Below are 57,671 nucleotides of genomic sequence, written 5' to 3'. Positions count from 1 at the left end.
GACCGCTGAACTGCCTCGCCGGGCGAAATGATTGGCGCGGGTTGTGGGCCGGCGCGGCCGTTACCACCTTGCGGCGCACGCGGGACCTCGGGGGCCCCGCGCCGTCAGGAGCCGGACACAACACATGGAAGCCAGACAGCTCACCCCCGCCCCGGGTGTCATCGAGGTGGGGGACCGGACCACCTTCATGGCGCTCGCGCCGGAGTGGAACGCGCTCGTGGAGTCCACGGCGGACGAGCCCTTCTATCGTCACGAATTCCTCCGGGTGTGGGTGGACAACTTCGCCCCGGAGTCGCGGTTGCGCGTGTTGACGCTGCGGGATGGGGAGGGACGCCTCAGTGCGGCCCTGCCGCTGATGGCCGAGCGCGCCTCGATGTATGGGGTGCCGGTGCGGCAGCTCTCTGCCACGGCCAACCCGCACTCGTGCCGCTTCGATCTGGTTGCACGTGAGCCTGGGGAGGCCTCGGCGGCATTCCTCGAGCACCTGCGCGCGGATAAGAGCTGGGACGTGCTGCTGCTCAAGGACGTGCCCGAGGGCGGCGCGGGCTGGACGCTGTACGAGGCGGCAAAGGCGGCGGGGCTGTCCGTGGGGACATGGCTGTCCTTGCAGTCGCCCTACATTCCACTGCCGAGCTCGTGGGAGGCGTACCAGAAGACGCTGCAATCCAAGTTCAAGGCCAACTGCCGCCGCCGGCGCCGCAAGCTGGAGGAGAAGGGCCGCGTCACGGTGGAGCGCGTGGAAGGCGGGCTCGACCTGGAGGCGAAGCTGGAGGAGGGCTTCGCGCTGGAGGCGAGCGGCTGGAAGGGCCGGAGGGGCACGGCGATGGCGCAGGACGCGCGCACGCGAGGCTTCTATTCGGAGCTGGCGCGCACGGCGGCGTACGAGGGCCGGCTGGCGCTGTACTACATGCGGCTGGACGGGCGCGCGGTGGCCTTCCAGTACGCGCTGGAGTACGGCGGGCGCTACTTCCTGCTCAAGCCTGGCTACGACGAGTTGCTGGGTGACTGCAGCCCGGGCCAGCTCCTCATGGAGGACGTGCTGCGCGACTGCGTGACGCGGGGCCTGCGCGAGTTCGATTTCCTGGGGCCGGACATGGTGTGGAAGCGGGACTGGACGGACCAGGTGCGCCGCCACACGTGGCTCTACGTCTTCAACGATACGGCATTGGGTCGCGCGATGTGCGCGGCCAAGTTCCGCTGGGCCCCGGTGGCCAGGGAGGTGGTGGCGCGATGGAAGAAATGACGAATGGCCGGCTGTTCGTTCCCGCCCTGCCCACGCTGTGGCCGAACATGCTGTTTGGCCGGCGCGAGCCGAGCAACTTCATGCCCTTCAGCGCGCCCAACGTGCGCTGGTTCTACTTCGCTCGCAACGCCGTGTGGCTGACGGTGAAGATGCTGGGGCTGGACAAGGGCGAGGTGCTCATGCCGGCCTACCACCACGGTGTGGAGGTGGAGGCGGTGGCAGACGCCGGAGCCACGCCGCGCTTCTACCGGGTGGGCAGCCGCTGGGACGTGGACGTCGAGGACGTGGAGCGGCGCATCGGTCCGAAGACGAAGGCGCTCTACCTCATCCACTACGCGGGCTTCCCCAGCCCCGCTGAGGAGATGCGCAAGCTGGCGGACAAGCACGGCCTGCCGCTCATCGAGGACTGCGCGCTGTCGCTGCTGAGCGCGGACGGCTCGGTGCCGCTGGGGACGACGGGAGACATTGGCATCTTCTGCCTCTACAAGACGCTGCCGTTGCCGCACGGCGGGGCGCTCACCGTGAACGGCCCGCGCTCGTACAGCTTGCCCGAGCCGCCTCTGCCTCCCTTCACCTCCACGCTGAGCCATACGCTGTCCGCGCTGTTGCAGAACCTGGAGCTGCGCGGGGGCGCGTTCGGGCGTGGGGTGCGCAGCCTCATCCGGAGCCTCGGCAAGGGGGCGGTGAAGGCGGCGGACATCCAGCGGGTGGCCACGGGGACGCAGCACTTTGATCGGCGACACGTGGACCTGGGGATGAGCCCGTTCGCGAAGCGGATTGCGCAGGCACAGGACCTGGAGGCGATCGTCGAGCGACGGCGGCGCAACTACTTCTTCCTGCTGGGGCGGCTGAGGGACGTGTCGGCGCCGCTGTTCAACCAACTGCCCGCGGGCGTGTGCCCACTCTTCTACCCGCTGGTGGTGGAGGACAAGGCGGAGGTGCTGGCGAGGCTGCACTCCAAGGGCATCGAGGCCATCGACTTCTGGAAGTACTTCCACCCGGCGTGCGATGCCTCGGCTTTCCCGGAGGTGGCGCAGCTGCGGCGGAGCATCGTGGAGATTCCCTGCCACCAGGATCTCTCGCCGGAGGTGATGGCGGAGGTGGCCACGGTGGTGCGAGGCGCACTCACGCAGGATCGCCGCACGCGCAAGCACGCAGGCTGAGAGAGCGAACAACCAATCCCTCCCTCTCCCTCCGGGAGAGGGTCGGGGTGAGGGTATTTCGAGACACGAGGTCGACACCGTGATTCACGAAGCGGAACTGTCACCCACGCCGAGCCCCGCGAGGTGGCTGGAAGTGGGCACCGTGCGAGAGCTGTCGCAGCTGGCGGGCCTGAGAAGCACCTGGAGCGCACTGCTGGACGAGAGCCAGGCGGGCCCGTTCAACGCCTGGGAGTGGCTGTACCCGTGGTGCAGACGAATCGGAGCGGACCGCAAGCCCTTCGTGCTGCAGGCGAAGGATCGAAGCGGGGCGCTGGTGGGGCTGATGCCGCTGGGCTTCGACTACCAGTGGGTGCTGGGCCGTCCCATCCGGCGGCTGGCGTTCCTGGGCGAGACGCACGTGGGCAGCGACTACCTGGACGTGGTGGCCAGGAGGGGCCGCGAGGAAGAGGTCGCGCGCACCTTCGCCGGAGCCTTGTGGGAGCTGAGGGATCAGTGGGACGTGTTGGATCTCACGGATCTGCGCGAGGACTCGGTGACGGTGCGGGTGCTGCGGGAGACCTTCGAGAAGCACCGGGCGGAGCTCCAGCTGTCCACGCGGTACGTGTGCCCCTACGAGGTGCTCGGGAAGGGCGAGTCCTTCGATGACTTCCTCAAGCGCACGAGCCGGCGGGACAACTACCTGCGCCGCAAGAAGTGGCTGGAGAAGCAGGAGGGCTACCGCATCGAGAAGACGGAGGCGCCGGGCGCGTTGGCGGGGCCGCTGACGGACTTCTTCCGGCTGCACGCGATGCGGTGGGAGTCGGACGGGGGCTCGCAGGGTATCCGGGGCCGAGGCGTGGAGGCCTTCCACCGAGATGCCACGCAACTGCTGGCCGAGCGGGGCCGGCTGCGCCTCTACACGATGAAGGTAGGAGGGCAGGCGGTGGCCTCGGTGTACGGCATCCTCCACCGCGACTCCTTCATCTACTTCCAATCCGGCTATGACCCGGCGTGGCGCAACCGCAGCGTGGGGCTGGTGCTGGTGGGCGAGACGTTCCGCGACGCCCTCGAGTTGGGACTCACCGAGTACGACTTCCTGCGCGGCACGGAGTCCTACAAGTCCGACTGGACCACGCGGCAGCGGCGCACGGTGTCGCTGCGAGTGCTCTCTCCGGGAGGGAGTGGAGAGTGGCTCGTGCGGCGCGATGAGGCGATGCGGCAGGTGCGCGAGGTGGCCAAGCGCGTGCTGCCCCAGGACGCGGTCGAGCGGGTGCGCAGGTTCCGGCGCAAGCTCTCGGCGGTTCGCGGGTAGAGTGCGCTCGAGGCTCAGAAGGGCGCGGGTCGCTCGAAGGAGACGGGTTGCCCTGTCTCCGGATGCTGGAACGAGAGCGACTCCGCGTGCAGCATCAGGCGGTCGTCCGGGTGCCCATAGAGTCGGTCTCCGACGATGGGCGCACCGAGGCCGAGCGGATGGGCCGCATGGACGCGCAGCTGGTGGGTCCTCCCGGTGAGGGGGAAGAAGGCCACCCGAGTGCGCTCGCCCTTTCGCTCCAGGACCTGCCATCGAGTGATCGCGGGCTTTCCGTGCACGGGGTCGTGGATCTGCCGAGGCCGGTCCTCAAGGTCGACACGCATCGGGAAGTCGATGGTGCCCTGTTCACCCCGGACGTGTCCGGCGATCCAGGCCACGTAGCGCTTCTGAACCTCGCGGTGGACGAACTGCCGCTGCAGGGCCGCGTGCGTCCTCAGGTCGAGCGCCGCGACGAGCAGCCCCGAGGTATCCAGATCGAGCCGATGCACGAGGAGTGGGCCCGTGGCATGCGGATACCGGGCGCGAAGCCGGGCGAGCACCGAGTCCGTCACCGAGACGTCCTTCCCAGGCACGGAGAGCAGACCGTGGGGCTTGTCGACCACGACGATCCACGCGTCCTCGAAGACGATGGCCAGGTCCTTGGCCACAGCCGCCGGTGGCGAGAAGATCCTCGGAGAGGAGATCCGAAGACCCTCGAGCATGAAGGGGAGGAGGGGCCCGCACTTGTCCCGGCAGGCGCCATAAAATGCACCGGCGGCGCGTCCGCCCGCGGACGGCGGAGCACCCCACCAGAATTCGGCGAGCGCTAGCGGACGCAAGCCGTGCGTCAAGGCATGGGCGAGGAGCTTCGGGGCGGCGCAGTCAGCGGCACCCGAGGGCGGCTCTCCAGGGGCGAACAGGGCCCGTAGGGGACGTCGCTCGCCCCGCGCGTTCGGGACCACATAGGCGTCGTGGATCCGCTTCATGAGCGCGCGACAGACGATCCGCCGCAGCCGTTCGAGGGCCCGGAGACGCCGCTCCAGCCTTGCTCTCTTCGGCACGAGCGCCCGTTGCTCCTCCTCCTGGGTCGCCTCCAACCGGCGCAGCTCCGCCTTGTCGCCCCGACTCTCCTGATCCAGCGCGTGAAGGGCCTCGCGCTTTCCGGCCTCCGAGAGCGCGTCCGACGCCATGATCTCGGCCCGCCGAGCGTGGCGCCGCTTCCGGCGCTCTTCGTGCCGGGCGCGCAGCGCCGCGCGTTCCTCGGCATGGCGTGCTTCCTGGGCTTCGTGGGCGCTTCGGAGCGAGACCAGCTCTGGCGAGGTCCGGAGCTCCTCCGCGCGGGCGAACAACTGCTTCACCACGGCCTCGCCCGCGGGCTCCACCCGAGCCCGGGCTTCACGATGGAAGAGCGGCGGGACGAAGCCCTCGAGCTCCCATTGCCCCGCGAGCATGCTGGAGAAGGCGCGGAGGAACCCGATGCGTCCGTCGGGAGCCTGCACGACCAGCACACCGAACATCTTGCCCCCCTCGGGGCCGTCGAGCGTCGAAGTGGGGACCCCCGGAGCGACGAACCCCCTCCGGAGCTCCGCCTGCATCATCTCGGCGGCCCGGCGCGCCAGCGCGTGGGGACCGAGCTCGTCGAAGGGGCTCGGGAAGGCCTCGGGGACGTCGCCAGGGGCCGGTGGGGGCTCGAAGGGGGTGATCCAGGTCTCCACGGCTCTCCGGTAACACGAAACCACCGATGTATGCGCTACGGTCCGCTGCGTGGTGAATGGCTCCCCGGGAGGCGTCATGTCGGGTCAGGACGAGGTCATGAGCAGGATCTCCGAGGCGATGGAGAGGGGTCAGCAGGGAGACCGCGAGGTCGCTCGCCAGCTGTTCGCCGATATCTGGAAGGACCTCACCCCCGAGGGGGATCCGTTCCACCGTTGCACGCTCGCGCACTACATGGCGGACGTGCAGGACGATCCGCAGGAGGAGTTGGTTTGGGACCTGCGCGCGCTCGAGGCCGCGGAGCAGGTCACGGATGCGCGGGCGCGGGAGTATCACGCCTCACTCTCCGTGAGGGGGTTTCAGCCGTCACTGCACCTCAACCTCGCCGAGGACTATCGCAAGCTGGGTGACCTGGCGAGGGCGAGGGAGCACGTGGCAAGGGCGAGGGCCGCAGTGGATGCATTGGATGAAGACGGCTACGGACGGATGATCCGGGCCGGAATCGAGCGGCTGGCGCGGCAACTGGACTGAGCGTCACGCGGAGGCGAGCAGGCGATCGGTGGTCTCCCGCACTGCGCGCCGGGTAACGTCACTCTCGGCGACGGCGGGCCATGGCTGCTCGTCCTCCTCGACGAGCCAGCGGGCTTCACCGGCAGGAGACCAACGCTCGCGCGCGAGGATGCGTGCGAGGCGTGCGGCGCAGACCTCGGGCGCTTCCCAGCCGCGCTTCACGAGAGACAGGAGCCAACCCACCGGGCCCGTGCGTGCCCCAAGGTCGGTGCGCACCACGCCGGGGTGGAGGACGACGACATCGAGTGCGGGATTCGCGGCGGAGATGTCTCGCATGGCGAGGGCGAAGCAGAGCTTGGTGGTGCAGTAGGTGCGGATGCCGGAGAAGTCCTCGCCGGTGGGCGTGCGGGCGGCGTCGAAATGCCCCTTCAAGATCAGACCCGCGCTTACCACCATGATGCGACGCAGACGCTCGGCATCGAGGAGTGCCCGCTGCATCACCAGGGGGGCCAGGTGGTTGACGACGAAGGCGCTCTCCAGCCCCTCGGGAGTGAGCACCCGCTTCGCAGGCCACAGCCCTGCGTTGTGAATGAGCGTCGCGCCCGGGGTGACGACCTCGACGAGGCGCTGCCCGAGAGCGCGGGCCTCAGCCAGCGAGGAGAGATCACCCGGCACCGCGATGGCATGACCGCCCTTTTGCTTGATGGCGGTGACGAGCGCGTCGAGACGGGCCCGATCGCGAGCGACGAGGACGAGACGATCGCCGTGCCGTTCGGCGAGGGCGAGGGCCAGGGCGTGGCCAATACCGCGGGAAGCGCCGGTGAGGATCACATCAGCCATGACGGAAGCCTGACAGGCCTATGGGCAAAGTGCGAGGGTTCCGAAAAAGACACCCTCTCCCTTTGGGAGAGGGCGGGGGGTGAGGGTAGTCGCCCCAGTTCTATCCAATTGCGGCTCCCCATCTCGTGCAGAGGGTTGCTAGCGTCGGCCCTTCTTCAATTTCCCAGGAACCGGACTCATGAACTTCATCGAGAGCATCATCTCCGAAGTCATCGAACCCAAGGCGCTCGAGGTTGACCGGTATGGCAAATATCCCCGAGCCGCGATGGACGCGCTAGGCAAGGCGGGCCTGCTGGGGCTGCTCAGCGCGAAGGAGGTCGGGGGAATGGGCGAGGGGCTACGGGCGGCGTCGTCGATCGTCGAGCAGGTGGGCGCTGCCTGTGGCTCCACGAGCATGGTGCTGTGTATGCACTACTGCGGCACGGCAGTCATTGAGCAGCACGGGCCGCGAGACATCCGGGAGGCCATTGCGGCCGGGCGGCACGTGACGACGCTGGCGCTATCGGAGACGGGCTCGCGCAGCCACTTCTGGGCGCCGGTGAGCACCGCGCTCGCCGTTCCCGATCAGGACACCGTCCGGCTGGACGCGGAGAAGAGTTGGGCGACTTCGGCGGGCCAGGCCGACAGCTACGTCTGGTCGAGCAGGCCGCTGGCTACCAAGGGCCTGAGCACGCTCTGGCTGGTCCCGGGCAACGCGGAGGGGCTGTCATTCCCCGTGGTGTTCGATGGACTGGGCCTGCGCGGCAACGCCTCCAGCCCCATCGTGGCTCGGGACGTGCGTGTCTCCCGCTCGGCGATGATTGGCAAGGATGGGGGCGGGTTCGACATCATGATGAACAACGTGCTGCCCCACTTCCAGGTGCTGGGCGCGAGCTGCTACCTGGGCATCATGGAGGCCGTCACGCGCAAGGCGGCCTCGCATGTGGCGAAGACGCGGCTGACCCACTTGGGGCAGTCCCTGAGCGACCTGGCGACCACCCGGGCCTACCTCGCGCGCATGCGCATCAAGACGGACATGGCTCGCGGGCTGCTCCTCGACACACTGGATGCCATTGAGTCCGGACGCCAGGACGCGCAGCTCCGAGTGCTCGAGGTCAAGGCTGCCGTCGGCGAGCTGGCCCCCGAGGTGACTGAGCTGGCCATGCGTGTGTGCGGCGGGGCCGCGTTCCGCAAGGAGGTCGGCATTGAGCGGCACTTCCGCGATGCCCGTGCCGTCACGGTCATGTCACCCACCACGGATCTGCTCTACGACTTCATCGGCAAGGCGATGATCGGAATGCCGCTGTTCGACTGAGTTGCTTCCGCTCTCATTAAAACTCCAGTGGCATTATCACTGTATGAGATTCCAGTGGGCGTGTGGCTTTGCCGCCATGAAGCGCTCTCGCAGTGCGTCAAGTGTTGACTTGACGCAACTCAATCGTTTGAGTGCGGATTTCTTCTACTGCTGGAGGCGCTCATCCCATGACGCGAAGAGGACGGTTGTCGCGAGAGCCCAGGTGGCGGGGAGGGTGGCGGCGCTCGGTAGCCCTAGGGCTTGCAGCAGGAATGCTCGCTGGCTGCGAGGGGCGGATCCTCGATCCATTCCAGGACGAGGACTCGCCCGCGGGCAAGGAGCAACCGGCCCGGACCGTACGGGTGGCCCGCCTCACCCATACGCAATGGACCCACAGTGTCCAGGAGCTCCTCCGGCTCGATGCGCCGCCGACCACCTTGGCGCAGGGATTCCGGGCGGACCCGGCCCAGAGCGGCTTCCTCTTCGACAACGAGGCGCGGAGCCTCTCCGTGGACGAGGCGCTCTGGGGTGCGTACCAGCGTGCGGCCTCGGAGCTGGCCGGGCAGGTGGCCACGAACTCGGCGAAGCTCTCGCGCTTGCTGCCTCCCGTGGCCTCCACGGCCGAGGAGCGCGCACGGACCTTCGTGGAGGAGTTCGGCCTTCGCGCACACCGGCGTCCGCTGACGGCAGAGGAGGTGGAGGCCTACCTGGCGCTGTACCGCAAGGGGCCCCAGTCCTACTCGGGCATGCCGGCGTTCGAGGCTGGCATTCGGCTGCTGCTGGAGGCCTTCCTCCAGTCGCCGCACTTCCTCTACCGGGTGGAGCGGAGCACTCGGCCCACGGGCAACAAGGTGCCGCTCGATGACCATGAGGTCGCCTCTCGGCTGAGCTACGCCCTGTGGAACTCCATGCCGGACGACGCCCTGTTCGCCGCGGCCCGAGAGGGCCGCCTGCGCGATCGTGAGGGCGTGATCGAACAAGCGAAGCGCATGCTCCAGGACCCACGTGCGCGCGGCCTGGTGGACGCCTTCCACCGCACGGTCTTTGACGTGCCCCGTTTCGCCGCCATCAAACCTTCCACGACGCGCTATCCGGGCGTGTCGGCGCGGCTGGCCGAGTACGCCGCGCGGGAGAACTCGCTGTTCGTCGAGGACGTCGTCTTCGAGAAGCAAGGCAGGTATTCCGACCTGCTCACCTCCACCTCGACCTTCGTCAACGACGAGCTGGCACGTATCTACGGTGTGAGCGGGACGTTCGGGACGGACTTCGTCCGCGTGTCGCTGGACTCGAGCCAGCGCCGCGGCGTGCTCACCCAGGTGGGCTTCCTGGCGTCACACGCGACGTCGGTGGACCCTGACCCCATTCATCGCGGTGTGTTCCTGTCCGAGCGCATCATCTGCCAGAAGATTGGCGCGCCGCCCGCCGACATCCCGCCGCTGCCGCCGGCAGGAGGACGGACGAACCGGGAGGTCGTCGAGTCGCACACCGAGGTCGCCGGGAGCGCATGCGCCTCGTGCCATGCGACCCTCATCAACCCGCTCGGCTTCCCCTTCGAGAACTTCGACGCGATCGGCGGCTACCGCACCACGGACAACGGGTTCCCGGTGAACGCCAAATCGGCCCCGCGCATCGGCGTGGAGACGCGCTCGGTGAGCAACGCCATCGATCTGGCGGAGACGCTCGCCTCCAGCCAGGCGGTGCACGAGTGCTACGCACGCCACTGGGTGGAGTTCCTCAATGGTCGTCCCGTGGCCAATGAGGACCAGGCCCTGGTGTCGCGGCTCGGCCACCTGTCGAGAGAGGGCCAGCTGTCCGTCCTGGATCTCGTCGTGGAAGTCGTCACGGGCGTGGGCTTCGTCAACCGCCACCCGGAGGAGCTGCCATGAAGTTGAGCCGTCGAATGGTGTTGCAGGGTCTGGGCGGAACCGTGTTGGGGCTGCCGTTCCTCGAGGGACTGCTGCCGAGGGGAGCCGAGGCGGCGGAGGCGCAGGCGCTGCCGTACGCCATCTTCCTCCGGCAGGCCAACGGCGTGGCCGCGGCGCAGACGACGAGCGAGATCGGCAGCGAGCCGGAGCGCTTCTGGCCGAAGTCGATGGGCGCGCTCACCCCGGAGAGCATGTCCGGGCGGGCCGTGGGCGAGCTGGTGAACCACCGTTCACGTCTGCTGGTGGTGCGCAACGTGAACATGAAGGACTACAACTACGGGGACGGCCATGCGCGTGGCGCGTTTCAGGGGCTGACCGCGCGAGGCCCCGTGGTGGAGGGGGCGGGCGGAAGCTCGGAGGCATCCGGGGAGTCCTTGGACCACCGCATCGGCCGCGAGCTCAATCCGCAGAAGCGCGACTCGCTCTTCCTCTATGCGGGCAGGAGTGGGGGGTGGCTGGGTGGCCCCTGTATCTCCTACCGGAGCAGCGGGGTGCGCCGGGCCGCGTTGCATGATCCCTGGGTCTCGTACCAGACGATGATCGGCGGCACGGGAGGGCTGACGCCCGAGGCCCGCGAGCAGCTCCTCGTGCGGCAGCGCAGCGTGAATGACCTGGTGCAGGCCCAGCTCAATCAGCTGAAGCAGAACCCGCAGCTCAGCTCCACCGATCGCGAGCGGCTCGATCTGCACCTGTCGAACGTGCGGGACCTGGAGGTCGCCCTGAGCTGCCGCATGCGGTCGGATCAGGAGCTGCTGCTCCAGTCCGAAGCGCCCGGCTACAACAGCACCGACGGGGACGTGGTGATGGAGTCGCTGAGGATGCAGATGGACATCGCGGTGCTCGCGGTGGCCTGTGGCACCACCCGCTCCGTCGCGATCCAGGTGGGCAACGGCAATGACGGCAGCACGCGCTACCGCAATCCGAGCGGGACTGCGATGGAGAGCTACCACTTCATCTCGCACCGCCGCATGTCGGATGGCAGCGACGGCGACGTCATCACGGGTGCGGACCTGATGCACCATTACGTGGACATGCATTTCGCGAAGGCCTTCAAGTACCTGCTGGACAAGCTGGCCGCCTACGAGATGCCGGATGGCAAGCGGCTGATCGATCACGGCGTGTCCGTCTGGTACAACGACCTGGGGAACGGACCGGCCCACTCGGCGAGGCACATCCCCTACGTCCTGGCGGGCAGCTGCAACGGCTTCTTCAAGCAGGGCCTCGCCATCGAGCTTCCAAACCCTGGCACCCTCAATCACAAACGGATGCTGAACACGATTGGGAGCGCTGTGGGGCTGCGCAACGCGTCCGGCGAGTACCTGGACGACTTCGGAGATCCCTCTCTGCCCAAGGGCCTGCTCCCGGAGCTCATGGCCTAGCGTGTGTGCATCCAGGTCCCTGGGTGATTTCGCGAGGAATTCGGCGCGAAAAGACATAGAGGACCTGGATGTTTTTTCGGGTTAATATCTCGAATTTCGGTTTAAACATGATTTTCGCTTTCTGCGGAGACGCAGGAGCGTTATATGCGCGCGCGGCATGGGGAGGACCCATGCCGAACCCACGTTTCGTTTCAAACGAAAGCGAAAGGCGCGCGCATGTTTCCTGGACGCATCACGAAGTGGTTTGTCGGGACGTGTACCGTCCTGGCGCTGGGCTGTTCCGGTGCCGACGAGCTGCCCTTCTACGAGGGCGAGCTGCAGATGTTCTCCGTCGACAACGCGGATGGCTCGCACCGGATGGGGTACGGCCTGAGGGCTCCGGACGGCCAGAGCTTTGAGTTGTCCTTCGAAGGGGCGTCTGACTTCCAGCCCGGTGATCACGTGAAGGTTCGTGGTCGGCTCGCCTCCAGCTCACGCCCCGACAGTGAGCACCCCGGTCAGGTCGGCGAGCTCCTCCAAGCCGAGTCCATCGAAGTCATACAACCCGCTGAGGAGCTCTCGACCACGCGAGATGCTCTGCTCAACGGTGCGCCCAGGACGATCCGGGTGGCCATTCTTCCGCTGGTCTTTCCAGGCACGACCGCGAGGATTGACGCCAACACGGCCCGGCAGCGGCTGGACACGGTCCGCGCCTACTACCGGGAAATCTCCTACGGCATCTGGAACGTCGAAGGCGACGCCCTGGCGCCGCTCAGCCTTCCGAGGCCGGCGAACTGCGATCTCGGCACCATCAGCAACGCGGCGCGCGCGGCGGCGCAGAGCCAGGGAATCAACCTGAGTGTCTACGCCCACGTGGGCTTCGTGATTCCGAACAATCCGGGGCTCAGCAATTGCGCCTGTGGCCTTGCCTGGGTGGGACGGCCTCCAGCAGCGGGCGGCCCGGTGTTGGGTGATGGCAGCTTGTATACGTGCACGGATCCGAATGCCTTTACGCACGAGATGGGCCATGGCTTTGGCCTGGGGCACGCGTCCACGGCCCGTTGCGGCAGCGGGGTTGCGTACCGGCGGGACCCGTACACGAGCTGCAGCCCTGATGAGTATGGCAATCGCTTCAACACCATGGGCGGCGGCCTGGGACACATGAACGCGTTCCAGAAGTCCACCATGCTGTGGCTGGACAAGTGCAACAACGTGCGAGTCTCGCGCGACGGCGTGTTCGAGCTGATCCCCATCCAGAGCGCGTCCAATGGGATTCAATCCCTGCAGATTCCCACCGGGGACACGGTGGGAGGCCGGCCGCTCTCCTTCTGGGTGGAGTACAGGAACCCCGCGCTCGCCACGTTCAATGCGGGCCCGAGTGGGGCCCCGGAGACCAACCCGGGCGTGCACATCAACGTCGCTCAGGACTACCGCACGACCCGCGGGGATACCCGCCCGCTCCTGTTGGACCTCGCGGCGGGTTATCCCAACAACCACCGGGACCCCCGTCTCACCGCGGGCCGCACCTTTCAGGATCCCGACGGCCGCGTCAGCATCTCCGTGCTCGAGCAGACCAGCACGAAGGCCGTTGTTCGCGTCACGTTCCCCGGCGGTGGAACGGGCACGAACACCTGCAATGATGGCTCGCTCCCCGGCTCTGGGAATGGCGGGGGACAACTCCCCCAGCCCGGGACCATCGCGCAGCTCGTCGCGCAACACAGCGGCAAGTGCCTTGATGTGAGCAACTCCGGTACGGCGAACGGCACCAACATCCAGCAGTGGGGCTGCAACGGGACGAACGCCCAGGCCTTCCGCCTGGAGGCGGCGAGTGGCGGCAACTACACCCTCGTCAACGTCAACAGCGGCAAGTGTGTCGACGTGAGCAGCTCCGGCACCGCGGACGGCACCAATATCCAGCTCTGGGAATGCAATGGGACGAACGCCCAGGTCTTCCGCCTGTCTCCTCTGAGCAATGGGAGCTACAACCTCGTCAACGTCAACAGCGGTAAGTGTGTCGACGTGGCGAATGTCTCCACGGCCGATGGTGCGAACGTCCATCAGTGGAGCTGCAACACCGCTGGGAACCAGCAGTGGGCAATCCAGCCCCGCTGAGTGCTCGGACGTAGGTGGATGGAATGGCGGGGGAGCGCCGCGCTCGTGAGGGCGCGGTTCTCCGGCTGCCTCCTGGTGAACGGCGCCCTCACATGCGACTGGTCCTCGCGAGGCCGTCGTTCTAGATCCTCGCCCGCACCGTCCCGAGGTGGGCTCGAGGACCGTCGACAAAGAGGGTGACGATGCACTACCGCCGTTTTGGCCGTACGGGCTGGCAGGTCTCGCAGATCGCGCTGGGCGCCTGGCAGCTCGGCGCGGATTGGGGCACGGTGACCGAGGATGAGGCACTGACGACGGTCCGCGCGGCGCTCGATCGGGGCATCAACTTCATCGACACGGCGGACGTCTACGGCGATGGCCGCAGCGAGCGCTTGGTGGCGCAGGCGGTGAAGGCCCATGGCCGCGAGCGTGTCTACATCGCCACCAAGGCGGGACGTCGCCTCAACCCGCATGTCGCCGAGGGCTATGATGCCGCCCACCTGACGGGCTTCGTCGAGCGCTCCTTGAGGAACCTCGGCACGGACCGGCTCGATCTGCTGCAACTCCACTGTCCACCGAGCGCGGTGTACACGCAGGACGCGACGTTCGCCGCACTGGATGACCTGGTGCGCCAGGGAAAGCTGCGCCACTGGGGCGTCAGCGTCGAGACGGTGGCGGAGGCTCGGCAGGCGCTGAAGCATGCCAACCTGACCAGCATTCAGATCATCTTCAACATCTTCCGGCAGAAGCCGGCCGAGACGCTGTTCGCCGAGACGGCAGCGCGTGACGTGGCGGTGATCGCCCGAGTGCCGCTCGCGAGTGGCCTGCTGACGGGAAAGCTGCGCCGGGACACGCACTTCGCCGCGGATGATCACCGCAATTACAACCGTCAGGGAGAGGCCTTCGACGTTGGAGAGACCTTCTCCGGCGTGCCCTATGAGACGGGCCTGGAGGCGGTTGAGGAGCTGCGTCCCCTGGTGCCTACCGGTGCGAGCATGGCGCAGTTCGCTTTGCGGTGGATCCTGATGCAGGAGGCAGTGAGCTGCGTCATCCCGGGTGCCAAGAACCCGGCCCAGGCCGAGGCCAACGCCGCCGCGGCGGAGCTGCGGCCCCTGTCCGAACAGACCCTGGCTGCGGTGCGCTCGGTGTACGACCGGCGCATCCGGCCGCTGGTGCACGAGCGCTGGTGAGCCCTTCCGCCTCACCTCGAGGGGGGTTGTTGGTACTTGCGCTCGAAGGGGTAGCGCAGGATGGACCAGACGGCGCGGAGCCGTGGGAGGGCAGGGTAGGACTCACGGTGCTGCTCTTCGTAATATCCGCGCGTACGCTCCTCGAGGAACACCTCCAGGCTGCTGACGGTGCGTACCTCGTCTCCGCTCCAGAACTCGAAATGCCACGAGGCGAAGTCATCGATGATGACCGTGGCTGGTCCCTGTGGCGGTAGTCCCTGGAGGAGGCTCCGCATCCGATTCATGGCCGAGGCATTGAAGTCATGCTTCGCCCGGTGCTCTGTCCGCCCTCCCTCTGGCTCGGACCACGAGCGCTCGTAGTACGCCCGTCCCGAGGCGGTGAGCCGAAGCGAGTAGCTGCGCGGAGCGAGCTCGAACCCCGATACGAGGTACGCGACCAACAGGTCGCCTTTCTTGAGCCGCTCGGTTGGCATTCTAGCTCCGCCCCAAGTTCGATGACGAGGAGTCGCTCCGCCGCGCCTGCGCTTCCGGGGAGGGGGTGGCCATGTCCCTCCACTCAGTGGAGTGCGCCATGGCCGCCCACGCCTTCATGCGAAGACCCGACTAGAAGCGCATGCCCAAGGTGGCGACGACGTCGAAGTAGCCGCCGCTGGGCCTGTCGAGCTGCTCCGAGAGATTCTCATCCAGCAGCAGCCGGTAGGTCGCCCGGACTCCCGCGGTGAGCTTGCCCGCGTTGAAATCGACGCCCGCGGTCAGCGGCACCTCGCCCACCAGATCCGACTTGTCGTCGTCCACCAACGTGCCCTCCGCGAAGGTGTACGTGCCGCCAATACCTCCGCCCACGAAGGGGCGCACGGCCTCGAACACGGGCAGAGACAGCTTCAGCAGGGCGGAGGCCCCATGGCGCGTCAGGGCCAGATCGAGCAAGGCCGCGTCGCTGATGACGTTGCGCGCACCTTCGTAGCTCAGCTCGAGGCCGAGGAAGCTCATGGCTCCCAGGTTCAACGTCAGGCCCCAGCTCGGACCCGCCTTGGCGACCTCACCCAGGTTGCCCGTGTAGTTGCCTACGCCGCCGCGCAGGAAGACCTTCTTGTTGCCGATCCACTCTCCCGGCTCCTCGGCGGCCGCCGTGCCCGCCGTGCCCAGCGCCGCTACGATTGCCAGTACCGCCATCCCATGACGCGACATCTCTCATCCTCCAGGGTGTGAGTGTGCGCAGGCTAACCATCCCGTTCCGTCCGCGCATCCTTTGTGACGGAAATGTTGGGGCTGCACATCGCGGAGCGGGGATACTTCAGAATCGATATCTCAGAAAACGGCCGAGTCGTCGGAGCGGAGGAATAACCCGCATCATCTGGATGCTGAGGCGGGCCGGGAGCGAGAACCGGCCGCTCCAAGTCGGAGCGTAGGCCGCGACTTCTCCGACGAACCTCAACCGCGGGACCATCACCTCCAGCTCTCGCGGGTCGTCGATCCCCCAGTGCAGGGTGGCGCCGGTCGCCTTGACCGAATGCTGCCGCTGGACGAACCAGACGCCCAGCCGGCTGAAGGCGTCGAACGCCGCCTCGCCACGAGGAACGCGGGCGGTGATCGCCGTGAAGAGCCGCTGAACCTCTTCCTGGCGGAGGTACATGAGGAGACCCTCGGCCACGATCATCGCCGGCCGATCGGCAGGAACCCGCTCCAGCCACGCCAGCTCGACCACGGAGGAGCCAATGAGCTCGTAGCCGTCACGCTCCGGATAGAGGCGGCGCCTCAACGCGATGACCTCGGGGTAATCGACGTCGAACCAGCGGATGCTCCGGGGTGGATCAATCCGGAAGACGCGGGTGTCCAGACCACATCCCAGGTGCAGTACGGACGCATCGGGGTTCTCGGCGATGAATGTCCGGACCCAGTCATCGAGCATCCTGGCCCGCATCGCCAGGCCCACCATCATGTCGCGGGTGACCTTCAGCCTGGCGAAGTCATAGTCGATTCGCCGGACTGCCTCGGCCGCGAACGTGTCGGACAGGAGCGAGTCCGACAGGCGGCTTTCTCCTGCCTTCGCGAAGAGGGTGATGAGGAGTGTCTCCTTCTCCTCCGTCAGGGTGACCTTGCTCGAATCCATCAACGCCCCGCTGCGAAGGAAAGCTTGAACTCTTTCTTCAGCTCATCCCCAAGCTGAATGCTATCGCTGATATCTCGCGAGGATATGGATACACTCACAAGGAGCCACTTGTCCAAGGACTGCCGCCGTCCCAGCCAGGCGTGGGCACTTGCCAAATCGAGAGGGAGTTCCCATTAGACCCCCATCTCGGGCGCGAGGTGGGGACATGGGGTGGGGAAGGACGCTCGTCCTGGCGGCGGTGCTGGGGTGGTGGGGAGTTGCGTGTGGTCCGACACTCGAGGGAGGAGCCCCGGTGGAGGCGCTCCCCGAGGACCCCCCACCTTCCGAGCCGCCCCCGACCTGCTTGCCGATCCCCGTGAGCTGCGAAGGCAAGCGCTGCGGCCTCGTGTCGGATGGCTGCACCTCGCTCGACTGCGGCTCTTGCGGCGAGGGGGAGCAGTGCATCGGGAATGTGTGCACCACTGGAACGAAGCCCGAGTGCGTGCCCGAGACGTGCCACACGCTCATGGCCAATTGCGGCGAGTACCCGGATGGGTGTGGCGGAACCATCCAGTGTGGCACTTGTGCCGAAGGCGAGGTGTGTGGTGCGCATCTGCCCCGCTGGTGCGGGAGCTGTGACGTGAGTGGGGACCTGGGGAGCTCTCTTCCCGTGCGGCTCGAGGGAACGCCTGGCTATAGAGGTTCGACGCCTCAGTACGGCGAACACCTCCGCGATATCTATCGTTGGACCGCCCCGCGCACGGGGACGTATGTCATCAGCAATGCCGGTTCGGGTCCTGAATCCTGGGTGAAGGTGGGGCTCGACGCTTGCGCCAGCACCCTGGCTCCCGGCCCCACGCCGGAGCACCCGAATCGCTATCACCTGGAGGCCGGCCAGAGCGTCTACGTCTCGGTCTTCGGAGATGGGCGATGGTTGGGCCATGTGCGGAGCTTCTTCCATCTGAACATCGTGGAGGCGGCTGCCAGCGAGCAGGGGCAATGCGCGGATCGGATCGACAATGACGGAGACGGGACGCTGGACTGTTGGGACGCGGAGTGCAGCGCGACCGCCGAGTGCCAGGTGGAGGCCTGCGCGGACGTGAAGACGGGCCCTGCGCTGCCGGTCCACGTGCAGCTCCCGAAGGGGCTGGGATACGATCTGTTCAAGCCGGACTGCGGCCCTCAGGGACGTGATGAGCGGGTTGTGCTCTGGACTGCTCCCAAGTCGGGAACGTACGTCTTCCACGGCTCCGAGCACGTGTACGGCATCTCCCTGCGGAACGGGTGCAGGGGCGAGCAACTGGCCTGCGATATTGGCTACGAGGTGCAAGGGGCGCAGTCCTACACCCCGGTGCTGGTCCGCCAGGTCGCGGCGGGAGAATCCGTCCTCATCGTTCTCCAGGGCTCGGAGGGCATCGATCATCGCCCGTTCGGCATCCCCGAGGCGCTGCTCGTCCACGAGTGGGTCCCCTCCGAGGGGGAGGGGTTGTGCGAGGACAAGCAGGACAACGACGGAGACGGCCGGGTCGATGACCGGGACCCGAGCTGCCCGAACTACGTCGAGTGGTAGTGGGCCTGAGGTCCCCACGCCTCAGGGAGCGGGCCGGTATCCCTGGGTCACCGTCGCGTTCACGGGCGTGAAGGCATCCGCGGGCTGTCCCGTCCAATTCGTGCTCGGCGCCCGGAGAGGAACCGGCGTCCCTGCCGTGCCCTCACAGACCACGCTGTCGACCAGCTCCAGTGTGGTGCCACCCTCCTTGGAGGCCACGGCGCCACACGGCCCCGCGTCCGAGAGGACGGAGTGGACAACCTTCACGCGCGCCGCGGGCGTGGTGTTGTTCTCGAGGACGATCTCACTGTCGCCCGCGGCGAGCGTCTGGTTCAACGCGGTTGGGAGTTGGGTCGCAGAGAAGGCCTGGCTCCAGCTAGTGGAGTGTCCGCGAAGTTTTTGGACATAGTCGCGGGGGGCTGAATAACTCCGGTGGATGAGGAGACGCCCCCCACGACTCATCCACCTCTCGCCCGAAGAGGTGACGTACCTCGAGCAACTGGTGCGAGACGGACGTACCGAGCAACGCATCGCCCGGCGGGCGCGCATCCTGCTGGAGATGGCTGACCCAGCCACCATCGTCTCGGAGTTGGCCGACCGACTCGGCCAGGACCGCAGGACCATCTGGGCACTGTGTCGTCGCTTCGAAGCTCTCGGCGTGGATGTAGTGAAGGACTCCTACCGCCCCGGGCGACCGCGGGAGCTTTCCCCCCCTCCAGCGAGTCGAGGTAGAGCGCCTGGCGTGCAGTGAGCCGGCTGGAGTAGGGCTGCACATGACCCACTGGTCCACGCGTAGTCTGGCGCGTGCTGCTCGCCTGAAGGGTATCGCCCCCGCCATTTCACACTCCACGGTAGCTGTCATCCTTCGGGATGCCGCCCTGCAACCGCATCGCTCCCGGTACTGGAAGACACCGACTCCTGATGACGCCTTCCGCCACCAGGCCGCGCAGATTCTCTGGTGTTACGAGCAGGCCCAGAGGCTGGCCGCACGAGGTGAGGTGGTTTTGTGCCTGGACGAGAAGCCCAACATCCAGGTGCTGGAGCGTAACCATCCCTCGCGCTCGACGAGGCCTGGGCTCATCGAGAAACAAGAGTTCGAGTACACACGGCACGGCACGGTGAACTTCCTGGTGAAGTTGGTGGTGCATACCGGCCAGATGCGGGGCTGGTGCCTGGAGCGCAACGACGGCGCTTGCCTGCGAGCAGTGCTCCCCCAACTGCTTGGGGACCACAGCGACGCGCACCGCATCCACCTCATCTGGGATGGAGGTTCCAGCCACGTCGCCCGGGAGACTCTCGACTTCCTGTACAGCAACTACCCTCATGTCCGGGTGCTCTTCACGCCCGCTCACGCCTCCTGGCTCAACCAAGCCGAATTGCTGCTGCGCGCCTTCGCAGCGCACTACCTGCAGCGGGGAAGCTGGGCCAACCGTGACGAGCTCATCGAGCACCTCGACGCCAGCTGGCCCGAATACAACCGCCTCTACGCCCACCCGTTCACCTGGTCGTGGACTCGCTCCAAGATGCACGAGTGGGTGGATCGCCGCCTCTTGTGACTATGTCCAAAAACTTCGCGGACACTCCACTAGACCCGTCCTTCACTCCCGCACCGGTACGGCTCAAGTAGAAGGCGCGTCCCGGACGCCGGGCCGAGGACAGTTGCCGCAGGTAGACGTCCCCACCGGCGAACGTGAACCGGAGGACGTGACGGCCCGGGGTGACCTCGAGGGACGTGGGGACCTTGTAGCTCTGGAAGGTGCCGTGCCCGCCCGTGGCCGGGAGCGTCACGGGGAGGGACGTCGCGCCATCGAGGCCGATCGTGGCCTGCGCGGTCCCGCTCGGCTGGGAGTAGGTGATGGAGACCTCGTAGCGTCCGCCCGTGGGCACATCCACCGTGTATTCGAGCCACTCTCCCGGCTGGCCCCGGACCTCGTAGCTCCCCGAACCTCGGACGCCGATGTCCACGGCCTCGCCAGGCCGGTAGTACTGGGAGGTATTGACCGCGTCCGAGTCGTGGTAGGCGACTCCCTCGCCTCCCTGGTCGAAGTCATAGGCCTTGATGATGCCGGGAAAGGCGTTGGCTCCGTAGGGCAGCTGCTCCGCGGCACTCGCGGCCCCTGGAACGCTGATACACAAGGCCAGAACGAAGGCCTCATACCCACCACGCTGCTGACTCAACATGGAGAACTACTCTTGGGTGGATTTCTTGAATTACTTGGATTGGTATACCCAATTCGAGGTTGGGACGAAAGGAGGACCGTTGCTCTCAGTCCCATCAGGGCGGGGCTCGGCTACACGCTTGGGGGTGAACCGCTGACCGATGGTTCTCCGCCGGACACGTTCCTAGCTTGCTGGAGAGCGCGGGAGGAGGCGGACGATGGTCTGTGAGAACTGCCGGGCGAGACCCGCGGTGGTGTTCCTCAAGCAGCGGATGGGGGATGGGCGCGAGAACACCCTGAGCCTGTGCAACCACTGTGCAAGTGCCGTGGCCCGGGGCGAGGGGAACATGCCTTTTGGACTGGAGGGCCTGCTCGCGCAGATGATGGGTTCTCGGCCGAAGCGGGAGAACATCCTCGCTCAGCTGTCGGAGCTGGCGCAGCAGGTGCTGGAGCACTCGGCGCGGCTGACGCTGGAGTGGGGCTACGACCGCATCCGCATTGAGCACCTGCTGCTCGCGCTCATCCAGAAGGTTCCGGAGATCCGCCTGGCGCTCGAGGCGGAGGGCACGGACGTGGAGGAGTACGAGGCTCGGCTGCGCCAGGTGATGGAGCGCCGGGAGCCGCTGCGTGCCGAGGGCGTGGGAATGTCCTCGGGCATGAAGCGTGTGTTGCAGCTCGCGAGGCTCCAGGCCGTGCAGCTGGGGCAGACCTTCATCGGTCCCGAGCACCTGCTGCTCGCCATCATGGCCGAGGGCGAGAGCTTCGCCGCCCAGTTCCTCTCCGACATCGACCCGGACGAGCTGCGCACGCACCTGACGGGGGGCGGTGTCTCTGGGACGGCGGGAGCTGCTCAAGCGGGCCGAGGCGCGGATCGGCTCCCGCCCCACCTCACCCGCTTCACGAGGGACCTGACCGCGCTGGCGAAGGCGGGAGAGCTGGATCCCATCATCGGTCGCGAGAAGGAGATTGAACGGGTCATCCGCATCCTGAGCCGCAAGACGAAGAACAACCCGGTGCTTATTGGCGAGCCGGGCGTGGGCAAGACGGCCATCGCCGAGGGCCTCGCGCAGCGCATCGTCGCGGGCGAGGTGCCGGAGGTGATCAAAGACAAGAAGGTGCTCTCTCTGGACCTGGCGGGCGTCATTGGTGGCTCGAAGTTCCGCGGTGAGTTCGAGGAGCGCTTCAAGGGGCTGATGGATGAGATTCGAACCCTCAAGGGCCAGGTCATCCTCTTCATCGATGAGGTGCACACCATCGTTGGGGCCGGCGCGGGCGAGGGCTCCATGGACGCCGCGAACATGCTCAAGCCAGCCCTGGCGCGCGGCGAGCTCCAGTGTCTGGGCGCCACCACGCTTGACGAGCACCGCAAGCACATTGAGAAGGACTCCGCCCTGGAGCGCCGCTTCCAGCCGGTGATGGTGGCCGAGCCCACGCCGGAGCAGGCCATTGAGATCCTCCGAGGCCTGCGTGACTCGTACGAGGCGCACCACCGGGTCAAGATCGCCGACGCCGCGCTCACCGCCGCGGTGGAGCTGTCCGACAAGTACATCAGCGACCGCTTCCTCCCAGACAAGGCCATCGATCTGCTCGACGAGGCAGCGGCGATGGTGAGGCTGGGGGCGCACACCGAGCCGGGCCGCATGAAGGAGATGGAGGAGCGGCTGGTGAAGAAGGAGAAGGACAAGGAGGCCGCGGTGGCCGGCGAGCGCTATGAGGAAGCCTCGCGGCTCAAGAGAGAGATTGAGGCGCTGCGGACGGAGCTGGAGGGGCTGCGTACGCAGTGGCAGAACGCCAAGGGAGTGACCGAACCCACGGTGATGCCCGAGGCCATCGCCATCGTGGTGAGCGAGTGGACGGGGATTCCGGCGAAGAAGCTGCAGCAGGAGGAGTCGCAGCGGCTGCTGGAGATGGAGCAGGCGCTGCGCCAGCGTGTGGTGGGTCAGGAGGAGGCCCTGCGCGCCATCTCCGAGGCGGTGCGCCGGGCGCGCGCGGGGCTGAAGGATCCAGGGCGGCCCATCGGCTCATTCATCTTCCTGGGGCCCACGGGCGTGGGGAAGACGGAGACGGCGCGCGCGCTCGCCGACTACCTCTTCAACGACCAGAACGCGATGCTCCGCTTCGACATGTCCGAGTACATGGATCGGCACACGGCGAGCCGGCTCATCGGCGCGCCCCCGGGGTACGTGGGCTACGAGGAGGCAGGTCGGCTCACCGAGGCCGTGCGGCGGCGGCCCTACTCGGTGCTCCTGTTCGATGAAATCGAGAAGGCCCACCCAGACGTCTTCAACCTGCTGTTGCAGATACTGGATGACGGGCGGCTGACGGACTCGCGCGGGCGCACGGTGGACTTCAAGAACACCGTCATCATCATGACGTCCAACCTGGGCGCCGAGCAGCTCGGGCTCCGGAAGGGGGCGCTGGGGTTCCAGCGGCTCGAGGACGGCGTGAGCGTGGAGGACGAGCGGGTCGCCTCGACCATCATGGACGCGCTGCGCGGCCACTTCCGGCCCGAGTTCCTCAACCGCATCGACGAAATCATCGTCTTCCACGCGCTCAACCGCGAGCAGCTCAACCGCATCGTGGACTCGATGTTGGAGGCCACCCGGCGCAAGCTGCACGGGCAGAACATCACGCTGGAGGTCCGGGACGCGGCGAAGGACGAGCTGGCGCGGCGCGGGTTTGATCCGAAGTTCGGCGCAAGGCCCCTGCGACGGGTCATCCAACGTGAGCTGGAGACAGAGTTCAGCCGGATGCTGCTGAGAGGGGAGGTGCACGAGGGAGAGCGGCTGCTCGTGGACTTCGTGGACGGGAAGTTCTCCTTCCAGGTGGAAGCCCGGGCCCACGCCGTGGAGGCGCGGGCACCGGTGCACTGAGCCTTTCGAGACTTCCGCCTGTTTCACGTCAGCGGGAGACGGCGTAGCAGCGCTCGCGCAGCACCGCCCGGCGCAGCACGTCCACGTTGGCGAAGCCGTTGTCACGTGCGTACTGCTCCAGGCTTCCAGGCACGGACCGTCCAAGCCGTTGCTCGAAGAACCACCGCCACAGCTCTGCTTCCGTCACTCCGGCATTGGCGAGCAGCGGTTGCTCCAAGCCTCTGGCTGCGAGCACCCGCTCCTTGTCCCGGGCCCGCTCCAACAAGGAGCCGTACTCGCCTGTGGCCCGCAGGTGGTCTGGCAGGTGACGCAGCGCGTCCGTGGCGAAGAGCGTCTCCACCCAACGCACGTGCGATTCGTCCTCGAGGAAGCGCTCCAGGTCTTCGACCCGCTGCGTCTCCCTCCAGCGCGCGAAGTCCTCGGCGGAGAGCAGCCCATGCTCGACGCGGAAGCGCTCGGCGGTCCGCTGAAGCTCCACCTCGTCCACGCTCCGCCCCAGGCGCGAGGCCTGCTCCACCGCCAGTGTCCGGGCGAGCGCCGCGCGATGGGCCCCGGCGAAGCCGCCTCGCAGCCGCAGCTCATCGAGCAGGGCTTCCGGCACCACCTCTCCGCCCTCCGTCCCCCCGAGCGGCAGCCGGCTCGCGCGACGCCGGACTTCCTCCCAGGCATCGGTGTGCTCGAAGTGGTAGCGGACCTGCTTGGGCGCGAGCCCCTCGTCGAGCCGGGCCCTCAGGGTGCGCAGCAGCGCCAGGGCATCCCGGCGCTTCTGGTCCACCCGTCCTTGTGGCAGCCAGGTGCGCAGGGCCTCCAGCTCCCGGGAGGGCACCCCCTCGCGAGCCGCCTGCGTCAGCACCGTGGGCCATGCGCGCTCCATGTAGAAGAGCTGCTTGGCCACCCGCTCCATCACGGTGCGCGTCTTCCTGCCCACCACCCCCGAGCCCTCCGCTGCCTCCAGTGTGGCTCGGACGTTCACCATGGCCTCGGACAGCAGCCGGTAGCCGTCCTCAGCGGAGCCGTGCGCCACGGCCACCTCGTCGTCGTCCTCCAACGCGCCGCTCTGGAAGGACTCGAAGATGGCGCCCACTCCCTCCATGCCGAACGCGGCGAGCTCCGCCGCGCGCAACGCGCCCATGCTCGCGCTGCCGAAGACGTGGATGCCCTCGGACATGGCCCACAGGATTTCCTTGTGCCACACCGCGGGCACGCGCTCGAAGTAGCCATCGATGATGCCGATGGCCACCGGCTGCTCCAGCGTGGCGCGGTACACGTCCCCTTGTGCCGCGGGCGGGAGGAAGATGGCGTCCAGCTCTGCCTTGCCTTCCTCCGCCGACAGCGTAGGGCCGGTGAAGATATAGACGGGGCCGCTCATTCGCGCCGTGCCTCCTGAAGGATGCTCCGGGCCCTGGCTCCCGGGGTGTAGCCGGGGATGTCGTGCAGGGGTTCGAGCCCGGGGATGATCACCCTCACCACGGGGATGCCCAGCTCCCGCTTCGTGAGGTCCACCACCACCACCTGCCGCAGGTCCGCGGAGCGCAGCCGCTCCAACTCCCACGCCAGGTCCTCGTCAAAGGAGTCCCCCTCGAAGGTGGGCACGTCCTGGAAGCGACGGACCGGCGGCTCGGAGCGCATGTGCTCCAGGGCTCGCGCGGTGTGGTCCAGATCCCGGATGCCCTCGTAGCGCTGCTGGGTCGCGTCGTCCCGCGCTCCGGAGATGAGGGTCAGCCGGCTCTGCGCCGCCTCGGTGAGCGCTCGCAGCAGGGCGACGTGCCGCGAGGGGTGGCACCCCATGCCCTGGGTGACGGGCAGGGGCCGCAGTGGATCCGGCACGCGCTCGGCGATGCGGCACAGGAAGGCGGGGATGCCCACGTCCGTCGTCGTCTCCCAGACCGCCACCTCGACGCCCGCACGCTCGTAGCGCGCGAGCATCTCTTGGCAGGCCGGGTCGTCCACCGTCCCCAGGTCCAGCCGCGTTTGACTTCGCGCCCGAGCGTCCCGCATGTGCCAGAGCGTGGTCGCGTCTCGCTCCACCACCTCGCACAGGGCATGGCTCGTCGCCTCCAGCACGTGGTTGCCGGAGGCCAGCCCATTGGAGCTCATCAGGAACGCGCCGCTCCCCGTGGGCAGGGGCAGGGTGAAGCAGGTGTGGACCAGATCGAAGGGCACCCACACCTGCCGGCGCTCCATCAACTCCGCGCCCTCCACCCACAGCAGGCGCAGTCGCTCGTGGAAGAGGCTGGCCGACAGCCGTGGCAGGCCGGTGACGTCCACGAGCGGATGGCTGAAGCGCAGCTCGGCCTGGCTGCCCAGCTTGAGCGACAGGTGGACATTCTCCGCGTGGTAACCCTCCACCGACTCCATCAACCCGGAGGCCTTCGCCGAGGCCAGGTCCAACCCCTTGCCGGGTGACACCGCCAGCGAGCGCGAGTTGGGGCGGTACACCATCACCACCGGGAGGCCCAGCGTGTCCAGCCCGGTGACGTTGGCGATGCGGGTGATGCCCATGACGGGCATCAGCTGGCGGACCCGCTCGAGGGTCTCCTCGGGTGCCAGCAGGCGGTGCGTGCCGGCCCGGAAGTGCTTGGGCGCGCGAGGGCTCATCAGCGCTTGCGGCGGGTGGGCGGTGTCTTCGCCTGGGTGGCGCTCTTGGGGCGGCCCGGCTTTGGCACCTTCTGGGACTGGGAAGTGGGCTTAGGGGCAGGCGAGGGTCTTGGCGAGTAGCTCAATGCGACGCTGTTGAGGTTGAGCAGGAAGCAGGTGACGTTGTCGGCCGGCGCGTGCCCAAGTGAGTCATCGAACGGCTTCTGGACGGGGTTGGGCACGTTGGCCACCACGGCCTCGTTGGCCAGCATGTTCCAGACCTCCTCGGGCAGTCGCTTCCTGTCCTTCTCTGACCAGGTGATGCGTTCGACCTTCGCCTTCGAGTGTTTTTCCTTCTGGCCGAGCCAGATCTCCCCGGGAACTTTGTAGACGCACCCATCGGGGGCATAGACGAGCAGGTCGGACTCCAGGATCTCGAGCTCCGCCGTGACTGACATCGTCGCCTTTCCCTCAAAGAAGGCGGAGAGCTCGACGAAACCCCGCTCCACCCCGCGCAGCACGTTGGGGTTCTTGGAGTTGCTGGAGACCTTCCCGGGAGGCCGGGTTTCCTTATCGGGGAACGTCCCAATGCTCCAGTGCACCTTGTTGGTGACATCCTCGGTCGAGCCATCGCTCATGATGAGCTTCGCGAGGAACGTCGTCTCGAAGTCCTCCATCATGGTGAAGCGGAAGTAGGGTCTGCCGGTGTCCGGATCGACGATGCTCTGGGTGGGGATGAAGGACTGAGGGACGTGGATGTAGAGGTAGGCGGGTTGGGCTTTGTCGGTCATGGTTGCTCTTCGGGGGACTCTGTCAGGTGAAGCCAAGCTCACGGGAGGCAGCAACGGCTCGTGCGAGCCGGTCCTGGAGCGCCTGAGGTTCGGCACGCTCCCAGTCCTCGATTCCCTCGAGCAGGGCGAGCAGAGCCTCCGGGAGCCGTTGCTGCTGCGGCTCGAGCGTCGCGCGCAGGTGGGCGAGCGCTTCGAGGGCGTGGTGTTGCTCCAGGAGCACCGCGGCCAGTGGCCAGTGCGCCATCCATTGGAAGGGGTAGACGAGGGAGAGCGGTTGCCACAGCTGCAGGGCCTGTCGCGCTGACTGCTCGGCTACGTCGGCTCTGCCCTCGCGCCAGGCCACCCAGGCGAGGTTGGCCTGGGCCACGCCGATGTAGTCCTCCATCCGGGCCGCCGTCGCCACCGCGAGCCCGCGCTCGGCCCGGTGCCGCGTCTCGTCCAGCCGGCAGCGCAGGCGGCTGGTCATGGTCAGATACGACAGGCAGCGCGACTGCAACGTCACGTCCCCCACGCGCCCGGCCTCATCCAGCGCGGCGATCATCAATGCCTCGGACTCGTCCAACTCGCCATGCAGCAACAGCGCCGTGGCCAGGACGAAGCGCGCCATCGACACCTCGCCGTCCACGCCCGACTCCTGGCTGGCCCGCATGAAGGCGCGCCCGTGGGCCACCGTCTGGGCGGAGACCCGGTAGCGCTCGCTGCGAAACCCCATCTGCACGAGCGACTGGAAGAAGCGCGCCCGCTGCAGCGGTACGCCGCGTGCCTCGACGATGGGGCGCACCCGCTCCACCAGCTCCGTCATCTCCCGCACCCGCGCCTGCCAGTAGTACGTGGTGATGCGCTCGTTCTGGATCTGGAACCACTCCTGCCATACGTCCTCGGGGAGCTCGCCCGGGCCAGCATCCAATGCCGCCTCCGCCGCCGCGTAGGCGCGCAGGGCTTCGTCGTGCTGATGGTGCGTTTCCCATGACTTGCCCGCGCGGCGGTGAATGCTCGCCCGGCGCACGCGCTCATGATGCGCGAGCCGTGCCAGGGCTTGTGCATAGGCCTCGCGGGCCTCGGCCTGCCGTCCCGTGAGGGCGCGTACGTCGCCGAGGCTCTCGTACACCCGATCCAGTGCGAGCGGCTCCGCGTCCTGGGAGGACGCATCCGCGTCCCGCTGGAACGCGGCCTGGCGGAGCGCGGCCTCGTAGAAGGCAATGGCCTCGTCATTTGCGTAGGCAGCTCGGGCCTGGTCTCCGGCGAGCGCGAAGAAGCGGCTGGCGCGGCCAGGGACGCCGGCCTGGGACCAGTGGTGGGCGAGCGTGGCCGCGTGGCGTGGGAGCTCGGAGTCATGGCGGTGCTCCACGGCCTCTGCGGCCCGGTGGTGCAGGGCACCGCGCCGGGCGGCGGGAATTCGTCCGTAAGCCACCTCGCGCAGCTTGTCGTGGACGAAGCGCAACCGCCCCTCGCCGGCCTCCTCCAACACCTGGCGCAGGCGCAGCTCCTCGAGCGCCTCCAGCGTCGCCTCGTCCCCCAGGGCGGCGGCTTCCGACAGCAGCTCTCCGTCGAACTCGCGGCCCAGCACCGCGGCGAGCTGCACCAGCGCGCGCCCGTCCTCTCCGAGCTCCGCCAGCCTCCGCTCGATGAGCTCGGCGATGGAGTGGGGCAGGGGGAGCACCAGGGCTCCTGTCTGGTCTCCGGGCACACCCAGCCGCCACTCGCCCGTGGTGGAGCGGGAGAGCAGTCCCTCGCCGATGGCTGTGCGCAGGTACTCGGCGATGAAGAAGGGATTGCCGCTGGCGTGGGTGACGAGCGTGTCGAGGAAGGTATCGGGTGCCTCGCGCAGGGCGAGCATCCCGCGCACCATGTCCCGGAGGCTGGCGGCCTCCAGCCTCTCCAGCTCGAGGCCCACCCCACCGGGGGCCTGGACGAGGCGCCTCAACGCGCCGCCCGCCTCGTCCATCCGGTAGGTGCCCACGACGAGCACTCCGTGCGTCCGGAGGTGCTCCGGCGTCAACTCCTGGAGGAAGCTCAGGGACAGCTCGTCGGCCCATTGCAGATCATCCAGGACGAGCAGGAGCGGTTGCACTCGGGCGAGGGCGAGCAGGGTGTCGCGCAGGCTCGTGAGGACACGGGCACGCGCCTGCCCCGGCGGGAGCGCGGGAGGCTCCGGTCGCGCGTCCTGTCCGGGGAGCTGCGCCAGGGTGGGCTCGTACGCCGCGAGCACCTTGCCTCGGGGGCCCAGGAGCCGCTCCGTCTCCTCGATGCCATGCTCGCGGCACCGGTCCGCCACGGCGAGCAGCAGCGGGCGCAACGGGTGGAGTGGGGCCGCGCGCACCTCCGCACCACCCCCGACGCTCAGCGGGACGCACTCGCCCGTCACCACCGCGAGCCGGCGGTATGTGGCCTCCGTGGCCAGCTCCATGGCCAGGCGCGTCTTCCCTACGCCGCTCTCCCCTCCGATGAAGACGCACCCACCTTGTCCCCAGGAGGTCTCCTCCAGCGCCTGGGCGAGCCGTCCCAGCACCTCCCCGCGTCCGGAGAAGTCCGGCCGGTAGAGGTAGGGCGCGGGGCGGGGGACATCGGGCTCATCGGCTTCAGCCCCGAGCGCGGTGAGGGCCGCCGCCACGTCCTCGGCATAGCCCAGCCGCTCCTGGGGCCGCTTCGCCAGCAGCCGTGACACGAGCACGTCCAGCTCCGGGGGAAGTCCCTCCACCTCGCGCGAGGGCGGAAGGGGCTGCCGACGCAGGTGCTGATGGAGCACGCCGCCCGCGCTCCGGCTCGCGATGAAGGGGGGGTGGCCCGTCACGGCTTCGTAAAGAATGCACCCGAGTGCGTAGAGATCCACCCGGGCGTCCACGAAGTCTCCGCGGATCTGCTCGGGAGCCATGTACGCCTCGCTGCCCACGACACTGCCCCCCACCTGCAGCACCTCGCGGGCGCCGCCGGATTGCGCCGCGATGCCAAAGTCCACCAGCACCGGCCCTCCGTCCGGGCGGATGAAGACGTTCTCTGGCTTCAGGTCTCGGTGGACGATCCCGTTGCCGTGCAGGAAGGCCAGGGGCGCGCACAGCCGGCGCAGCAGGGTGAGCGTGTCCGTGAGAGGCGGGCGCGCGTCGATGAAGCCGCGCAGCGTCTGGCCACTCAGCAGCTCCATGGCGTACCAGGGCAGCCCGTCCCACACTCCCTCGGCGACGATGCGCACGACGCCCGGGTGGTGGAGCCGGCGCAGCGAGTGGATCTCCCGCCGGATGCTGGCCAGCATGGCGCCCGAGGCCACGCGCACCGTCTTGAGCGCTACGGCCTCACCGGTGTCGCGGTGCTCGCCCCGGTACACCACACCCATGCCTCCCTGGCCGAGCACGCCGAGGACGCGGTAGGGGCCCAGGCTCGGGGGGTGTGCCTGGGGAAGAGGCGTCTGCACCTGCTGCATCATGGGGAGCGCAGCATACGGCGCTCCGGTGCATGCGTCCGGCCGGGACGCACCTGCGTCCTCGGCGAGGTGGGGCTCCTCGTGGTGGGCACACCGGGAATGGAATCTTGAAGGCGGGGGAGAGTGCTCAAGACACCAACACCCGCTTCTTTCGCTACACTCGTGCGTACTGAGGACGATGCGATGCACGAGAAGTTGTCGACGCTGGTGACTGCGCTGCGAAGGGCGGGGCACTTCGACGAGGCCGCGACTCTCGCCTTGAGAGGAATGTTGGACGTGGCGGAGGAGGCGGTGGCGTCCAGCCGCTACGCAAACCGGGCCCGGGTGCTGCGAGGCATGGTGCACTTGCGGCCCGGGGACGCCTACCGCCGCCTGGTGTCACTGGAGCGTGGGGCCGAGCGCGCGCGGCCCGCCGGGCTGGGGGAGGGAGGGCTGGAGGAAGGAGCGGCGCTGCTGACATCAGCCACCGCGTGGCGCTCGGTGGTGCGTCACCGTTGTGGCGTGTCCATCGACGTCAACCTCGGCTCGCTGGAGCCACATGCCGAGGGAGCGGAGGTGGAAGGGGACGCGGCGCTCGCCGAGGGCGGAGGTTTCAGCAGCAATGAGAGCCGCCAGCGCTTCCTGGTGCGGCAGGCCTCCCACGTCTGCGTGCTGCCGCTGCGTGCTCCAGGCGGAGAGGTGGAGGGGATGATCTCCCTGGAGGCGGACTGCCCAGCGGCGGTGGGGCGGGAGTTCGTCTGGAGGGAGTGGAACGAGACGTTGCAGCTCGTGGCGGACGTGGCGGCGCCGTACCTGCTGGCGCTGCCCACGCGTCCGGCGGCTGCCGCGGAGGTGGACGAGTTCCTTCCGGTTGTGGGCACCGCGATGGCGGGGTTGCTGCCCATCCTGCGCGTCTTCGCCCAGCAGGAGGAGACACTGTTGGTGAGCGGAGCCACGGGAGCGGGCAAGTCGCGGCTGGCACGCTGGTGCCACCAGCGCTCCGATCGCAGCAAGGGCCCCTTCGAGGTGCTGGACCTGGTGACGGTGCCCGAGGATCTGCAGATGGCCGAGCTCTTCGGCTGGAAGAAGGGCGCCTTCACGGGGTCGGTGCGAGACAACGTGGGCAGCGTGGCGCGCGCGGAAGGGGGCTCGCTCTTCATCGACGAGATCGACAAGCTGTCGCTCAAGGCGCAAGCGGGGCTGCTGCACCTGCTGGAGGAGCGGAGCTACCGGCCGTTGGGAGAGGGCACGGGGGAGAAGCGCGCGGATGTGCGTTTCATCATCGGCACCAACGCGAACCTGCTGGAGGCGGTGCGGGCGGGGCGCTTCCGGGAGGACCTCTACTACCGCGTCAACGTGTTGCCCATTCGCATGCCGCCGCTGGATGAGCGCCGAGACGAGATTCCCCTCTGGGCGCGTTACATGGTGAACCGGCGGCACCGCGAGCGTGTGCCCTCGGGCTCGGTGCGGCTGACGGAAGGAGCGGAGTGGTTGCTGTCGGGCTGCTCCTGGCCGGGCAACCTGCGGCAGCTCGACAACATCGTCCGGCGGGCCTACACGCTGGCGATGGTGGGCCAGGGCGGCTCCGGCGAGGTGGTGCTCGAGGAGCGGCATGTGACCCAGGCGCTCTCGTACGACGGGCCGCCCGGCGCCAAACCCCTGTCGGAGGCACTGCGGGTGGCGGCCCAGGCCTTCGTGCAGGAGGCGCAGCGGCGCGAGGGCTCCATCGACCTGGACCTGGCGGATGCCTTCCGGGGTTTCGTGCTGGGGACCGCGGTGCGTCAGCTCGGCCGGGACGAAGCCTTCCGCGTGCTCGGCCGGGAGAACCTGGTGCGCAACCGCAACCACCACAAGGCCTTCAAGCGCGAGGTGGAGAAGGTGGACACGCTGTTCAAGGCCCTGGGTGAGGCAGGATCGCCCTTCGCGGATCTGCTGGCCTCGGAGGAGTAGCGGGCCATTGTTTGTGCCATCCACCTGTTGACCGACCCTCCGCCGGATGACGTACATCCGCCGGATGACGGACGCGAGAGCCCCGAAGGACGTGCGATTCCCGTTCGCATGAAACGATTCGCGGGCCTCTCGAAGCTCACCCTTATCTCCCTGGGCGTCCTGGCCGCTCTCGGCGCCGTCCTCACTGTCTTCGGACCCAACCTCCGCAGGCTCTTCGGCGCCAGCGCCGCTTCGCTCGCCAGCGATGAGGACGAGATGGCCATGCGCTTCTCACAGGACTCTCGGCTGCAGCGCAAGTCGCTGGCGACTTTCGGGGACTCCGAGGATTCGGCCCCTGCGCTGGAGATGGCTCCAGCGCCCAGGGCAGCCCCGCCGTCTCCGCCCCGCGCCGCCGCTGTGGCGAGCCGGACGCAGGTCGTGCAGGCCGAGCGTGTCGAGCCCGTCACCACCGGCAACACCCACGCCGCCGAGCGCCCCAACCCCTTCACCCTCACCACCGAGGACCGCTTCTCCACCTTCGCGGTGGACGTGGACACTGCCTCCTACGCGCTCTTCCGCCGCTATGTCTCTGAGGGTGGCATGCCCCCGCGCGAGTCCATCCGCGTGGAGGAGTGGGTGAACTACTTCCGCTATCGCTACCCCTCGCCCGAGCAGGGGGACTTCCGAGTGGACCTCGAGGGCGCGCCCTCTCCCTTCACCCCCGGACGCCACCTCGTGAAGGTGGGCCTGCAGGGCCGCACCATCGCCAAAAGCCAGCGCAAGCCCACGCACCTCGTCTTCCTCGTGGACACCAGTGGCTCCATGGCCAGCCCGGACAAGCTGCCGCTCGCCCAGAAGGCCATGAAGCTGATGGTGGACGGCCTCAATGAGTCGGACACCGTGGCGCTCGTCACCTACGCCGGCAGCGTGCGCGACGTGCTGCCTCCCACCCCCGCCTCCGAGCGCGAGAAGCTCTTCCTCGCTATCGACTCACTCACCTCGGGCGGCGGTACCGCCATGGGCGACGGGCTGGAGCTTGCCTACCGCCACGCCGCGAAGAAGGCCGGTTCCAAGAACGTTGCCCGCGTCATCGTCCTCACCGACGGCGACACCAACCTCGGCCGCAACCTCTCCGCCGACTCCATGCTCGAGAGCGTGCAGGGCTTCGTGAAGGAGGGCGTCACCCTGTCCACCATTGGCCTGGGCATGGGCAACTACCGCGATGATCTGATGGAGCGGCTGGCCAACAAGGGCAACGGCAACTGCTTCTACATCGACAGCGAGCGCGAGGCCCGCCGCGTCTTCCAGGAGCGGCTCGCCGGCACGCTGGAGGTCATCGCCCAGGACGTGAAGGTTCAGGTGGAGTTCGACCCGGAGGCCGTGCGCGGCTACCGGCTGCTGGGTTACGAGAACCGCGCCATTGCCGACCGCGACTTCCGCAATGACAAGGTGGACGCGGGGGAGATTGGTGCGGGCCATACCGTCACCGCGCTCTACGAGGTGGAGCTCTCCGGCGAGGGCTCACGCGTGGCCACGGTGCGCGTGCGCGCGAAGAAGCCCGGTGGGGTCGAGGCCGCCGAGCAGTCTTTCCCCCTGGAGCGTGAACAGCTCCACGCCAGGCTGAGTCAGGCCTCCGCCAACCTGCGCTTCGCCGCCGCTGTGGCTGGCACCGCGGACATTCTCCGAGGTGCGCCTCAGGCGGGCGACTGGAGCCTGGCCACCGCCGAGTCGCTCGCCGAGGGCGCCGTGGACGGCATGAGTGACCGTGCGGAGTTCCTCGGCTTGCTGCGGCGGGTTCGCGAGCGTCACGCCACGTCCGTCGCCGGCGGAATCCCGGATTAGGGAAAGGCTGCCATGCCGCGACCCACCTCAACTCCGGCCTCCATCGTGAGCCAGAGTGGGGCCTATACTGACCGTATGGGTCCGCCGACTTCGAGCCTCGTAGACGATTCGCTCTGGCCGCTGGTGCGGGTGACGCTCCCGCGCGTGATGACGAATGAGCAACAGAAGGAGTTGCTGGAGCGCATCCTGTTCTATCTGCGGCGGGAGGAGCGGTTCGTCACCCTGGTGGACGCGCGCCAGCTCTGGTCGGTGAGCGCCGAGCTGCGCGAGCAGCAGTGGCGCTTCCTGCGACAGCACGACGTCCTGATACGTCAGGGGTCGATGGGGATCGTGGTCCTCATCAACTCGCCAGCCGTGGCGCTGATGATCCGGGTGCTCGTCCACCGCATCCAGCCCAAGGTGGTGCCATACTCCATCCAGGCCTCGTGGCCGGCGGCGGTGTCGTGGGTGGCGGAGCGGCTGGATGGGAACGGTCTGCGCGAGCACGCCAGGCGGGTACGGCAAAGCCTTGGCTCATCTCCCGATGGAAGAACGTGGGCAGAGCCCCTCGGAGTGCAGCAGGGGGTCGGGACTGGGCGACTGCCTCCGGAGCGCAGACCGAAGTGCTAGGTCACCAGCCGCCGTAGGGGACGGTGATGGCCTCCATGTAGTGTCCCGACGGATCCTGGAAGTAGACCCCGCGGCCCCCGTCATGGGTGTTGATCTCCCCGGGGCGGTGGCCGCGCGGGTCGGCCCAGTGCTGAATCCCTCGGTCTCGAATCTTGGCGATCAGCGAGTCGAACACGTCGTCCGACACGAGGAACGCATAGTGCTGGCCGGGGAAGTCGGCGTCGGATTCGATGTAGTCGAGCGACACCCCGTCATCCAGCTTGACGACCAGGAAGTGCCCGAAGGGCTGCGGCTCAGGGCGCCCGAGGAGCTCGGCGAGGAACTTCGCGGAGCGCACCTTGTCCTTCGCGGCGATGATGGTGTGGTTGAAACGAACGGTCATGGATGGGTCCTTGGTAGAGCGTCACGTGATGCTTACCCCGAGCCCAGCACGTTCACGGGTGACCTGGAGCGCTCCGGCGCCGTGCTTTCGTTCAAGGCTCAACACCCGAGCGCATGCCGGTACAGGTCCTGGGGCTCGCACCGGAGGACGTGTTCGAGCGCCTGAAGTGAGGCCTACCCGTCCGAGCGGGCCTCCACGAGGAGCAGGGGCTCCATCTCCACGAACCGCTGCCAGAAGGCGGCGGCCTCTTTGTCCGGGTTGGGGCGCGCCCTCACGGGCACCCACTGGAAGGAGGAGAAGCCCGCCTCACGGAATGCCCACTCATAGGATTCTGGTGCCAGATAGGCATTGGTGAGCTGGAAGCTTGTCCCGTCCGGGTTGAAGAAGGTGAGGGTGATGAGGTCCCCCTCTTTGCGCGGAGAGGGGACCTGCTTGGTGAGGCCGTAGGGGCGGTAGCTCTCGTAGTGCTTCGGGTCACTGCGCGGGTTATCGGCGATCCCCACGAAGCGCCCGCCCGGCACGAGGTTGCGGCGGATGGCTCGGCAGAAGTCCAGGAGCTGCTCGCGAGTCCGCGCCTGATTGCGCTCCCCGCCGCTTCATCTGCCGGCTGTACTCAGTTCCAAGGCTCCGGTTTTCGCTAGGAAAGAGCACCGTCCTGGTGGCGCCTGTTGGGACACGGTAGATCGCCCCGAAATGGCTGAATCCCTCAAGACCTTCTTCGACCCGATCCTCGTGCGGCGCATCGCCACCCAGCTGCGTGCTGTCCACTCCGAGTTCCCCGAGCGTCGCTTCGTTGCCGAGGCCTCCGAAGGGCTGGACGCCCTTGAGCTGATGGACCGCGCACGCCACATCATGCGCGCCATGCACCGCGCGCTCCCCAAGGACTTCGAGCACGCGGCGCGCATCCTCCAGGACTCGCTCGGGCCGACGATGGAGCGCACCGAGGGCCACGGCATGTCCGTGTTCCTCTATCTGCCCCACGTGCTCTACGTGGCCGAGCACGGGCTGGCGCACTTCGAGCCGGCCATGCGGCTGCAGCACGCGCTCACCCAGCGCTTCACCGCCGAGTTCTGCATCCGCCCCTACCTCGAGCGCTACCCGCGAGAGACGCTCGCGCGCCTGCGCGAGTGGGCGGGCGATGCGAACGTGCATGTGCGGCGCCTCGTCTCTGAGGGGACCCGACCCCGGTTGCCCTGGGCGCCCCGGCTCCGCGCCTTCCAGGAGGATCCCCAGCCGGTGCTCGAGTTGCTGGAGCTGCTCAAGGATGATCCCGAGCTCTACGTGCGCCGCTCGGTGGCCAACAACCTCAATGACATCGGCAAGGATCACCCCGTGCTGCTCGTGGACACCTGCGAGCGTTGGAGCAAGGGCGCCTCGCCCGAGCGTCAGTGGATCATCCGCCACGCCTTGCGCTCCGCGGTGAAGCGAGGAGATCCCCGCGCCCTGGCCCTGATGGGCTTTGAAGGACCGGCCGCGCTCGAGGTCACCGCCACGTTTCATCCGAGCCGCGTGCGCCTGGGTCAGTCCGTGCAGGTACGGCTCCAGGTGACCAACACATCCCGAGAGCGCCAGAAGGCCCTGGTGGACCTGGCCGTGCACTTCGTAAAGGCCAACGGTGCCTCCCGCCCCAAGGTCTTCAAGGTGAGCACGGTAGACCTGGTGCCCGGTGCCTCCAGCACGTTGGAAAAGACGGTGTCCCTCGCGGCCCTTACCACGCGCCAGCACTACCCGGGCGCCCACCGCGTCGATGCGCTCGTCAACGGCGCGGCCATCCCCGTGGGCGCCTTCGACGTGTCCTGATGCAACTTCCTGCGTCACCGCAGATGTCGATGCTGAAGGAACCCGCCTCGGCCAGTGGCGCAATGCCGTAGAGACCCTCGCCGGCAGCGATAACGGACCGTGCGTTGGAATGGAGTCGGATTCATCGCGCAGGACAGGACGTTGATGCACCAAGGACCTGTCCGCGAAGGCTCCCTCAGCTCTCCTCTCCTGTGCCTGCGAGCCGCTCGAGATGGTGGTTCGGGTGTTTTTTTATTCCTTGCGGCAATGTCGCCGGAAATCTTCAGACGGAAGTGGGATGGGCCGTGACAGAAGCATGGGGGGTTATTGATGCCTCGAAAGTTTGGCAAACAACATGAGAAAGAAGTGGTAGATCGGTCTAAGTGGGGAGTTGAGTGACCCACTGGGCGGGGACTGAATTTCATAAATTTCAGACGGAAAGAAAATTCCATGCGGATTGTGTTGGTGTTTGGGCTCGCCACGAGCGTGTGGATGGGCTGCGGGAAGATCCAGGATGTTCCTATGGGCAGTGCGGAACAGGAAGTCCTTACGGAGCATCGCCCGCTGGTGGCAGGGAAGGCGGTGAAGCAGGTGGGGGAGGACTGCACGGATGCTGGAGCCAGTGTGTGTCTATCTGGAGTTTGTCTTCATGTGAAGCCAGGCCGGAAGGAGGGGTACGTCTGCAGTCGTGCTTGTCAAGGTGACAAGGAGTGCCCGAGCAACTGGAGGTGTGCCCAGGTCTACCCGACACCTGACGGTCGAATGTGTGTTCCTGCTGCCTTGGGTTCTAGCGAAAGCCTCCAGGTGCAGTGAGCCCCTGAGCGATGACCACCTGATGCACCAGGGCATTTCTCTTCCAGCCATTTTGGGAGGGAGCGCCTCATGTGCTCATTGTCTGTTTGTTAATTGAAATGATGCTCTACGGATTCTCGCGGGGGGCCCTGTTGAGAGCATGGCTCTTCGTTCTGATAGGTGTATGCGTGGGATTGTCCTCGGCGCAAGCAAGAGCGGGGACAACTCCTAAATCGAAGGCAAAGGCCTGGGTTGGACCTCGCCATGCGGTGTTCGGCCAGGAGCTCGTCTGGACCATTGTCGACGTGCATTCTCGGGACCTGCGCCGGGTCCGGTTTGCTCCGGAGTTCAATCCCACGAGCGTGGCCATCACTCCTGATGGTCAATGGTTGGTGTTCACTTCGTACGACCCGTCCGTGCAAAACACGCTGCTTTTCAAGTGGGACGGCCTACCCACCTCCAAGCCCATGCGCATTGGGGATGAGCGGGGGTACCACGCGGAAGTGGCGGTGAGTCACGATGGGAAGAAGGCCTATTTCGCACATCACCCACTCGCGGGTGGACCCCCTGGGCAGCACGAGATGAAAGCCAGTGCACAGCTCTACGAGGTGGGGCTCGATGGCTCCAACCTTCGGGCGCTCACGTCGGGACAGGGATGCCACATCGGTCCCACGTCCCCTCATGCGGGACGCCTCTTTTTCGTGCACACCCCCTGCGACGGGCGCCGCTTCCTGTCCGTGGTGGAGTTGTCCTCCGGCAAGGTGGTTGATCATCCCGTGAGTGAATGGAGGGTGGGCGAGGTTTCTCTCTCTCCGGACGGTCGTCGCCTGCTTCTCACATCCACCGGTTCCGACCGGACTCGTATCATTGAGATGGATGTCTCCAGCCGCAAGGCCTCCGTGCTGCTCGAGGTCGAGCACGATTCATCGACCCTGAAGCCTCAGTACGGTATCGATTCCACGCAGATCCTCTTCCAGAACCAGGGCGCTATTTGGCTCGTCCAGGGTGGGCGGACCACGAAACTCGCCTCACTTCAGGAGTAGAATCCTTGAACACATGTAAGGCTGTATTGATACTTCTCCTGCTTGTGATTCCCTCGAGCAGCCGGGCGCAGTTCTGTCCGCCCAATTCATTGGGCCCCTTGCGAGGACCGAAAGGGTGCTCGCCGGTGTCCAAGGGGTCACTCAACGTTGGAGACCCCATCAACATTGCGAGTGGTCACAATCTCTACCGGTCCGAGGACTTCATTCTCCAGACCTCGCTGGGGCGTCTGCCCTTCATGCGATCCTATGTCTCGCACAACGAGGCATGGACCTATGGGACCCTGACGACGGAGAATGTTCCGTTGCCCTTTGGCTCCAAGGAGAGCCGGGACATTCCGCGCTGGTGGCACAACTTCTTCTCGCTGGTGAATGTCAACGGCTCCTCGTGGAGGGTGGTGGATCGCGACGGTCGCCAGGTGGAGTTCGGGGCGTGCTCCCTTCCGGCCGGGGGGAGTTGCTTCGCATCCCAGGGTTCCGGTCATGCGGCCGAGAGAGACAGGCTGGAGCGCACGTCGACGGGGTTCGTCTACCACGTCGAGGGGCTCGAGCGGCTGGTCTTCGACGCCGAGTACAAGCCGAGCGTGGGGCCCTCGAAGTATTTCCTCACGCGCATCCTGGAGCCGGGAGGCGCCGTGCTGGCAACGCTCGAGTATGCACTGCCGAGCGGGTTGACGTGCCGGTTGGGGACGAACGGAGCTACGACGGGCCTGCCGTACCTCAGCACGGTGACGACGGTGGACGGGACGCAACTGGTTTTCCAATACAAGGCGCTGCAGCGCGGTTCGACGACTGTGACGGACTGTGTCATCAGTGAGATCCTTCTGCGTCAGCAGGGAAGGCCGGACGAGCTGCTGGTGTCCTACAACTACCTGACGGATGGCGCGGTGGAGCGCTCGGGCCGGCTGCGGGCGATTGCATGGGCCGCGGGTAACACCGAGACCTATGACTATACGGGTGAGAACTTCGTGGTGCTCCGCGACGGGCAGGAGGCCGTCCGCCACAACTTCGCCACCGTGTCGAGTGCAGTGCGTGCCGTCTCCTCGCAGGTGGACGGTCAGACGCTCACCGTGCAATGGCAGGGAGGCACAAGCGTGCCCGATCCCACGAACAGACTCTGCAAACAGTACTCATTGCAGCCGCGGTGGGTGACGGATACTTCAGCGGGCCGGGGAGACGGTACCGAGGGCGCGACGCCCAACTTCCAGCGCACCTACGACACGGTAGCAGCGTACGGCTCCTATCACGAGCCTCGGCTCTACCGCACCACCGACAACTGCGCGGGCTCGCCCCAGTCCTGTTCCCCCGGGAGCGTCCGGTACGAGTGGCCTTGCGCCACCTCTTCGTTGCCTGGACACGAGAAGGCCATCCAGGACAAGCGTGGCAACTGGGAGGTGAACCTGTACTCGCCAGCGCCCACGGGTAAGCCGGCCCAGCTTATCGAGAAGACAGCGGTCCTCCGGGGAGCCACCGACTTCAACGGCACGGGAGCGGTGGAGCGGACGGATTACGGCTACGTTTATGGCTCACAGAACACCCAGCTGACGAGCTTTGAGCAGCAGGCCTCCGTGCTGGCGCCCAGCGGCACTCCAGATCAAGCCCGGAAGCTCTACCTTTACGAGCCGGCGACCACTCCCGCGCCCGAGACGGACAGGAAGAAGGCTACCATCCGTTCCGGCTGGACGCGTGTCCTGCGCACCACGGGGTGGCAGACGGAGAAGAAGTACTACGGGACCTTCACCTTCACGTCGTATGTCTCCGCGAACGGAACGGTGAAGGACCCCTACGGCCGAGTACTGGAGGTGCATGGCCCGTGTGAGGTAACCGGGGAGACCGCCACGGACTGCGGCTCCACGGACTACCCGCTCACGCGATATGAATACTGGTCGGCCGATGCGGATGTCTCGGTACGCAACCGCCTCAAGAGTGTGTCGCGCTTCCCGTCCTTGGCGTTGTCTCCTCTGGTAACGACGACACTGGAGTATGACGCTTTCGGCAATCCGACCGTGGTCTTGGGCGAGGATGGTGTCATCACGAGGTTCACCTACGAGCAGGGGAAGGTGTCCTCCGTCCAGGTGGGGAGCCAGCTCCCCACGCTGTACAGATACGATGGAGGGAAGCTGACGTCCATTCAGTACCCGGAAGGGAACTTCGAAGTGCTGTGCTTCCGGAAGGGAGACCCGGCTAGCGGGTGCTCCGGTACCAGGACGGAGAAGTTGCAGTGGAAGGCCAAGGCGTCCACGCTGGACGGAGCCACCTGGACGGAGCGGGTCCTCTATACCTACTGGCCTGATGGTACGGTGAAGGAGGAGCGTTACCAGCGCTGGACGGGAAGCGGTGCGGAAACACGCAGGGTGTTGAAGTTCGCGGCCGACGCACACCACCGTCCCACGTGGCAGAAGTGGGGAGAGGGAGCGGGTAGCTACACCGCGGCGAGCTCCTTCGACGGTTCGGACAACTCGACGGGCGTGGGGCTGCCGTTCAATGCGCCGCCTGCCTGGTGCAACGTGAACCCGTCGACGGGCTCTCCTCAGTCCGAGCTGTGCTCGGCTCTCACCTATGACCGCGCCGACCGGTTGACCAGCATCACGGAGTACCCCACGGCCAACCCGGGCCAGGGGAGCATGACGCTCTTCGAGTACGACGCCCAGGGCAATATCGCCGGCGTGAAGAGCGGGTGTCCCGTTGGCGCCACCTACGCGGCTTGTACGCAGCCCGCTGCCACCTACGCCCACGATGACTTCAATCGGGTGGTGGAGGCGTCGCTACCGCATGCCGAGGGGCCAACTCGCTATGCTTACGACGCGCAGGACAACACCGTGGTGAGGGAGACGGAAGCCATGCGCCAGGCGCAGGAGTTCGTTTCCATGACGTATGATCAGCTCTCTCGCCGGCTGTACGTCCACCGGATGCACTCCGCGGGGAGTGAGCTCCTCTACCGGTTCTTCTACGATGGACAGGGTGCGGCCCCCCCCGCTGGTTGTCCGGCTGTGGCTCTTGCCAAGGGACGAATGAGTTCCCGGGAGGATTCCTTCGGACGGACCTGGTTCCAGTACAACGAGCAGGGGCAGGTCGTGGGCGAGGTGCGCGTACGGGCCGGTGCGACGACGTGTGGCACCGAGGCCAATGCCAACCCCCATACCTTCTACACGTACACGGGCAACGGGAACCTCGCCTCGGTAACGTACCCCAATGGGCGAACGGTCAGGTATGTGTATGGGACGGGAGGCGACGTGGACAGGGTGCAGGCCATCGACGTGATGCTGTACGATGTCACGGCCTGGATCTCCAAACGGTTGCTGAGCAACATCACCTGGGAGCCGTATGCGGGGCTGCGTGGCTACACTGTTCACTCGCCTACCTCCAATACGACGCGTACGGTGGAGTATGCGCTGGGAGATGATGGCTCTCAGCCACCCGTGGGCTGCGCGGTCGCCTTCCCGTCGGCGGCGAGCTCTGACCTGACGGGCCGGCTGCGCAGTCTGCGTGTCTCATCAGGCTCGGTTCCCCTGGGAACGGGGAGTGGTGACATCTACAAGCGGACGTATACCTGGACGGCGGACCAGGTGGTGCGCACCGACACGTGCCTGCTGGGGTCCTCGGACCCGAGGACGGAGACGTACGGGTACGACAAGACGTTACGGCTGACGGGGGCGCAGTGGTCTGCCAGTGGCGTCGCGTCTGGCAACCAGGCCCTCAGCTACGATGGTCGTGGCAACCATACGTCCATGAACATCAATGGCACGGCCTACACTCAGGGCTACGAGGCTTCTCCGCGGGGAGACAGGTTGACGGAATGGCGGTCCACCGCACCGGGCAGCCTCCTGGGCTACTCGTTGGGGTATGACGTGGATGGGCGGGTCATTCGAAAGGAAGGGGCACGCGAGCTGGCCGGGCTGCCGACGTATAGGCTGGGCTTCGTCTATGGCCAGTCTGTGGGTGTAGCCACCGAGACCGTCTTCCGTGCCGTGGAAGTGAATGGCGTCTTCTACAACTACTACTATGATGCGCTGGGCCGCCGCCGATTGAAGAGCTATCCCGGTGGATCCTCGGATGAGTACTTCCACGATCTGTCGAACCAGATGTTGGTGGATCGGGGGAGCAGTAGCATCCGCACGCCCGTGGCACACCATACCCAGGATGATTATGTGTGGCTGGATGGACGTCCGGTGGTCATGGTGCGCGGCAAACTCAACACCACCTGGGGCCGGCTGTCGGATGCCTCGGCAGACTGCTCGCGCAATGGAGAAGCCTCAGCGTGTGGGGTGTTCTTCCCGGTAACGGACCATATTGGCAAGCCCGTCCTCTTGTTGGACGGCGCGGGACTCGTGGCGGGCGCGGTGGATCATGAACCGTTCGGTCAGGCCAATCGGGTGTCGCTGGGAGTGGAGACGGAGCACCCGCTCCAATCCATGGGCAAGGCCTACACGCTGGCGAACTTGCGGCAGCCCGCGAGTGCTTCCACCCAGGTGAAGATGAGGGTCCTGTTCCACCTGGTTGACACCCAGGGCGTAGGCAACGTCCGATTGTTCGATGGGACGACGGGTACTGCGCTTTCGGAAAGCATTGATGGCTCCGGGCAGGGCTATTTCTGGTCTAACTGGGTGCAGACCTCCGCGGGGCACGCGCAGGTGCGGTTCACGTACACCCAGTCGTGTCCGGTTATCTGCAATGACCTCTTCTGTTACGAGGACTGCACCAGTCAGTCCCTTACGAAGATTCAAGCAAACACCGCCGCCGACACGGCGTCGGGAGTGGTACTGGAGGCGTATGAGTACCAGCGCTACCAGACCGGGGCTCAGCCCTTCTGGATACCGCTTCGCTTTCCTGGGCAGTACCACGACGCAGAGACCGACCTCTTCGAGAACTGGAACCGCTACTATGATCCGCGCCTTGGCAGGTACTTGCAGTCGGAGCCCCTGGCCTCATGGGACCCGCTGATGTCTCGTTATCCGTCGTATGGGTACGCCTCCAACAACCCCCTCCGCTTCGCTGACTCGACGGGTCTCTTCATCGATGCCACGACCAATTGCCCCAACTTCGAGAAGGCGCTGGTGCGGGCCTGGTTCAAGGCGGGATGCGACCTGTCTTCGGCGGAGAAATCCAAGTGCGCATGCCAGAAGGCGTTCAGTGATTGTGGCTATTGTGATGTGTGCGACATGCTCCGGCCCTTGTCGGGACCCATTGCGCGCGAGTATGAATTCAAGGGTGGCGACAAGGATCTGCATGCGGTGACGTGTGGGCCAATGGAAGGCTGTCGCGGCGAAAGTTCGATGTCCCAGTGGCAGGTCTTCTTCAACAAGAAGTATTGCACGGACGAGAACTATGTGGGGTTCTTCACGGACATGATGATCCACGAGGCCGCGCATGCCTGTAGTATGGTCCCGGGGAAGAAGGGGGCTCCGCCAGATCCTCAGGGGACCGACGCCGCGAAACTCGAGTGCAGCGGTTATGAGATGGCCAAAAAGTGTCGCTAGCCTCCTCTTGAGGATCATCTTGTGGAGCCTCGTGTTCTTGTCTGGTGCTCTCGTGGCGGTTCTTTCCAAGCCGCTATGGGAGCATCAGGATCGCATCTGGCTCTACTTCAGGGCGCCGACCCCAATGCGGGAGTGTGATTATAAATTCGAGTTTAGCTCGAAGGCTGGGTGGCTCCCGGGTGGGTCCTACGGGCATGGAGGAGGAAAGATTGCCTGTGGAGAGCCCCGAGAGGCGCCCTTCGGCATCACGGTCGTATGCGAATGCGATGGGGAAGGAGCTGATGCCGGCATTCCCTGAGTGAGGAAGCCTCAAACAAAGGAGGCCCAGCGGCAACTGCCCGCTGGGCCTCCCTTGTTTCAGTCTGCGTTCCCTCTTGCGCCTAGACTTGCGGATTGGGGACGTAGGGGAGCTCCAGCGTGAAGGTGGCTCCGTGCCCTGGGCCGTTGCTGTGGACGGTGAGGGTGCCACCCAGCTCCTGGGCCGCGATGGCACTGGAGTGCAGGCCGAAGCCATGCCCCTCTTCCCGGGTGGTGAAGCCGAACTGGAAGATACGGGTGAGCATCTCCGGCACGATGCCCATGCCGTTGTCGTGCACCTGGAGGCGAACGCGGTCGGAGTCTATGGGCTCCATCTTCAGGGTGAGCGTCCGCTCGGCCGGTGGCACCGCATCCAACGCGTACTTGGCGTTGCTGATCAGGTTGACGAGGATCATCAGCACCTTGTGCTTGTCGGTGAGCATCGGAGGCAGGGCCGCCAGGTCGCGGAGCACCTTCACCTGGTGACGGGAGATTCCGGCCGAGTTGATGCGCAGTGCGTCCTCCACCAACTCCGCCAGTTGCACGGATTCATGCAGCCGGGGGATGCGCGCGTAGTTCTGCTGCACCTTGACGATGTCTCCGACGTGCTCGGTGTAGCGCCCCACGTCATTGAGCAGCGAGACGATCTCCTGTTGCTCCTCGAGCAGGTTCTGCCCCAACTTGTCGAGGAGGGGCATGACGTTGCGTCCGCGCGTGTCCTGGGTGAGGAAGGTGCCGACGTCGGACTGGTGCTCTTGGAGCAGCTGGGCGATGCGGCTCACGTGCTGCAGGCGCAAGTCGACCACGCGCTCCTTGGCGAGCTGGGCGGAGGTGTAGACGCTGTTGAGGACATTGCCCACGTTGTGCAGCACGTTGGTGGCGATCTCCGCCATGCCGGCGCGGCGGGCGGTCTGTACCAGCTGCGTGTGGATGTCCTTGAGCTCGCGGGTGCGCTCTTCGACGCGCTGCTCGAGGCTCTCGTTGGCGTGACGCAGCTCCTCCTCGCGCCGTTGCACCTGGTCCGCCATGAGCCGGAAGGAGCGAGCCAGTTGCCCCAGCTCGTCGCCGCGTGAGGTGTCCAGCTCGACGTGGAACTCACCGGCGGCCACCCGATCCGAGGCCCGGGTAAAGGCGAGCAGCGGACGGGTGAGCTGTTGCTGGAGCACCCAATACAGGATGGCCAGCTCGAGGCAGAGCGAGAGGATTCCGAGGATCAGGACGGTGCTGGCCGCACGGATCGCGGGCCATGCCACCGTGGCTTCCGGGAGCACGGTGACGAAGTTCCAACCGGGGCCCTGGATTCGGGCCGTGGCGAGGTACTCGTTGTGCTGAGGGAGCTCCAGCTCGGTTGTGTCGGGTGGATGGTTCTTCACCCGCTCGATGATGTCCCGGAGGTGGGCTTTCTGCTGCTCTGGGGTGCCTGTCAGCTCGGGATGGGCGATGAGCTGGCCGTCATCGCGGAAGAGGAGGTTGTATGCGCCAGGCAGGTGATCGTTGATGGTTCGGGCCATCAACTCCTCGAGGAGCACGTCATGGCTGAGGGTCGCGATGTGACGGCCCTCTTGCTCCAATGGCGTGGAGACCGAGGCCATCGGCTTGTTGCTGACGGGATCCTGGTAGACGCCGGACCAGATCGTCTTTCGTTCGGGATCATTCTCGGGGAGGCTGATGGTGTAGTGCGTGAAGTCGGTGATCCGGAAGTCCGGCTCGATCTCCAGGCACCAGGTGGAGTTCCCGGGCCAGTAGAGGATGAACGACCCATTCGGCAGCGTGACGCCGGTGTTCGTGAAACGGACATGGAAGGCAGGTCCGTACCAGGAGACCACGTCGTACGAGGCGAGAATCGTCCGGCGCAGGTTCGTGTCGACGTTCACTCCCTGGGGGACGAAGACACACGGCACCTTGGTGCTATCGAGGCCCTCGGCACGGTTGCGGATGGTGCCATCGGGCCGCTGGACAAAGAGGCGATCGAAACGGGCGCTCACCTCTTCCGGCGGGAGGTTCTGGATCCGCTCCTCCAGGGTCGTCTTGAGGAGGGCATGGTTGTCCTCGCCCAGAACGAAGATGGCCTGCTCCCGGTGGCCGCGCTCCGAGACATGCTGCTTCAGCTGCTCGAGAGCCTCCGTGCGCAGCGTCTTGTACATGTGGACGTAGCTGAAGAGGGTCGTCAGGGCGACGATGACCGCAATGCGCACGCCCATGTGGACGAGCGTCGAACGGGCCAGAGGGGCTCGGAGGCGGGGGGGTTGCGGCATGGCACACGGTTCTAGGCCTGTCGACCGGCCGTCTTCTACACTCCGTTCCTCCTGGTCATTCCTCGCAGGAAGAGGAGGGGAGGGGCTCGTCAGGTTGCTCTGCCTGTTCGTCGTCAGCGAGCTGCAGCAGGGTCTTGGCGCGCGCATCGCCCAGGCTCGGGGCGAGGGCCGAGGCCCGCCCAGGTTGAAGGCCAGGTCCTTTGTATTGCTTGTCGTGTCTCGTCGTACCTTTGGGTTTTGAGGCCTACACAGGCCTGTGGAGTGTCCGCCCGTCGAAGCAACTCGAGCAGCCTTCTCACGGATACTTCAGGGGAACCCTCGAGCGGATGACGACGAGCCATGTCCCCACAGCGAATCAGCGGTTCCGGCAATGGAGCGGAGGCAGCACGGCAGGCGGCGGAGGCTGCGCGCAAGGCAGCGGAGGAAGCCGCTCGCAAGGCCGCGGCGGAAGCTGCTCGCAAGGCGGCCGAGGCCTCCGCCCAGCAGCAGCGCTCCGGCTTCCAGCAGGGCGCGCGTCAGAACGGCCTGCGGCTGGATGGCGGCACGCAAGCACCGGCGAGCACGCTGCTCACTGAGAACAACAAGGACGGCCAGGCCAACTGCCTGGACGTTGCGGCGGATTGGGTGGAGAAGGCGAGCCCCGAGCTGCGCGCCCGCTCCGAGCTCGTCTTCCTGAAGGACACCCGCCCCGGGGCCGAGGGGCAGTCGGGTCACGTGGTGGTGCGCCAGGGTCAGCGCATTCTGGATCCCTCGAGCGGCAAGAGCTACGAGGACATGGCGGCCTTCCGCCAGGCCCGGCCGGAGTACAAGGAGGTGGGGACGCTCCAGGCCTCGCAGGCCGCGCGCATCTTCGCCGCCGCGCCGGGCAGCCCCGAGCGAGCCGAGGCCATCAAACGCGCCCGCGTGCCCGAATCGCTGCAGCAGATGTTGGTGGCCGACGTGGCCACCACCCCCCGCGCGCTCAACCCCGAGTCTGTGCGCAAGGCCGAGGAGGACTTCAAGCTGCTCGAGAAGGCACACCACCTCGGCCAGCCCCACCTCGCCGCCGAGCTGCTGCAGCAGCACGCGGGTGACGCCGACTATCAGGCGCACCTCATCGGCCTGATGAACAAGGGCGGCGCGGAGTCCATGCTCAACAACGTGGTCGCCGGCTTCGAAGGGCTCTTCATCAAGGCCGGGACGGGCGAGTTCCGCGGTGAGCCGGAGCAGCGCCAGGCGCTCCTCACCGCGCTCGGCCACGCGCGCGAGGCGGGCACCTTCACCGACGCGGACATGCAGGCGTATCTCTCGCGCGCCCCCGCTCCCTGGGGAGAAGTGAAGAATGCGCTGGGCGTCTCCACCGTGAGCCGCGCTTCCAACGCGGACGCCGCAGTGAGGGAGCTGAACGAGGCCTCCGAGGCCTACGAGGAAGCCAAGGCCGATGCGGCCAAGCTGGACGAGGAGCTCGCCAAGCAGCTGTCTGGCTTCGGTCCAGCCCTCACCGACAAGCAGCGCGCGGACTACATCAAGGCCTTCCAGGAGCACCCGGACAACCAGCGCGTCTACCAGGAGCTGGAGCAGACCGCCCAGCGTCTGGCGGACGTGGTGCAGCGGAACGAGGGGGCGCTGTTCAATGCCGCCATCACTCGGCCGGACCGGGATGCCACGGCGCTCAACAAGGCGCTCGAGCTGCTGGCCACCTCGCCCAAGGCTCAGGTGGCGCTGGAGGTGGGCGGTCGCATCGTCCAGGATCCGTCCTCCACCCTCGCGCAGACCTTCAAGGCCTTCCCCGACTTCGAGTCGAAGGTCGTCCAAGCCGCCATCCCCAACGCCGCTGCGGACATCCTCGCGCAGGTCGACAAGCCCGAGGATGGCCTCAAGCAGCTGCAGAGCCTGCTCGAGCCCTTCAAGATTGCCTTTGCCGACACGGATGGGGCCAAGGGCGACATCGAAGACGGGCTTGCGGCCATGGACGAGATGGTGCGCACCAACAACTTCGATCGCCTGCGCCAGTTGGCCGACAACTGGGAGACTGGCAGCGGCTGGTCGAAGGCGCTCGCGTCGGCGGCAGTCGCCTTCGGCGCGGTGGCGGCGGTCAACGCCGGGCGCGAGGGCGAGTACGGCACGATGATCAAGGAGATCGCCAGTGCCAGCAAGGGAGGCCTCACCATGTTGGCGGGGGCCACCGAGTCACTGGCCCAGGCCGGCAAGTTCGCCCGCTTCGGCGTGGATGCAGGCGCCCAGGCGAGCCGCTTCGCCTCTTTCGCCGCGCGTCTGGCGCCTGCCCTGGGCCTGGTGGCCAGCGCTACTTCCTTCGGCCTGCGGGTGGGGGACCTCAAGGACGATCCGAACGCGGGCAAGGTCATCGCCCTGTTGGGCGATGCGCTGGGCGTGCTGGGCGCCTCGATCGAGCTCATCCCCGGAGGCCAGCCGGTGGGCCTGGTGGTGAGTGGCATCGCCGCGGGCATCACCGCGCTGGGCGAGGGCATCAGCTGGCTGTGGGAGAAGGGGGAGTTCGAGGCTCAGCGGCGCGAGTTCCTCGACAAGGCAGGGGTGAAGGATCCGCTGCGCCAGACGCTGTTGGACGCGGACGGCGAGCGGGTGATGGAGCTGGTGAATGAGCTGAAGCTCTCCCCCGAGCGGCTGCAGGATCTCGCTAAACAGCACCCGTGGCTGCTCACCGAGGGCTCCAACAACGGCCTGAGCCTGGACAACTTCGTGAAGATGGCGAAGGACTTCGGGCTGGAAGGGGAGAAGGCCTTCCAACTGCTGAGCACCATGGGCGCGGGCCACGAGGATCCGGCCCACAGCACCTACGTGGTGCTGGCCAACATCATGCGCCAGGGCAACTTCCGCTCGGGCCGTGGGGAATGGCTGGAGTTGCTGGGCCAGCTGCGGAGGGAATTGCCCGCCGAGCACCGCGCTACCATTGATGCGATGGAGCGCGCGCTTCGCAGTGCCTCTGGCGGTGGGGGTGGCGGCCAGCCGGCCCGGGCGGCCTGAGGCTCGCGTGGCCCCTCCGAGTCCCCTCCGCTGCGCTTTGCCTCCAGTCGCTAGGAGCGGAAGAGCCAGCCGCCGTCTACGGGGAGGGTGGTGCCGGTGGTGAAGGTGGCATCGGCACAGAGATAGAGGATGGCACGGGCCACCTCGTCGGGCTGCCCGATGCGGGCCAGGGGGTGGTAGGTCTCGGCCATCATCCGCTGGGTGGCCGCGTCGCCCTGGGTGAAACCGATAAAGGTCTCCGTCTCGATGGAGCCCGGGGCCACCGCGTTGACGGTGATGCCTTCCGAGGCCACCTCGAGCGCGGCGGTCTCGGTGAGGCTCTCCAGGGCGCGCTTGGTGGCCCCATACGCCCCCAGTCCGCGGAACGCGCGCTTGCCGATGGCGGAGGAGACGTTGACGATGCGGCCGCCTCCGCCCTGGGCCCGCATCTGCCGGAGCTCGGCGCGCAGGCACCAGAAGAAGGCCGTGAGGTTGAGGTGGAGCACCTGGTCCCAGTTGTCGTCGGTGCAGTCGGCGATCGTGCTGGGCTGGCCGGTGGTTCCCGGCACGTTGACGGCGCAGTCGAGTCGGCCAAAAGCAGCCACCGTGCTCTCCACGGCTCGGGTCACGTGGGACGATTGGGTGATATCGGTCTCGACGAAGCGTGCCGTGCCACCCTGGCCGAGGATCTCCTGGACCACGGCCGAGCCCTCGGTCACGCGCCGTGCGGCCACGACGACCCGGGCTCCGGCCTGGGCGAGCGTCAAGGCCGTCGCCCTGCCGATGCCGCCACTTCCACCCACCACCAGTGCCACCTTGCCATCGAGCCGAGCCATGGTTCGCCTCCCGTGGGTCGGCACCTTACCTGACGGTGAATTGGCGGTGCCATTGCCTCGCCCGCGGGGGCTCAACCGGAGCGATGACGGCGACGGCAATCAAGACGGGAGCGGCCTGAATGCCTTGGACGGACGGGGGGCGTTGCGCCGTCCAGGAGGCTTCCGAGCCCTGGTACAATGAATTTATCCAGGATCAGGAGATTGAGAAGGAAATGAAGCAATTGCTCAATGAGCGCAAGGCCGCGCTTGCCTGTGGATATGACTTCGTCGTTGGTGTGAGCACCGAAGCGCACAAGAGAGCGCTGCTCAGCAAGGCGCCCACCCTCAATGTCGTCGTCACTGGGTGCCCACGATGATCGCTCGAAAGCGCCTCATTCTCATCACCCATGCGCCTGCGCTCGTGGGTGATGACAACCGCACACTCGCTGCCGTCCATGGCTTGGAACGAGCGTTGCCCGGCTTGCGCCTGGAGTGGAGAGTGACTGAGGCGCGACAACTTGCCGCGTTGCCACAGCGCGACGAATGGCTCGCAGAAGCAACCAAGGACGGGGAACTCCCTTTCCTGTGCAACGGGAACGAGAGTTACCCAGTGACGATTTCTGGTCTCCAAACACCGGCACGCACCAACCCGGGCGGCCAGCCCCTGTTTGAAGTGCATGCAAAGCTGCCACTGGACGCAGCAGGGATTGCAGCAGCGGCGGATGTGCTGGAAGCCGTGGCGGAGGGTGCACGCGCGTACTGGGGGCATGCGTCACCGGATGGCTATGGTGTAGAAGTTTCAGAGCAGATGCGCCACTCAGCTCATGGACCGGAGCGTTCACCTCGTGGGCTTCCCATGCTCAATTTGCCATGGCACATCCATTCACCGGCAATTCCGCAATACCTCGGGTGGCTGAATTATTGGTCTGCCGTTACTGCACAGGCCATCGGCTTTCCGGACCCTGCCCGCGATGCGGATTTGCTCACACGGGCTCGGCGCACAGCGGCGGGCGGGTGGATCGTTCGGCTCACAGATACGCCTCTCGATTACGACGACCCCACCCACCTCGACGCGCTGAAGCGGGCCTATGAGCGCTTCCCGGAGATTGGCGGGCGCTCGGCCCCTTGAGGTCGGCACGGCTCACAATGGCCGTGCTCAGGGCGCCGCCTGCTGGCTCACCGGGCAAGCTCCACCTCTTCCCCCGTCGGGTCCACCACCGCCGCCCCCGCCAGCGTCCAAGGGCTCCGCGCCGGGGTTCACTTGGTGCAGCCTCACAGCCACGCTTGCCGGACGAGTCTCGCCCTTGCCGGTGTAACTGTAGATCCAAGCAGCATCCAGCCCGAGCGCGTTGGCTGGCTGCTCCCTCACCTGCCAGCGAATTTTCTTGGACGCCACGCCCCCGGCCCCCTCTAGCCACGTGGCCCCATGAGCCCGTCCGATCCCTCACGCTCGGCTCGTCCAGATTCCCGCGCTTCTCGGTGATTATCGACAAGCTGATCGGGCTCCAGTGGGCCGACGTGGACTTGCAGCGCGGCAAGCTCAAGGTCCGGCGCACCATCTGGCAGGGTGTGACGGGGCTGCCGAAGGGTGGACGGGAAAACAGAGACGCCGGAGGGGCACACTGAGGACACATGAGGAACAGGGGACAAAGGAAAAGCCCAGCAACCCCTTGAGATGGCTGGCTTCCCAGGTTGTCCCCGACGGGATTCGAACCCGTCGGGCGATAGAGGGGGCCTACCTGTCCAGCTCGCTGCGCAACTTCTGGATAGCCGCGAGCAGCGGCGGCGGGTGCAGGCCGCGCTCCCGTGCCAGGCTCAGGGTGCGGGCGTTCTCCGGCACCTGGTGTAGGAAGCGCTCGCGGTGGGGCGCCTCGGGAATGTCCGCGGCGCGCGTGTGCACGTGCCGCAGTGCTTCGCGCAGGGCAGCCTCGCCCGCCCCGGTGTCTCCATCCGCGAAGCAAGCCTCGGCGAGGGCCAGGGTCAGTCCCACGGAGGTGGCTCCCGCATTCCCCATCGCCTCCAACTCCTGGACTCCGCGCGAAGCCTCCTGGCGGGCCTCGGCGGCGCGCCCCTGGGCCAGCAGGGCGGCGCTCAGCAGCGCGCGCGCGGGCAGCACATGGTACGGGCTTCGCGGCACACACGCCTGGCGGGCCCGGGCCTCGGCCTCGTCGAGCTCCCCTCCCGTCAACGCCACCCGCGCGAGGGCGAGCAGGGCCATGGCCATGAAGGGGGCCCCGAGGGGTTGCTGCCCCTCCACCCACTCCCTCGCCAGGGCGCGCGCCTCCTCGCGCTCGGCCTTGTCAGGGCTGCCGGACAGCACCAGCATGAGATGGCTCCGGGCGAAGGTGAGCGAGATGAAATCTCCGCTCCGCTCACCCGCCGCCTGTCCCTCCCGCAGCGCGCTCAGCCCGGCGGGCAACTCTCCCAGGGCAGCCAGCACCAGCCCCTCCGTCACCTGCGGGCCGATCCACTCCGGCCAGCCCATCTCCCGGAAGCACTGCATCGACTGGCGGATCCGCAGCAGGCTCTGCCACGGACGTGGCTCCAGGTGGTGTAGGGCGAATCCGCCCGCATAGCCCGCCCACGCCTGGATGGAGAGGGTGTGCGCGGAGCCCTCTCCGCCGAGCCCCGCCATGCGCTCGAGCCAGGCCAGGGCCTCCCGGCGTGCGCCGAGCCAGGTCATCCTCAGCGTCATGAAACAGACCGTCTCGGCATAGGCCGCCCGGGCTCCCTCCTCGGGGGTGGCCTGCCACAGCCTGTCGGCCAGTTCGCCCACGCCCTCGACCTGGGGCCCGAGGCTGCCGTTGATGATGAGGAACTCCATCAGCTTGCACCACGGATAGCCGCCGGCCCTCAGCTCCAGCAGCAGCGCCGCGAGGGAGCCGGCCTCGCTCACGTTCCCTCCCCACAGGGAGGCCATGGCCCGCAGCGCGAGCAGGTGGGCCCGGGCCTCGGCGCTGGGGCCGCAGCGCAGGGCCGCCTCCACGCTTCGCAGGGCCGCATGGACGTCGTGGCGGTTGAGGAGCTGCTCGGCCATCAGGCTGTAGAAGTGGACGGCGCGCTCGGGCTGCTGGCCCAGCCAGGCCTGCTCGGCGAGCACCCCGGGATCGTGCTCACCGGCCCGCTCCAGCCACGCGCCGGCCAGCCGGTGGCCCACGGGCTTGGAGTCGTCGGGCACCAGGCCGTAGGCCGCGTCCCTGACCAGCGCGTGGTGGAAGCGGTACTCCGGCTCGGAGGGAAAGCGGCGCGTGGGCTGCTCCTCGATGAGCTCCAGCTTCTCCAGGCGCCGCAGCCGGCCCTCCAGCGGTTGCGGCTCCTCCAGCCCCAGCACAGCCCCCACTCCGCCAGCCCAGAAGGTGCGGCCGAAGAGGCTGGCGGCCAGCAGCACCTGGCGCTCATCGGGCTCCAGCCGCGACAGGCGCGCCTGCAGCATGGCCAGCACCGTCGCGGGCGCCGTCTCCCCGCGCCCCTCGGCCACCCCGCGGATGAGCTCCTCGAGGAAGAGCGTGTTGTCGGCGCTCTGCTCCACCAGGCGCTCGATGACGGACCCGGCTACCTCCGGCCCGAGCACCTCGTGCACCAGCCGGGCGCACGCCTCGCGGCTGAGTCCTCGCAGGGGGACTTCCCGCACGGAGCCGGGCCACGGGTTGGGAAAGAGCTCGTGCACCTCGGGCCGCGCCAGGGCCAGCACCAACAGGGGCTGTCCGGCCAGCGCTCGCAGCAGCTCGCCCACCCACCTGACGGAGGGTTCATCCCCCCAGTGCAGGTCCTCCAGCACCAGCAGCACTGGGCCCTGCTGGCACTCGGCCTGGAAGAAGCTCACCAGGGCTCGGTCCACCTGGGCCTTCAGGAGCTGGGGAGCGCCGCGCATCGCGTGCAGCCGGGGGCTGTGCTCGTCCGGGAAGGGGATGCCACACAGCTCGCCGAGGAACCCGATGACCTCTCGCGCCTCGCCCGGTGGCAGGTGGCGTGACAGCCGCTGCTCCAGCTTGTGCCGCTTCACCTCGAGCGGCTCGCCCTCGGAGGCACCGCACAGCCCACGGAGCGCCTGACCCAGGAGCCCGCCGGCCGAACCTGTCCCCAGGGGCTCTCCCCGGCCCATCAGTATCCGCACCTTCCGTCTCTGATGCTCGAGGCGGCGGAGGAACTCATGCCGCAGCCGGGACTTGCCCGTGCCGGCGGGGGCCGTCACCAGGACCGCCTGGGCGAGGGAGTGCTCCACGCAGGAGGAGAGGGCTCGCTCCAGCAGGGCCAGTTCCTGCTCGCGGCCCACACACGGGGTGGGCCTGCCCAGCAGCGGGCGCGAGGCGTCCGCGCTCGAGCGCTCTCCCTGGAGCAGGAACAGGTCCGGCTCGAGCCGCGTGAGTTGGAAGCCAGGTCCCAGCAGTCCGGCGGAGAGCTCATCCAGCAGCACGTGCGCCGCGGCGCTGGCGGGCAGCCCGCCCCACCGCAGCAGGAGCTGGCCGGCGCGATCCACGGCCTCGCCCACGGGCAGGCGGCCACTGGGCAGACCGCGGCCGGTGGCGAGCGCCACGGAGGCCTCGGGCCAGCGCTCCTTGAGGGACAGGGCGCAGCGGGCGGCCAGCGTCGCTTGATCCGTCGCGGTCCCCTGGCCCGGCGGAAACGCGATGCCCAGCGAGCCATCCGCCAGGACCTCCACGACAGCCCCCTGGGGCACCAGCAGCGCGCGCAGCGAGTCGCGCAAGGAGCCCAGGGCCGTCAGGTCCACCGTGTCCCCGTCGAGCGCCGGACCTGGGAGCGCCGCCAGGAGGATGCTGACGAGCTGCTGCTCGGTGTTGGCCAGGCTCTCGCGGGGAGGCGCCTGGACGCAGGCGGTGCCCCCGCCGCCGGACGCGTCGAGTGCCTCCAGCGCGGCGCGCAGGCTGTCTGCGTCGGGCGGCCGCTTCCGCGGATCCTTGGCCAGCATGTGCTCCACCAGCTCTTCCAGGGCCCGGGGCAGCTCGGGGCACAGGGTACGAAGCGCCTCCGGCTCGGTGAGGAGGATCTTCGCCAGCATCGCGCCGAAGTGGGGGGCGGAGAAGGCGCGCCGGCCGGTGAGGCACTCGTAGAGGACACAACCCAGGGAGAAGATGTCCGCGCTGGGGGTGGGCTCGCCCTGGCAGGAGGCCTGCTCCGGGGCCATGTAGCCCGGGGTCCCGAGCATCAGCCCCTGGTCCGTCAGGGCCCGCGAGGGGGCAAGGGGACGGGCCAGGCCGAAGTCCAGCAGCACCACATCCTCGGGGCGCCCCGCGCGCAGGAAGAGGTTGGAGGGCTTGAGGTCGCGGTGGACGATGCCGTGCCGGTGAGCCATCCCGAGCGCCTCGGACGCATGGCGCAGCAGGGCCAGGGTCTCCGGCAGGCTCAGGGGCTGGCGCGCGAGGCGTTGAGCGAGGTCCTCTCCTTCCAGCCACTCCATGGCGAGGAAGGGCTGGCCCTGCTCGGTGAGACCGTGGGTGACATAGGAGACGATGCGGGGGTGGTGCAGGGTGGCGAGCACCTGCGCCTCGCGGGTGAAGCGCTGAGCCGCGTCGGAGGTGGAGGAGGGGTGCAGCAGCTTGAGTGCCACGGGCCGGCCGCTGAGCGAATCCCTGGCGCGGTAGACGGTCCCCATTCCTCCATGGCCCGCCACGGCCTCGAGGACGAAGCGGCCCGCCAGCCTCCACCCCAGGGGCAGTGACCCGGAGTCCGCCGGCTTCTGGGAGACAGTGGGAGGCCGCGGGGTGGGCTGGCTCTTCGTCATTGCTTCCTCGGTCCACGCGGATGCGTATCACGGGCACCTGAGCCCACCCCGCACACGTACTGCCAGTGCGTCAGCGAGGGAACGAAGGCAGCGCCGGGGCAGCAAGAGCTTGCCGCCGCATGGGACCCGCACCACGGGGCGTTATTCCCTGTGGCGCCATATATATCAGACTGATATATAGGGAGGCAGGAGGTTACAGTGGCGAGAGAAAACACCTGCCAGTTCGCCATCCTGGGGATGCTGTGCCGGGAGCCCATGAGCGGTTACGGCCTGCGCCAGGCCATCGAGCAGACGGTGGGGCACTTCTGGCAGGAGAGCTACGGCAACCTGTACCCGACGCTGGAGCGGATGGAGGCGGAGGGCTGGCCGCGCTCGACCGGGAGGAACACTCGCCAGGCGGGCGGGTGCGCAAGGTGTACCGGGTGACGGCGGAAGGGCGGCGGGTGCTCGCGGAGTGGTTGCGGCGGCCGGTGGTGCCCCACGTGGAGCGCAACGAGTTGCTGCTCAAGCTCTTCTTCGGGGCCCGGGTGGGACCGGAGGCCTCGCTGGAGCACGTGGAGTGCAGCCGGGCCGAGGCCGAGGGGCTGCTGGCCGCGCTGCGGCTCATCGACGAAGACCTCCGCCGCTCGTTCGAGGGCCACCCAGAGCTGCCCTATTGGCACCTGTCCATTCGCGCGGGGTTGCTTGGACTGGAGGCGCACCTGCGCTGGTGTGACGAGGCCCAAGAGGCGCTCCAGCGGCTCGCGCACACGAAGGATTCGAAAAAAGAAGGGAGAGTGGGATGAGCGGTGAAGAAGGCTCGCGGCGCTTGCCGGTGTTCCTGCCATGGCTTGCCCTGGTGGGCGGGGCCGGCATGTCGATGCTCTTGAACTCGCGTGGCTCGCTGCTGCCCGGCTGGCTGATGGGCGCCTTGCTGCTCTTCTTCGTCCGCCAGCAACGGCCGGGGGTGGGCTTCGCCGGCATCCTCTGCGTGAGCACCCTCGCCACGGGCGTGGCGAACCTGGAGGTGTTCCCGGGGTCCGTCGCGAGCAATTTCGGGATGGCCTTCGGCGGCGCGCTCTTCATGGCCCTGGTGTTCCTGGCGGACCGGCTCATCGTGGGGCCGCGGGCGTCTTTCGCGGGGACGCTCTTCCTGCCGGCGGCGATGACGGGGCTGGAGCTCTTCAGCAGCGTGGGCAATCCGTTCGGAACCTGGGGCTCGCTGGCTTACACCCAAGCGGGCGCGCCCGTGCTGGTGCAGCTCGTGTCGGTGACGGGGCTGTGGGGCCTGACGTTCGTCCTGGTGTGGTTCGCCTCCGTGGTCAACTGGGCCTTCGAGCATCGGGACGAGGGACGTCGCGTGCTACCCGGGGTCGCGGTGTACGCGGGCGTGCTCATGGCCATCCTCGCTTTCGGCGCGCTGCGGCTCGCGAGGGCGGGGAGCGTGGGCGAGCGCGTGCAGGTCGCGGGCCTCACGGTGGCGGGAGAGGTGGCCGCGGGACGCGAGGCGGGGCTGTCCCGGCTCATCCAGGGCGGGGCCTTTGGAGACGAGGACTGGCGTGCCTTCGCCGAGGCCTCCCGTGCGGTGAACGAGGAGTTGTTGCGCCTGTCGGAGCGCGAGGCCGAGCGAGGGGCGAAGCTCATCCTCTGGTCCGAGGGCAACGCGGTGGTACTGGCCGAGCAACTGCCGGCCCTGCTGTCACGGGGGAGCGCCCTGGCACGCGAGCGGAGCGTGTGGCTCGCAATGGCGGTGGCGAGCTTCGAGC

General features: G+C 67.3%; 42 protein-coding genes (1 of these 42 cut by a window edge). 26 read left to right on the top strand and 16 right to left on the bottom strand.

Annotation, left to right across the window (positions count from 1 at the left end; genetic code table 11):
- The first annotated feature begins 124 nt into the window (after positions 1-124).
- From F0U60_RS31895 to F0U60_RS31885, 3 genes are all read left to right on the top strand, one after another.
- Positions 125-1,243 (top strand): GNAT family N-acetyltransferase, encoded by a 1,119-nt coding sequence (locus F0U60_RS31895; RefSeq protein WP_395805483.1) that lies wholly within the window; start codon positions 125-127, stop codon positions 1,241-1,243.
- Positions 1,231-2,406 (top strand): DegT/DnrJ/EryC1/StrS family aminotransferase, encoded by a 1,176-nt coding sequence (locus F0U60_RS31890; protein WP_395805481.1) that lies wholly within the window; start codon positions 1,231-1,233, stop codon positions 2,404-2,406. Before F0U60_RS31895 ends, F0U60_RS31890 begins: the two co-directional genes overlap by 13 nt.
- A 79-nt stretch (positions 2,407-2,485) precedes the next feature.
- Entirely contained in the window at positions 2,486-3,697 is a 1,212-nt protein-coding gene (locus F0U60_RS31885) for a GNAT family N-acetyltransferase (protein ID WP_395805479.1), read from the top strand.
- A 14-nt stretch (positions 3,698-3,711) separates the two neighbouring features.
- Here the strand turns inward: F0U60_RS31885 and F0U60_RS31880 are convergent, their stop codons facing one another.
- Positions 3,712-5,391: an RluA family pseudouridine synthase gene (locus F0U60_RS31880; protein ID WP_395805477.1), complete on the bottom strand. Its 1,680-nt coding sequence runs from the start codon at positions 5,389-5,391 to the stop codon at positions 3,712-3,714.
- A 97-nt stretch (positions 5,392-5,488) separates the two neighbouring features.
- Between F0U60_RS31880 and F0U60_RS31875 the strand changes: the two genes are divergently transcribed.
- A complete protein-coding gene (locus F0U60_RS31875) occupies positions 5,489-5,920 on the top strand; it encodes a hypothetical protein (RefSeq protein WP_395805475.1) in 432 nt (143 codons plus the stop codon).
- A 3-nt stretch (positions 5,921-5,923) separates the two neighbouring features.
- Here F0U60_RS31875 and F0U60_RS31870 read toward each other — a convergent pair whose 3' ends face one another.
- On the bottom strand, positions 5,924-6,739 hold the full coding sequence (locus F0U60_RS31870; RefSeq protein ID WP_395805473.1) for an SDR family NAD(P)-dependent oxidoreductase: 816 nt from the start codon (positions 6,737-6,739) through the stop codon (positions 5,924-5,926).
- Positions 6,740-6,917: 178 nt separating this feature from the next.
- Between F0U60_RS31870 and F0U60_RS31865 the strand changes: the two genes are divergently transcribed.
- From F0U60_RS31865 to F0U60_RS31845, 5 genes are all read left to right on the top strand, one after another.
- Positions 6,918-8,033 (top strand): acyl-CoA dehydrogenase family protein, encoded by a 1,116-nt coding sequence (locus tag F0U60_RS31865; protein WP_395805471.1) that lies wholly within the window; start codon positions 6,918-6,920, stop codon positions 8,031-8,033.
- A 251-nt stretch (positions 8,034-8,284) separates the two neighbouring features.
- Complete coding sequence (locus tag F0U60_RS31860) at positions 8,285-9,898, top strand: DUF1592 domain-containing protein (RefSeq protein ID WP_395805469.1); 1,614 nt, start codon at positions 8,285-8,287, stop codon at positions 9,896-9,898.
- Positions 9,895-11,316 (top strand): DUF1552 domain-containing protein, encoded by a 1,422-nt coding sequence (locus tag F0U60_RS31855; RefSeq protein ID WP_395805467.1) that lies wholly within the window; start codon positions 9,895-9,897, stop codon positions 11,314-11,316. The genes F0U60_RS31860 and F0U60_RS31855 overlap by 4 nt, the downstream gene beginning before the upstream one ends.
- Before the next feature lie 216 nt (positions 11,317-11,532).
- Complete coding sequence (locus tag F0U60_RS31850; protein ID WP_395805465.1) at positions 11,533-13,407, top strand: RICIN domain-containing protein; 1,875 nt, start codon at positions 11,533-11,535, stop codon at positions 13,405-13,407.
- A gap of 182 nt (positions 13,408-13,589) precedes the next feature.
- Positions 13,590-14,576, top strand: coding sequence for an aldo/keto reductase (locus tag F0U60_RS31845; protein WP_395805463.1), 987 nt, complete (start codon positions 13,590-13,592; stop codon positions 14,574-14,576).
- An 11-nt stretch (positions 14,577-14,587) separates the two neighbouring features.
- On the opposite strand, the gene F0U60_RS31840 is transcribed toward F0U60_RS31845, so the two are convergent.
- The 3 genes from F0U60_RS31840 to F0U60_RS31830 form a co-directional block, all read right to left on the bottom strand.
- Positions 14,588-15,049 carry a hypothetical protein gene (locus F0U60_RS31840; protein WP_395805461.1) on the bottom strand — a complete coding sequence of 154 codons (462 nt, stop codon included), beginning with the start codon at positions 15,047-15,049 and terminating at the stop codon, positions 14,588-14,590.
- Between the two features lie 130 nt (positions 15,050-15,179).
- Positions 15,180-15,764 (bottom strand): hypothetical protein, encoded by a 585-nt coding sequence (locus tag F0U60_RS31835; RefSeq protein WP_395805459.1) that lies wholly within the window; start codon positions 15,762-15,764, stop codon positions 15,180-15,182.
- Between the two features lie 106 nt (positions 15,765-15,870).
- Positions 15,871-16,686: a class I SAM-dependent methyltransferase gene (locus F0U60_RS31830; RefSeq protein WP_395805457.1), complete on the bottom strand. Its 816-nt coding sequence runs from the start codon at positions 16,684-16,686 to the stop codon at positions 15,871-15,873.
- 205 nt (positions 16,687-16,891) lie between these two features.
- On the opposite strand from F0U60_RS31830, the gene F0U60_RS31825 reads away from it, so the two are divergent.
- Positions 16,892-18,235: a hypothetical protein gene (locus F0U60_RS31825; protein WP_395805455.1), complete on the top strand. Its 1,344-nt coding sequence runs from the start codon at positions 16,892-16,894 to the stop codon at positions 18,233-18,235.
- A gap of 21 nt (positions 18,236-18,256) precedes the next feature.
- On the opposite strand, the gene F0U60_RS31820 is transcribed toward F0U60_RS31825, so the two are convergent.
- Positions 18,257-18,550 carry a hypothetical protein gene (locus F0U60_RS31820; RefSeq protein ID WP_395805453.1) on the bottom strand — a complete coding sequence of 98 codons (294 nt, stop codon included), beginning with the start codon at positions 18,548-18,550 and terminating at the stop codon, positions 18,257-18,259.
- Between the two features lie 100 nt (positions 18,551-18,650).
- Between F0U60_RS31820 and F0U60_RS31815 the strand changes: the two genes are divergently transcribed.
- On the top strand, positions 18,651-18,965 hold the full coding sequence (locus F0U60_RS31815) for a helix-turn-helix domain-containing protein (protein WP_395805451.1): 315 nt from the start codon (positions 18,651-18,653) through the stop codon (positions 18,963-18,965).
- Positions 18,966-18,987: 22 nt separating this feature from the next.
- Complete coding sequence (locus F0U60_RS31810; RefSeq protein WP_395805450.1) at positions 18,988-19,770, top strand: IS630 family transposase; 783 nt, start codon at positions 18,988-18,990, stop codon at positions 19,768-19,770.
- Here the strand turns inward: F0U60_RS31810 and F0U60_RS31805 are convergent.
- Positions 19,712-20,395 (bottom strand): carbohydrate-binding protein, encoded by a 684-nt coding sequence (locus F0U60_RS31805; protein WP_395805448.1) that lies wholly within the window; start codon positions 20,393-20,395, stop codon positions 19,712-19,714. The two genes, F0U60_RS31810 and F0U60_RS31805, sit on opposite strands and share 59 nt — an antisense overlap.
- A gap of 196 nt (positions 20,396-20,591) precedes the next feature.
- Between F0U60_RS31805 and F0U60_RS31800 the strand changes: the two genes are divergently transcribed.
- Positions 20,592-23,246 carry an AAA family ATPase gene (locus tag F0U60_RS31800; RefSeq protein ID WP_395805446.1) on the top strand — a complete coding sequence of 885 codons (2,655 nt, stop codon included), beginning with the start codon at positions 20,592-20,594 and terminating at the stop codon, positions 23,244-23,246.
- Positions 23,247-23,274: 28 nt separating this feature from the next.
- Here F0U60_RS31800 and F0U60_RS31795 read toward each other — a convergent pair whose 3' ends face one another.
- Genes F0U60_RS31795 through F0U60_RS31780 form a run of 4 tightly spaced genes read right to left on the bottom strand, consistent with a single transcriptional unit; the run spans position 23,275 to position 30,032 of the window.
- Positions 23,275-24,615 carry a TfuA-like protein gene (locus F0U60_RS31795; RefSeq protein WP_395805444.1) on the bottom strand — a complete coding sequence of 447 codons (1,341 nt, stop codon included), beginning with the start codon at positions 24,613-24,615 and terminating at the stop codon, positions 23,275-23,277.
- Positions 24,612-25,844: a YcaO-like family protein gene (locus tag F0U60_RS31790; protein WP_395805442.1), complete on the bottom strand. Its 1,233-nt coding sequence runs from the start codon at positions 25,842-25,844 to the stop codon at positions 24,612-24,614. Before F0U60_RS31790 ends, F0U60_RS31795 begins: the two co-directional genes overlap by 4 nt.
- The gene (locus F0U60_RS31785) at positions 25,844-26,614 is read right to left on the bottom strand and encodes a hypothetical protein (RefSeq protein ID WP_395805440.1); all 771 of its coding nucleotides are present in this window, start codon (positions 26,612-26,614) and stop codon (positions 25,844-25,846) included. Before F0U60_RS31785 ends, F0U60_RS31790 begins: the two co-directional genes overlap by 1 nt.
- A gap of 22 nt (positions 26,615-26,636) precedes the next feature.
- The gene (locus F0U60_RS31780) at positions 26,637-30,032 is read right to left on the bottom strand and encodes an AAA family ATPase (protein WP_395805438.1); all 3,396 of its coding nucleotides are present in this window, start codon (positions 30,030-30,032) and stop codon (positions 26,637-26,639) included.
- A gap of 180 nt (positions 30,033-30,212) precedes the next feature.
- Here F0U60_RS31780 and F0U60_RS31775 point away from each other — a divergent pair, with 180 nt between their 5' ends.
- The 3 genes from F0U60_RS31775 to F0U60_RS31765 all read left to right on the top strand — a co-directional run bounded on the left by F0U60_RS31775 (position 30,213) and on the right by F0U60_RS31765 (position 34,388).
- On the top strand, positions 30,213-31,958 hold the full coding sequence (locus F0U60_RS31775) for a sigma-54-dependent transcriptional regulator (RefSeq protein ID WP_395805436.1): 1,746 nt from the start codon (positions 30,213-30,215) through the stop codon (positions 31,956-31,958).
- A 108-nt stretch (positions 31,959-32,066) separates the two neighbouring features.
- Entirely contained in the window at positions 32,067-33,779 is a 1,713-nt protein-coding gene (locus F0U60_RS31770; RefSeq protein ID WP_395805434.1) for a von Willebrand factor type A domain-containing protein, read from the top strand.
- Between the two features lie 75 nt (positions 33,780-33,854).
- Positions 33,855-34,388 carry a hypothetical protein gene (locus F0U60_RS31765; RefSeq protein ID WP_395805432.1) on the top strand — a complete coding sequence of 178 codons (534 nt, stop codon included), beginning with the start codon at positions 33,855-33,857 and terminating at the stop codon, positions 34,386-34,388.
- Position 34,389: 1 nt separating this feature from the next.
- Here F0U60_RS31765 and F0U60_RS31760 read toward each other — a convergent pair whose 3' ends face one another.
- Entirely contained in the window at positions 34,390-34,770 is a 381-nt protein-coding gene (locus tag F0U60_RS31760) for a VOC family protein (RefSeq protein ID WP_395805430.1), read from the bottom strand.
- Between the two features lie 173 nt (positions 34,771-34,943).
- Complete coding sequence (locus tag F0U60_RS31755) at positions 34,944-35,273, bottom strand: hypothetical protein (RefSeq protein WP_395805428.1); 330 nt, start codon at positions 35,271-35,273, stop codon at positions 34,944-34,946.
- A gap of 190 nt (positions 35,274-35,463) precedes the next feature.
- Here F0U60_RS31755 and F0U60_RS31750 point away from each other — a divergent pair, with 190 nt between their 5' ends.
- The 3 genes from F0U60_RS31750 (at position 35,464) to F0U60_RS31740 (ending at position 43,858) form a co-directional block, all read left to right on the top strand.
- Entirely contained in the window at positions 35,464-36,570 is a 1,107-nt protein-coding gene (locus F0U60_RS31750; protein WP_395805426.1) for a DNA alkylation repair protein, read from the top strand.
- Between the two features lie 863 nt (positions 36,571-37,433).
- On the top strand, positions 37,434-38,384 hold the full coding sequence (locus F0U60_RS31745; protein WP_395805424.1) for a TolB family protein: 951 nt from the start codon (positions 37,434-37,436) through the stop codon (positions 38,382-38,384).
- Between the two features lie 125 nt (positions 38,385-38,509).
- A complete protein-coding gene (locus F0U60_RS31740) occupies positions 38,510-43,858 on the top strand; it encodes an RHS repeat-associated core domain-containing protein (protein WP_395805422.1) in 5,349 nt (1,782 codons plus the stop codon).
- A 380-nt stretch (positions 43,859-44,238) separates the two neighbouring features.
- Here F0U60_RS31740 and F0U60_RS31735 read toward each other — a convergent pair whose 3' ends face one another.
- The gene (locus F0U60_RS31735; protein ID WP_395805420.1) at positions 44,239-46,410 is read right to left on the bottom strand and encodes an ATP-binding protein; all 2,172 of its coding nucleotides are present in this window, start codon (positions 46,408-46,410) and stop codon (positions 44,239-44,241) included.
- A gap of 339 nt (positions 46,411-46,749) precedes the next feature.
- Between F0U60_RS31735 and F0U60_RS31730 the strand changes: the two genes are divergently transcribed.
- Positions 46,750-49,392 (top strand): hypothetical protein, encoded by a 2,643-nt coding sequence (locus tag F0U60_RS31730; protein ID WP_395805418.1) that lies wholly within the window; start codon positions 46,750-46,752, stop codon positions 49,390-49,392.
- Between the two features lie 50 nt (positions 49,393-49,442).
- Here the strand turns inward: F0U60_RS31730 and F0U60_RS31725 are convergent, their stop codons facing one another.
- Complete coding sequence (locus F0U60_RS31725) at positions 49,443-50,207, bottom strand: SDR family NAD(P)-dependent oxidoreductase (protein ID WP_395805416.1); 765 nt, start codon at positions 50,205-50,207, stop codon at positions 49,443-49,445.
- 119 nt (positions 50,208-50,326) lie between these two features.
- Here F0U60_RS31725 and F0U60_RS31720 point away from each other — a divergent pair, with 119 nt between their 5' ends.
- The 3 genes from F0U60_RS31720 (at position 50,327) to F0U60_RS31710 (ending at position 51,812) form a co-directional block, all read left to right on the top strand.
- Positions 50,327-50,563: a DUF6310 domain-containing protein gene (locus F0U60_RS31720; RefSeq protein WP_395805414.1), complete on the top strand. Its 237-nt coding sequence runs from the start codon at positions 50,327-50,329 to the stop codon at positions 50,561-50,563.
- Entirely contained in the window at positions 50,560-51,315 is a 756-nt protein-coding gene (locus F0U60_RS31715) for a DUF5953 family protein (protein WP_395805412.1), read from the top strand. The genes F0U60_RS31720 and F0U60_RS31715 overlap by 4 nt, the downstream gene beginning before the upstream one ends.
- 350 nt (positions 51,316-51,665) lie before the next feature.
- A complete protein-coding gene (locus tag F0U60_RS31710) occupies positions 51,666-51,812 on the top strand; it encodes a hypothetical protein (protein ID WP_395805410.1) in 147 nt (48 codons plus the stop codon).
- 109 nt (positions 51,813-51,921) lie between these two features.
- Here F0U60_RS31710 and F0U60_RS31705 read toward each other — a convergent pair whose 3' ends face one another.
- A complete protein-coding gene (locus tag F0U60_RS31705; RefSeq protein ID WP_395805408.1) occupies positions 51,922-55,926 on the bottom strand; it encodes a protein kinase in 4,005 nt (1,334 codons plus the stop codon).
- A gap of 198 nt (positions 55,927-56,124) precedes the next feature.
- Here F0U60_RS31705 and F0U60_RS31700 point away from each other — a divergent pair, with 198 nt between their 5' ends.
- The 3 genes in view from F0U60_RS31700 to F0U60_RS31690 are tightly spaced (each overlapping or abutting the next) and all read left to right on the top strand, a layout consistent with a single transcriptional unit that may run on beyond the window.
- Positions 56,125-56,352, top strand: a complete 228-nt coding sequence (locus tag F0U60_RS31700; RefSeq protein ID WP_395805406.1) for a PadR family transcriptional regulator — start codon at positions 56,125-56,127, stop codon at positions 56,350-56,352.
- Positions 56,331-56,711, top strand: a complete 381-nt coding sequence (locus F0U60_RS31695) for a hypothetical protein (protein ID WP_395805404.1) — start codon at positions 56,331-56,333, stop codon at positions 56,709-56,711. Before F0U60_RS31700 ends, F0U60_RS31695 begins: the two co-directional genes overlap by 22 nt.
- A protein-coding gene (locus F0U60_RS31690; RefSeq protein WP_395805402.1) for a nitrilase-related carbon-nitrogen hydrolase crosses the window boundary here: on the top strand, positions 56,708-57,671 show its 5' portion. 602 nt of this gene lie beyond the right edge of the window; the window shows 964 of its 1,566 coding nt (coding positions 1-964); it begins with the start codon at positions 56,708-56,710; its stop codon lies beyond the right edge, outside the window. Before F0U60_RS31695 ends, F0U60_RS31690 begins: the two co-directional genes overlap by 4 nt.

Source organism: Archangium minus, assembly GCF_044360475.1.
Lineage (GTDB): Bacteria > Myxococcota > Myxococcia > Myxococcales > Myxococcaceae > Archangium > Archangium minus.
Note: the sequence above shows the minus strand (reverse complement) of the source record. Positions and strands in the feature narration are given on the sequence as shown.

What these genes read in the sequence shown, in the direction of transcription:
- F0U60_RS31895 (WP_395805483.1), top strand. Translation starts at nt 125, where the DNA reads ATGGAAGCCAGACAGCTCACCCCCGCCCCGGGTGTCATCGAGGTGGGG.
- F0U60_RS31890 (WP_395805481.1), top strand. Translation starts at nt 1,231, where the DNA reads ATGGAAGAAATGACGAATGGCCGGCTGTTCGTTCCCGCCCTGCCCACG.
- F0U60_RS31875 (WP_395805475.1), top strand. Translation starts at nt 5,489, where the DNA reads ATGAGCAGGATCTCCGAGGCGATGGAGAGGGGTCAGCAGGGAGACCGC.
- F0U60_RS31870 (WP_395805473.1), bottom strand. Translation starts at nt 6,739, where the DNA reads ATGGCTGATGTGATCCTCACCGGCGCTTCCCGCGGTATTGGCCACGCC.
- F0U60_RS31865 (WP_395805471.1), top strand. Translation starts at nt 6,918, where the DNA reads ATGAACTTCATCGAGAGCATCATCTCCGAAGTCATCGAACCCAAGGCG.
- F0U60_RS31860 (WP_395805469.1), top strand. Translation starts at nt 8,285, where the DNA reads ATGCTCGCTGGCTGCGAGGGGCGGATCCTCGATCCATTCCAGGACGAG.
- F0U60_RS31855 (WP_395805467.1), top strand. Translation starts at nt 9,895, where the DNA reads ATGAAGTTGAGCCGTCGAATGGTGTTGCAGGGTCTGGGCGGAACCGTG.
- F0U60_RS31850 (WP_395805465.1), top strand. Translation starts at nt 11,533, where the DNA reads ATGTTTCCTGGACGCATCACGAAGTGGTTTGTCGGGACGTGTACCGTC.
- F0U60_RS31845 (WP_395805463.1), top strand. Translation starts at nt 13,590, where the DNA reads ATGCACTACCGCCGTTTTGGCCGTACGGGCTGGCAGGTCTCGCAGATC.
- F0U60_RS31840 (WP_395805461.1), bottom strand. Translation starts at nt 15,049, where the DNA reads ATGCCAACCGAGCGGCTCAAGAAAGGCGACCTGTTGGTCGCGTACCTC.
- F0U60_RS31835 (WP_395805459.1), bottom strand. Translation starts at nt 15,764, where the DNA reads ATGTCGCGTCATGGGATGGCGGTACTGGCAATCGTAGCGGCGCTGGGC.
- F0U60_RS31830 (WP_395805457.1), bottom strand. Translation starts at nt 16,686, where the DNA reads ATGGATTCGAGCAAGGTCACCCTGACGGAGGAGAAGGAGACACTCCTC.
- F0U60_RS31825 (WP_395805455.1), top strand. Translation starts at nt 16,892, where the DNA reads ATGGGGTGGGGAAGGACGCTCGTCCTGGCGGCGGTGCTGGGGTGGTGG.
- F0U60_RS31815 (WP_395805451.1), top strand. Translation starts at nt 18,651, where the DNA reads ATGAGGAGACGCCCCCCACGACTCATCCACCTCTCGCCCGAAGAGGTG.
- F0U60_RS31810 (WP_395805450.1), top strand. Translation starts at nt 18,988, where the DNA reads ATGACCCACTGGTCCACGCGTAGTCTGGCGCGTGCTGCTCGCCTGAAG.
- F0U60_RS31805 (WP_395805448.1), bottom strand. Translation starts at nt 20,395, where the DNA reads ATGTTGAGTCAGCAGCGTGGTGGGTATGAGGCCTTCGTTCTGGCCTTG.
- F0U60_RS31800 (WP_395805446.1), top strand. Translation starts at nt 20,592, where the DNA reads ATGGTCTGTGAGAACTGCCGGGCGAGACCCGCGGTGGTGTTCCTCAAG.
- F0U60_RS31795 (WP_395805444.1), bottom strand. Translation starts at nt 24,615, where the DNA reads ATGAGCGGCCCCGTCTATATCTTCACCGGCCCTACGCTGTCGGCGGAG.
- F0U60_RS31790 (WP_395805442.1), bottom strand. Translation starts at nt 25,844, where the DNA reads ATGAGCCCTCGCGCGCCCAAGCACTTCCGGGCCGGCACGCACCGCCTG.
- F0U60_RS31785 (WP_395805440.1), bottom strand. Translation starts at nt 26,614, where the DNA reads ATGACCGACAAAGCCCAACCCGCCTACCTCTACATCCACGTCCCTCAG.
- F0U60_RS31780 (WP_395805438.1), bottom strand. Translation starts at nt 30,032, where the DNA reads ATGATGCAGCAGGTGCAGACGCCTCTTCCCCAGGCACACCCCCCGAGC.
- F0U60_RS31775 (WP_395805436.1), top strand. Translation starts at nt 30,213, where the DNA reads ATGCACGAGAAGTTGTCGACGCTGGTGACTGCGCTGCGAAGGGCGGGG.
- F0U60_RS31770 (WP_395805434.1), top strand. Translation starts at nt 32,067, where the DNA reads ATGAAACGATTCGCGGGCCTCTCGAAGCTCACCCTTATCTCCCTGGGC.
- F0U60_RS31765 (WP_395805432.1), top strand. Translation starts at nt 33,855, where the DNA reads ATGGGTCCGCCGACTTCGAGCCTCGTAGACGATTCGCTCTGGCCGCTG.
- F0U60_RS31760 (WP_395805430.1), bottom strand. Translation starts at nt 34,770, where the DNA reads ATGACCGTTCGTTTCAACCACACCATCATCGCCGCGAAGGACAAGGTG.
- F0U60_RS31750 (WP_395805426.1), top strand. Translation starts at nt 35,464, where the DNA reads ATGGCTGAATCCCTCAAGACCTTCTTCGACCCGATCCTCGTGCGGCGC.
- F0U60_RS31735 (WP_395805420.1), bottom strand. Translation starts at nt 46,410, where the DNA reads ATGCCGCAACCCCCCCGCCTCCGAGCCCCTCTGGCCCGTTCGACGCTC.
- F0U60_RS31730 (WP_395805418.1), top strand. Translation starts at nt 46,750, where the DNA reads ATGTCCCCACAGCGAATCAGCGGTTCCGGCAATGGAGCGGAGGCAGCA.
- F0U60_RS31725 (WP_395805416.1), bottom strand. Translation starts at nt 50,207, where the DNA reads ATGGCTCGGCTCGATGGCAAGGTGGCACTGGTGGTGGGTGGAAGTGGC.
- F0U60_RS31720 (WP_395805414.1), top strand. Translation starts at nt 50,327, where the DNA reads ATGCCTTGGACGGACGGGGGGCGTTGCGCCGTCCAGGAGGCTTCCGAG.
- F0U60_RS31715 (WP_395805412.1), top strand. Translation starts at nt 50,560, where the DNA reads ATGATCGCTCGAAAGCGCCTCATTCTCATCACCCATGCGCCTGCGCTC.
- F0U60_RS31705 (WP_395805408.1), bottom strand. Translation starts at nt 55,926, where the DNA reads ATGACGAAGAGCCAGCCCACCCCGCGGCCTCCCACTGTCTCCCAGAAG.